A 57,671-nucleotide genomic window follows, 5' to 3' on the forward strand; every position below is an offset into this window, starting at 1 on the left:
TGGAACAGAGGAATTAGCGCTGAAAGCAAGATTTGAAGCACGAATTGTGATTGATAGCACAATAGAAAATGCCCCTATTATTGTCAGAACATTAGCTGCTGAGGTTGCGAAAGTAGTAAATAAAAATACTTGGAACGTGAAAAATGTTTCACCAGGAGAATTTATATCAGGAGGAGGAGATGACTTTAGACCAGAGCTCGATGCATATTTAGTGTGGATGGTTGAATGGGTGCATACAATACACGTAGGGAGATCTATTTGGAAAGAAGGAAAATTTATGCCACACAAAATAGAAATCGGTGAAATAAATGTTAGAAAATAATTTTGCGATTTCGGAACTACAGAGGAAAATGGCCAACATTGTTCGTATAGGAGTTGTAAAAGAAATAGATTATGAAAAAGCAAAAGTAAGAGTTAAAATAGGAGAATTTTTAACAGATTGGTTGCCATGGATAACAAGCAAAGCAGGAAAAGATAGAAATTGGTCTCCGCCAGATATTGATGAACAGGTTATGGTATTTTCTCCTCTTGGTGAACTATCATTAGGAGTAGTATTAGGAGGAATATATCAGGAAAAATACTCTGCACCAGAGAATAAAAAAGAAATAAATAGTGTAAAGTTTCAAGATGGGACAAAGTTTACATATGATAAGGAAAAACATCATTTAGAGATTGAAGTAGTAGATAAAATAACACTGAAAGCTGGGGAATCGAGCATAGAGATGACGAAGAGCAAAATAAAACTGAAAGCAGATAGAATAAACCTTAATTAAATGAATAAGTCGATTGCACGAGTAGGAGATTATTGTGTAGAAGTAACACCGCATTTTTGCATTAGTGGGAGTGACAATGTTTTTGTAAATGATTTTCCAATTTGCAGGCAAGGAGATGGTTTTAGTGGGGGAAAGATAATGGCTCAAGGGTCGAAAGAAGTGTTTGCAAATGGGTTTAGTGTAGGAAGAGTAGGAGATATAGTTTCATGTGGGTTTAAAGTAATAAAAGGCAGTGAAGACGTGTTTGCAGGCTAAAAATGAAAGGGATGGATGCTAAAACAGGAAAAGCGTTAGAAGGAATAGAGCACTTAAAGCAATCGATAATTGATATACTGACCACTCCTATTAACAGTAGAATAATGAGGAGAGATTATGGGTCAAGACTATTTGAATTAGTAGATAAGCCAATAAATAGAGATTTAACACTTGAGATATATGCAGCAACTGCAGAAGCTTTGAAAAAATGGGAAAAGAGATTTAAGTTAGAAAAAGTAAAAGTTGAAGGAGTAAAAGAAGGGAGAGTAACATTGAATTTAGAAGGTGTCTATCTTTCAGAAGGTAAGTTCATAAATATTAATGGAGTAGTTGTTTAAAAATGCAGCAGCCAAATATTATCGAACCACTGAACTTTGAAGAGATTTTTGCTCGGATGAAGGAAGAGTTAGTCTGTAGAGATGAAACCTTTTCAGCATTAGTAGAATCCGATCCAGCAATGAAGGTTCTGGAAGTAGCAGCGTGGAGAGAACTTTTGCTCAGACAAAGGATAAACGAAGCTGTAAAGGGTAATTTACTTAAATTTGCAACGGGAGAAGATCTTGATAATTTAGCTGAGTTTTATGGAGTGGAGAGGCAGAAAGAAGAAGAGGATGAACGATTTAGAAAAAGAATTAAAGCAAAGATAGTAGGCTCAAGCACGTGTGGAAGCAAAGAACACTATCGATATCATGCACTGTCAGCAGATAGTAGAGTAAAAGATGCACTAGTGGAATCAACTATACCAGGGAAAGTACAAATTTCAATCTTATCAACAACAACTGGCATAGCGTTAGAAGAGCTACTTAAAATTGTAAAAAAGCAGGTTACTAGAGATGATATAAGGGTTTTAACAGATACGATAACAGTAATTGGTTGCAATATTACGGAAATAGATATTCACAGCAGAATGAGTATAAGTTCTGTAATATCAAAGGAGGAAATTAAGGAACAGTGCATTAAGAAGTTTGAAGCAAGTAGAAGGTTGGGATGGAGTGTTACAAGATCATGGATAATAGCGAATCTATTTGTAGAGGGTGTAGAGAATGTAGAATTAATAGAACCAAAAGAGGATGTTGTGGTGCTAGGTAACGAGTGTGCAAATTTGCGAAATTTAAAGATTGAGTAATGCTATTACCCCCAAACGCAACAAAGCAAGAGCAAGCATTGGTTTATGCAACAGATTATAAGGTTGATCCAAGCTGTATAAGAGGGTTTAAATTTAGATTAGAAGAGGAAACATTGCCGTGTTTGATTGAGGAATATGAATTGGGGGAAATACTACGTTGGATAAAGGATAAAAGAAAAGCTGTAATAGAAGGAGTAAAATTTCAAAGACTACGTGGAACACCTGCATCACTTAAAATAGCACTAAAATGGGCAAATATAGAAGATATTACAATTATTGAGGAGCCACCTGGTAAACATTTTTTCGAGTTGCAAATAGGAATAAGAGATGTTCCAAATGACTTTTTTGTAGATGCAGTAGTAGAGCTGACAAAACTATCATTACCTGCAAGATCCAGATTGATGAGAATTTTTAACGATTATTATAATGCGCAGAGATTTATATTGGATGAGAGTTTATTTGGAGATCTTCTTTCTGACTATTCAGGGGTAAAAATAGAAAAAGATGGACCAGTGTTATCATTTGGAAGAGTAAATTTTTTCAGTTCTAGTGGTCCAGTTATTAGGATTATAGAAAACTATCTACGCGATCATTATGAACGAGCTTTAAGCAATGATATATATCGCCTAGATGTAGCAATCCTTGGAGAAACTGAGCCTCACACAAGGGATTATAAAGGCATCTATGAAAGAGATCATTTGTGGTACAACTTAAAAGCACTATATCCATTACCACAGAGTTTATTACCATCGATTAAATTTGCAAAAGCACAGATAGTATTATCGGACAGTTGGAATTTAGGAGAAATAAACACATGTTTTCCAGTTGGTAGTATAGAGGAAAGAGGGAATAAATTTGTATTGGGAAGCGATAAACTTTCAGGGCAACATTGGAGTTTAAAACACAAGCCAATTTTAGAAAGGTTTAGCGTTACTCACTACTACAAAGTAGAAAATTATACAGATCAGAAGGTCAGAAAATATGTTTTAGCAGAACACAACGTTTACTATAAAAATGATTTGGATTCAGAGCAAAAAGACTCAATACACGAATTAGAAAAGCACATTTTAGTATTTTATCCAGGAGTACTGAAATGGCACGAACATCGACATTTGCACAGAAGTTGGAAAAATACTCAACCACTATCGGCTGAGAGCCGAAAGGTTGGATATAGCTCTGGAAGCGCGATGAGAAGCTAAAGCTACTCCAATCTTATACTAGATATAGAATGAGGCTGATGTGCATCTGTATGTTTATTGATGTACTCATTAATGACTTCATCTGTGATATGTCCGCTGGTAGCACTAAAGTATCCTCTTCCCCAAAAACGCTTTCCCCAGTACATTTTATTTAGCTCTGGAAATTCTTGTTGAACTTTGCGTGAAGACCTGCCTTTGGCTCTTTGAACAAAATCACTCACAGCTATATGAGGAGGTATTACTACGAATAAATGTAAATGATCTGATGATATTACTCCGTTTTCTATCTTAATCCCCATTTCTTCAGATACTTCTGCTATGATTGTTCGTATTCTCTCCTTCATAGCCTTAGTTAATACTCTGTACCGATATTTTGTAATCCAGACTATATGGTACCTATGATAAAATACAGTGTGTTTTCCTTTGTCATATTCCGTCATAACTATACTTTATAAAGTACAGTTATGACATTGACAAACTAAAGTTTCTCCACCTAGAAGGTGGAGGCTTGTACCATCTTATGGAAAGTCAAGCTAACCTTTTTTATAGTACGCTATAGCTGTAAGTAGACAAAAGCCTGCCATTCCTATCAACAGGCATACAGGTATTATCAACATGGATTTTGTCATTACACCAGCACCGTAGAAGGGAACTCCATTAACAACTTTACCATCCCAATGGAAATTCATTACACCTGCAATAACAGTATGGAAAAGATAACCAAAACTCATAACTATAGCATTACTTATAGAACCTGCACTTGCTACCAAATCATTCTTCACAAAACTTACAACCTTTGCATTGACAACTATCTGATATGCAGAAGCAAGGCCAATGATAAATAGTAATATGCATGCCAAAGATGCACTAATATTGCATACGAAAAGTAACAAGAATACTACTAGCATAGACAGAGCACAAAAAATTATTATTTCATAGTGCTTAGTTGGGTACTTTGCTAACACGTGAGGGAGTAATAAAATCCCAAGACCAAAACCCACCAGCACCCATTTTGAAATGCTATATGCAATTTGGCTATCTATAGAGTACATCTCGTGCAAAAAAGCCACAGACCATCCATCTGCAAAGCCTTCTAGTGGCCCAACCATCAACCCACCAAACAAACTTACCAGTAAAATATTCTTATTGAGAATGGCTCCACCTAAGTTTTTAACACTTACTTTATCTATTTTACCTGCTTTAGGCACAAGCATAAAAGTAGCTAAAGCGAGCGACAGTCCAATTATCACACAAGCAGTAAGTACATAGTACCACCCAAACTCATCAAACAGAGTATGTAATGGTTTGGTAGCAAACACACCACCCGAAATGCCAATAATAACTGATATGCTAAACATAAAGGTAAATTTTTCTCTACGATAACAGAGACTTATCACCTTAAAGAGTCCAAGTACTGAAGCAGAGGACCCAATGCCAGTAATGATTCTTCCAATAATAGAATAACTCCAGCTGTTGGAACTGAACAAAGGCAAAGTACCTAGAGATGTTAATACAATGCAAACCGGAACAACAACTTTAGGACCAAACCTATCTAAGAGAATGCCTATAGGAATATGTGCTAACACAAAACCCACATAATATAATCCACAAAACTGTCCTATTTCTGTCGTGCCCACATCAAACTTTATTATTAACTCAGGTGCGATTATATTTGGAATTACACGCAATACGTATTGGTAGGCATAAAACAGAGAAAATAGCAACCAGACTAGAAAATTTCTTTGTGAGACCAATTTCACTTTCAAGCTACAACTAATTTATTTGCAAAAAACAAAATTTTTATAAACATTTCCCAAAAGCACAAAAGTTGAACTTACATTTTTTGTTAGTGAAAAACAACTGCCACCAAGTGATAGCTTAATCAAGCAAATTATTTAACTTCTTTTTGAGAGTATGAAACTATGACAAGTTGCTTCTGCTTTTCTGTGGCTAACTCGAGTTATTATAAGAAATGCTATAACCGCTTGCAAGCGATTAATGGCTAACATTAATGAAGTAGTATTTAATAGAAATGAAATAAAATTCATGTACTTTGTATTTTTAAAATTAGTGTAAAACATTATGACAGCTAGTATAGAATTCAAGAATGGTACAAATGTGCCGATATCTTTTCTAAAAGATATTCAAACTATTATATTGAGTGATGGTAGTGGTAATAGGTATAGTCTAGATACATCAGAAGGCGAGCTGAAGTTGAAATATGCACAACATAATCAATTTGAATCAGAATACAAGGTAAGCGGTTTAGTCGAAGCGTTAGGAAGTTTATTAAGCATGAAAAGTGGTCGTTATGATGATAGTGGCAATGAAGTGACAGTGCTTGCAGAAAAAGTAATAGAAAAGCCAATAGTTGAAGCAATACTTTATGCAAAAGGTGATGATAATAATAGAATATCTGATACTGTACTTGCTCACACATTTGCCAGAAGAGACGATATCTCTAGCTATTTAAAGTCAGCACTAGAGAAAAAAGCCAACAAATCTGAGCTAGATAAAAAAGCTGATGCAAATAATGTGTATAGCATGAAGCAAATAGATGGAAAATTAGAAGCCAAAGTAGGTACTTGTGATGTGTATTTCAAGGAAGATATAGAAAAAAAATTAGGAACTAAAGCTAATATTGATAATGTTTATGATAAGGCAGAAGTAGATAATCAATTATTAATGAAAGCTAATACTTTTGAAGTATATAAAAAGCCAGAAGCAAATGAAAAATTTTTTCCTCTTGCAGAACATGGAGGATTAGCGAAGGATATACTAAATAAGCGCACGGATAATGGAGGGTCAATATTAGTTGAAACACTAGGAAAGTTTCTTGATGAGGAGTATCCATGGTATGGTTATGATAGAAACCAAAAAGCAAGAGATTTCCTGGCTGATAAAGGCAAATTTGCCAAGGTTGATGATTCGAATATAAAAATACCAGATCTTAAAGATAAAATACTTAGTCCAACAGGAGGAGATGAAGAAAGGTCCATCCCAGTAGAAAAATTAGTAGGATGCCTTGATCAAGTTTATGGTAAGGAAAAAACATATGATTCTGAAGTGGAAAGGAATTTTTTGGAAGAGTTAGTAATACAAAGTCCAAAAGATACAGATAAAGTTCGAGAGCTGGAGGATAGAAATGTAATCGAATTAGCACCTGGTTTGACAGACCAAAAATTAATTTCTGATGAAGTAAATCGACTAAAAAGAGTGATTTTAGATTCAGTAGATAACCTCAATAATATTAAGGTTGCAATGCAGAAATGTCTTGGGGATAACATGGATTATCAAAGGTTAATAGCTGGTGATCTAGCTTTGCAAACAACTATGTTCACTGGTGAAAATAAAATAGAATCAGTAAATAAAACTATAGATTATCATGGCATAACTGATAGAATACCAAATGCCATCGAGGATACCAAACCCGTTCAAGGCACTGTAGAAGATTATTCTAATCAAAATGAAATAGATCTATTAGATAATACCACTATAAGTACCAAGTTACTTGCTGATAGAAATCAGGTATCTGTTAATGAATCTGGAAATGCTAGCGTGGAAGGATTAGAGATACCAGATGTGAAGGAAAGTACAATAGAAAAAGGTAAAGAATTGATTTTAAAGGAAAAGTCGGAAATATTTTCTGGCTCTAGCAATCATGATATGAAAAGAAAAGAAGATGGAAATTTTACAGAGGATTTCACAAATATGGTTATCTCGGACAATCTGATATCTGATACAGGAGCGAGAGAAGCAGCTTCACAACAGACTCTTAATACTCTAGATGACTATAATATTCTACCTTCACCTGATTTGTGTTGACTTTCCATAAGATGGTACAAGCCTCCACCTTCTAGGTGGAGAAACTTTAGTTTGTCAATGTCATAACTGTACTTTATAAAGTATAGTTATGACGGAATATGACAAAGGAAAACACACTGTATTTTATCATAGGTACCATATAGTCTGGATTACAAAATATCGGTACAGAGTATTAACTAAGGCTATGAAGGAGAGAATACGAACAATCATAGCAGAAGTATCTGAAGAAATGGGGATTAAGATAGAAAACGGAGTAATATCATCAGATCATTTACATTTATTCGTAGTAATACCTCCTCATATAGCTGTGAGTGATTTTGTTCAAAGAGCCAAAGGCAGGTCTTCACGCAAAGTTCAACAAGAATTTCCAGAGCTAAATAAAATGTACTGGGGAAAGCGTTTTTGGGGAAGAGGATACTTTAGTGCTACCAGCGGACATATCACAGATGAAGTCATTAATGAGTACATCAATAAACATACAGATGCACATCAGCCTCATTCTATATCTAGTATAAGATTGGAGTAGCTTTAGCTTCTCATCGCGCTTCCAGAGCTATATCCAACCTTTCGGCTCTCAGCCGATAGTGGTTGAGTTGAGCATTAGGCTCCTTTATTAAGCATTTGAGGATATCAAGACATAAGTCTCTTTCATCGTAATTAGTATTACTTACAGCTATATGAACAGGTGACAATTTCATTGAGTTTTGTCCCATGCGTGCACTATTCACATCTGCTCCAAGCTTCAGCAGTAACTTTACTATCTCCAACTTTTTATTATTAACTGCATAGTGCATTGGTGTCTGATTTCGCGCATCAAAGACATCTATTTCAGCGTTTCCTTCTCTTATCAAAATCTTTACAACTTCTGCATGTCCTATGCCTGCTGCTAGATGTAATGGCGTATGATGCAGAGCATTTCGTACGTTAACGTCAACACCTTTTCCTATCAAATATCTAACTGCATTAACTTCACCTATCATTGCAGCCAAATGAAGTAAGCTATCTTGTTCTGACCCGTACTTGTTATTAATTAGCGCTTGTAATATTTCTGCTTTTTTTCCCTCTTTGGCGTAATCAAGAGATGTTTTACCATCATTATCTTCTACAAAAGGATTAATATTCTTTTTTGTGAGTAGCAGATCCACCATGCTTAACTCGTCAAATTCTATAGCGCAATGTAGTGGTGTTTTTCCATTTAATCCTCTAACATTAACATCTAATCCAGGTTGATTGATGAGACACTTTATTAACTCTAAACTTAAGTTATCAGCCATTTTATATTCAAAATCTTTTTATATTTGAAATTTAGTGTTAGATAATTCTTGGAGTGAGTTTGTAATCTCTTCAGTTAGCGCCATATGAATCTTTTCAGTGTCACTCAGTGATGCAAGCAGCGCTGAAACTCTATTTGGAATATTAAGTAAATTATTACGGACAACTCTTGCTACATTAAATGCTTCAGTTTTTACTTCCTCTACTGCTACAAGTTCTCCTATCTCAGCCTTAGCTTTTGCCTCAAGCAGTTTACCACGTTCCATTTCATTTTTTATTCTAGTTTTCAGCAACATCGTGGAAAGATTACTTGTATTTTCTGGATTTTTCCTCCTCAGTGGCTGACTTGGATCTCTTATTGCCGCTACTGCTTCATTTGCTTGTTCTCGGTCGATCAAACCATCCTCCAACTTAACTATTCCTTTTTTTACTAAATAACAGACATATTGCTTTGATACTCCTATCTCTCTTGCCCATTCTGTTTGTGTGATTTTCACTTTTTTTTCTCCTCTCTCTTGTTTCTACGAATTTTCTTCTTGAATCTCTGAAAAGGTTTTGCCAGTATCAGCAATTCCCCACCTGTTTATACTTGCCAGCGTCTTAGAGATATTTTACTAATATAGAGCGAAGTACTCCGGTTTTACGAAGCAATGCTCTATAGCTGCTTTCTTTTTACATAGTGAAATTTGGCTATTTTCAACTAATACTATAAATTACATCTTTGTAGTTATGAGATTCAACCACTACTTGCTCTAGCCTTAAACTGCTGCATTTAGCAGCTTTACTATGGTTTTCTTCAAGCACTTTTGTCCTTGCTTCCTTTATTTCCTCAATGAACTTTCCATTAACTTTTTCTGGTTCAATTCTTTCCTCACAATATACAAGATTTGTGCAATTTGTTTTTCTGTAGTAATGTACTCCAAGGAATATCACTGATAGTGCAAGTATACTCGAGCCTGCAAGTAGTGATAACCCTACGTTATTAATCAAAGCGTTCTGGTAAAACTTCTGTACACTATTAATACCACCTTCTACATACAGCAATAAAGGCAATACTATATTTGCAGCAACCAAACTGCTTAATAATGCTGTAAATAATGGCCTATCTTTGATTACTGATCCTACTTTATTTCTTCTACTAATGACTTTGTCGTCAATATTAATGAAGTTGTTCTTACCCTTCCAAGCGTTAAGTGTAAAATGTGAATGAGTACCATTGCTGTATTCCAGTTTGAATGATTTTATTACTTTATCTTTTGGTTGATACTTTAGCACCTGATTCAAAGTTTCATTCGCATTCTTTCCTCCTATTTGACACTCTTCAGTATCTCTAAATTGCTTTATTCCACAAAATATTGTGCTAATTGCAAGCAATGAAGTAATTGCTATCATTGGCATAGTAATATAGAGAGGGCTGTTTGCAAAAAATGCAATAAATTGTCCTTTATCCTGTAGATATACCAAAGCTGCAGAAACGCTAAGTGCAACAGCAGCTATACCGAAAATTATAAATTCCTTCTGCTGCACTGCATATTTTACTCTTGGCAAAATTCTATTTGTTTTCTTTTCTTTTTTAATTAACGGGGTTTCTTCATTATCACTTTTTTCTGATGAGCTAGTTGAAAGTGTAACTGGACTATCATGATTTAATGACATATTCTCCCATCCTTGATTGCCACAAGACTCACTCATCTCTGCACTTCTATTGTCTATTCCACTATCACTTCCTTCCAAACTCTTTTTTAAAAATTTTGTATTCAGATCTACAGGTTCATCAATTGATCCTTTCTTAATTGATGTTTCTTCAGAATTTGAATTTTCTATCTCTGGACTTTGATCATTTATTTTACCATCTAAACCTCTTTTCGAGAATCTTTTACTTTGGTCTATAGTTGCATACATAGGTTCTCCTATAGCTTCTTGCTCATCACATTTTTCTCCATTTAATTGGAAAGAAGAATGTGGTGGCTTTGGTGGTGCAATATCCTGAATAATACTCAACCGATGATTTTCTGCTGTTCTAGGCGAAGGTGGAGCTACATTTCTAATATTGTCCTTCTCCAACATTCCATTCCTAGGTAACGGCTTTGGTTTATCTCCTAATTCTTTATCCTCTTCCTCTTTTTGCATTTCTTTTGTGTTGTCTATTTGGGAGTTGGAAGATGTGTTTGATGCTGCCTCAAACTGATCAAGAGAATACGGACGGTTATATTCTATTCCATTTGCCTCACAAACTGCATTAAATTCGTCCTCTATGTCTTTACCATCATCCAATACTAAAGAAGAACAACTCACTGAAAAATCAGCACCTGCTTCGTCTATTTTTGCTGTAATACTGCTATCGCTACTATTGCTAATCACATTTAAAGAAGCTAGTTTGCATTCAGTGTTCAGGTCAGGTTCTTGCTTCGTACCTTTTTCAAACAATTCAATTCTCTCCTTAACAGATAGTGTAGAATTTGAAACATTATTTTCTACTTCTTCAGAAAACGATACTTCATTATTTGTTTGCAACGTTACGATTTTAGGTAACGTGTTTGATTGATTCGTTGAGTACATCTTATTTAATTTAAAATTGATTTACATGTACTACATTGAACTAATTAAAATACGGTATATACCAGTAAATTAATATTACAACTACTCATGCTTACTAAATTTCTGTTTGCGTTATCTTTTCCACTTTTTTCTTACTGTTTTTCTTCTTGAATCTCTGAAAAAGTTTTACCAGTACCAGAAAGAATTGCTTCCCTACCTGTGCACACTTGCCAACGTTTTATGGTTACATCTACAAATTTTGAATCTAGCTCTATTGTCCTACAAATTCTTCCTGTTCTCTCGCATGCAATCAGTGTACTTCCAGAGCCGCTAAATGGATCAAGTACGATATCTCCTGATCTACTGCTATTAACTATTGCTCTTTCCATTAGCTCTACTGGCTTCATTGTTGGATGTAATGAGTTATGCACTGGTTTGTCATAAAACCACAGATCACTTTGATTTCTACCCCCATGCCACTCACGTTTATTGCCGCTTTTCCATCCATAGAGCATTGCTTCGTATTGTCTTTGATAATCTGATCTTCCTAGCGTAAAGTGATTCTTTGCCCAAATGATAAATGTTGACCATTTCCCTCCCGCTTCCTCAAATACTTTTTGTAACGTTGAAAACTCTGATGATGATATGCAGATGTAAATTGCACCTTTCGTATATGCTAAAATATGGGAACAGATGTCGTAGAGAAAAAGTTCGTACTTTTCACCTTGATTATCGTTTAATATTTTTTTCTCTTCTCTTTCCTGACTGCTACCGTAATCAACGTTATATGGAGGATCACATACGGTAATATCTGCCATTTTATTATCTAATACCGCTTTATATGATTCAACTAAAGAGCTATCACCACAATAGATTCGATGATCACCTAAAATCCATAGATCAGCTGGTTTTGTTATTTCTACTTTTTTGTTATCAACAACTAAGTCAGAAAGATCTTCTTCTTCACCATCTAAATCATCAAGAAACCGTTGAACTTTTTCCAATTCAAATCCAGTCATTTTAAGATCAAACTGTAAATCTTCTAGCTCCTGAATTTCCACTTTTAAAAGCTCATCGTCCCACTTTGCCCAATTAGCTGATTGATTGGCCAGTAATCGAAAAGCTTTGGTTTGTGGTTCATTTAAATTATCACTTAAAACCACTGGAATACTCTCCATACCAAGCTTTCTTGCTGCTTTAAGTCTTAAATGACCATCAACCACAGTTCCATCGCTTTTTGCAACTATTGGTATACGAAAGCCAAATTCCCGAATAGAAGCACACATTCTGTTGATCACATCGTCATTTTTACGTGGGTTACGCTCATATTCAACTAGGTTTCGAGTAGGATAGTAGTGGATTGCTAAATTCATATCTTAATAATTAAAAAGTTAATATTCAAAATATATCTGACGCTAGAGAAGGCCTGGGGTCGGACCCACCAAACCCGCCATTATGGCCGAAAGGACCCACTTTTATGGTATTTTTTATGTGTTAAAATCTTTACCAAGATTCATAGCGTAAAACATTAATGCCAAAGCATCCGCCTCATTATCATCTCTAGGTGAAAATCCTTTTTCCTTTACAGCTTCAATAACTTCACTCTTACTTGCATTGCCTTTGCCTGCTATAAAGCGTTTTATAGTCTTTACAGGAACACCTTTGTATGGCACATGATGCTCTTCACACCAAGCAGAGAGAACAGCCAGAAAACCACCGTAGCAATGCGCTGCATCTGTTCCTAAATGTCTTCTTACTTCCTCAAAATACACTGCAGTGAACTTATGTTCTAAAGAGTTAAGCCAATTACGGAAACTCAAAAAGCACATGCCACCTCCACTGAAACGACTACCATGAAAGCTTTTGCTCCCACTTTGAATTGCTCCATCTGTCAGAATTGCCCAGCCCGTTTGTTTGCCGAGGTCCAGTGTTAGGATTGACATTTGCTATTATTAAAATTACAAGTAGCACTTACTCCAAAATATCGTCTGGTTTCTGCAAAATACACTAGCAATTCATAGGTTTTTGTAGACCAACAACGGAAATTCGAGAATTATGTGCTACTGCAGAAAGTTGTTTTCTTATTATATATATTCACCAAAATTACAAAAACTGTTCAATTTTTTTTGCAAAGGATAAAAACCGTTGCTTGCAAGTTTGTTTTGTAACAGTAAGATTACTAAAAATACCATTTAATTAAGTTTTAAAGGGTACTAAGTGCATTCTTTGATGAGGTGCTGAGATTGATCTATAAAGTTACACCTAGCTTTAAAATGAAGTTTTTACCTCATCTAAAAAAATACAAGTATATTCAATGTTTGTTTGCCGAGTTTTGAATTGACACTTAAAGCTTTTGTATTTGAAGCACATCCACAAACTACATCAATGCCCTTCTATTATATATATACCGGATTTCTCACCACTTTTTCCGGGATTTTCTAAAAAAAAGTTAAAATAATTTTAAAACTGCTTATCAGCTAAAGAATAAAGCAGATAGTTCTCTATTTTTAGAGTTTTACAGTTGCTTGTCTTTTTTACAAATAACCCATATGCTACTTGAAGTAAGGTAGAGTAGATATGATAATAAATGGGAACGAAATTTTATTATATACAACTCCAGATGGAGACGTGAGAATTGATGTTTTGTATCGAGATGAAAACATTTGGCTTACACAAAAAAGAATGGCAGAGTTGTTTGATGTTAATATTAGAACAATTAGTGAGCATTTACAGAACATATTTGCTAGTCAAGAGTTAGATAAAGATTCAGTTATCCGGATTTTCCGGAATACTGCTGAAGATGGTAAACAGTATCCTACACAATTTTATAATTTGGATGCAATTATAGCTATTGGTTATCGAGTTAATTCTAAAAAAGCAACATTGTTCAGAGTATGGGCTACGAAAATTTTAAAGGATTTTATTATCAAAGGATTTGCATTAGATAGCGAACGACTAAAAAACGGAAGGAAGTTCGGTAAAGACTACTTCAATGAGTTACTTGAAAAAATCAGGGAAATACGAGCATCCGAACGTAGGTTTTACCAGAAGATTACTGACATTTATGCTGAATGCTCTGCAGACTATGATCCAAATTCAGAAATAACAAAACAATTTTATGCAAAAGTACAGAATAAATTATATTGGGCGATTTACGGCTTGACTGCAGCAGAGCTAATATATTCTCGAGTTGATCATAAAAAACCACATATGGGACTAACTACTTAGAAAGATGGTCTAGGTAATAAAATTCATAAGAGTGATGTAAGTGTTGCAAAAAACTACTTGACTGAAAAAGAATTAAGTGAACTAAATCACATTGTTTCAATGTATCTAGATTATGCAGAACTTCAAGCAAGAAAGCATCGGCTAATGAAAATGCAGAATTGGGTTGAAAAGTTGGATGCATTTCTATTGTTCAATGATTATGAAGTACTTAAAGATGCTGGTAAAGTTAGTGCTGAAGTTGCAAAAGCTCTAGCTGAAGGAGAATACGAAAAGTACAGAGTTATACAAGATAAATTACATGAATCTGACTTTGATGAATTGATTAAAGCAAGTAAAGAAAGTGAGAAAATAACTACAACAAAAACCAGCTTGTAGTTGAGCTATCTGTGTTTGACATCTTGCTTTTGTTTTAATTTCAAGGGGTGAACCACCCTAGTGAAAACATAAATCTTTGTCTCCATTGTACGCGATAAAATTGGAGACGTAAATAAATAAATTTGTCTCCATCTTGAACTATTGAGAGAGTTTTGTAGCTTATGTTTATGGCAAAACTTTTTTCTTTATCTTCACCTACAATTTGTTTATAGAGATTATTTAAAATATTTCCTTAAGAGTTTTAAATAAAAGTCGTTATATTTCAATAAGACCTCCAAAATAACCAGTTCTTGTTATATATATTTACCTAAATTACAAAAGCTGTTCACTTTTTTGAAAAAATATTTTACAACAAATAAAAAACATGATAAAATGAAACAAGGTTTTTTGTAGTAAGTAAAAGTTTAAGGTAAAAGATAATTTAGAAGTGCCTCATAATCGGGTTTTAAGCTACCTTACATAAGTAACTTAGGTCTTAGTAGTATAATTGTACCCTGGAGTCGTAGAATCTTTTTAAAACGATATTATTAGCCATCTTGTTTTTTGTAAGCATTTGTCTTTCATCTTTTTTTAGGTTATCCAAAATGCAATAGCAGGTTTTTCATATTTTTGTCTCTGTGTTGTATTTTTATTTAGGGCGATCTGATTCATTAAATCTTTTGAAAATGGAAAAGTAATATTTTCACACACTAAGTGGCTAAAAGCATAGAAATTCAGTGAGTTAAGTATAGTATGTTTTTGTTCCTAATTTTTCAATTTTACTGGAAATCACAAAACTCAGAACAGCTTCTTATTCCTTAAAACCTTACTTTGAAGAATAGGCCACACATTTATCTTCCTTTGAGTGATGCCTTTAATTATCTTACAATAACTAGGTTTATGTCTACTAATATCATGAAATGCAGCTGGTCCACCTGTATGCGTAAGTAGTTAGAGTAGGTTATAGGCAACTTTAAAAAACCGGTTAATTGCCACTTGAGTTTATTTTTTAAATGACTTTTATATTTCGGTTAAAAATTAAAATGGACGGTATATTAGCCTTTTTGAAAACCATTTCAGTTGAGCACCAGGTTAAAACTTATTACAGTTCATGTCTTTTTGCTTAACTTGTTATTTAAAAATTAAATATTTAAGCACGTTAATAATATTTAGGTAGGTATTATGAAAGGTACATATCCTATATGTTCTATTATTATATATTATTATATATTATATATATAATATATAAGGTTTTACCCGAAACTGGGCTACACTCAAAAACCCTCTATAATCCTAGCTTTTAAAGCAATTAAGAAGTTTTTTTGAATTTCAAACTTAAATTACTCTTAACCCTTTAATATAGCCGGATTTTTTCCTTTTAGGAGATTTCATTTTCCAATCTAAAATGGCTTAAACTGCCAAAAATCTATGTAATCTCGAATCTAAAATGCTTAATTCACAAATAATTATTATAAATAACTTTACTAATACCACATTTTTGTGGCTACTTCTTATAGACGGAAAATCTCTCCCCTGGGTATATTGTAAACACGTTAAGCTCTATTAAAGTTTAATAGAAAAATCGTAATGAAAAAAATTTTAGAGCAATTCATATTTCGGACTGCATTTCTAGTACAAAGAGTCCATTTAGTGGGGTATGAAAGCTAATAGAAAGCGGAGTTGTGCAAAATTTTTTAAAAAAGTGAACAGTTTTTAGAATTTTGGTGAATATATATAGTAAGGGAACAGTGTAAGTTTAAAGTTAGATGTTTTATAATAAGGAGTAAAAGTGTTTTGGAAAAATTTCCCTCACTTCCGGAAAGATCGATAAGGGATCCGGTATACTATAGTAAATGGTACAGAAATATAAGCATCTCTTGAGTTATGTTAATAAGTGAACTTAGTTTATGCAGTAAGCAACTGTTATAAATTTTCTACCATATAAGTATATTTATTTATTAAAGTAAGCTTCAAAATGCAAATTATTTGGCAAACCTACCAAATAACCAGATGAACTTACAAAGAGAAATACAAGAAAATCAATATCTTAAGAGAATTTCAAATGGCAAATAAAATTTCATTTGGCAAAATTGCCAATCGGCTCCAAAGCTGCGTATATGTGGAGGTTTAACCAAAATGTTAAATGGCAAATTTCCTTATATATAATATATATTACATACTATAAATATGTAATATATCAATGTGACAAAATAGAAGCATTATGATTATTTAATAGGAAGTTGACATAGTGAGGAAAATATTATAGAATTATAGTAGAGTATTTTGTCTTAAAAGAAAGAAAACCCTAAGAGCCTTCAATCTTACCTTTACTATAAACCTGAACTGACTTCCTTCACTTATTAATATATTTTTCAAGCTTTGCCAAGAGAACCACCTACTGCATTTTTTACTTCATGATAAGAGAACAAGACCGCAACCAATACAGCCTTGCTCAAAAACCTTTCAAACACTTAACTTTAAAAGGAGCTTCAACCCATGGTACAAGATTTTTTAACTGATGTCAAAGAAAAAAATACTTTAAATTATGATTTTAACAACGCTGTCTCACATTTAGAACCATTAGAGCAATTTGATGTAGAAGAAATAAAAAGACAACTATTATTAAACATCAGATCATGCCTTTCTTATTTATTTCCAAGAGGAACTTTTCATGGTGACAAATTTCAGATAGGTGATGTACAAGGTAATAAAGGCAAAAGCCTCAAAGTTGAATTAGCGTATGGCAAGGTCGGATTATGGATTGATTTTGCAACTGGGGACGGTGGTGACATTATTGATCTTTGGGCAGCTGCACATGGGAAAAACGCTAAAATAGAATTTGTTGAAGTAATTTCTTCGATAAGTGAATGGATAGGATGTAACAAGCGACCTACTAAAGAGCAAAAGAGAATAACTCAATGGGACTATCTCGATCGGGATAATCAGTTGATTGCCAGCAAATATCGTTATGATACTGCTTCAGGAAAAAGTTATCAACCATTTGATGCTAAAAAATCTACCTTTACTGCACCTGAGATCAGGCCTCTGTATAACATTCCAGGCATCACTAAATCTGATAGAGTGATATTGGTAGAAGGGGAAAAATGTGCTGAGCTACTCATAGAACAAGGGATCACTGCAACAACAGCAATGTTTGGAGCAAAAGCACCTATTGAGAAAACTGATTGGACTCCACTTAAAGGTAAACACATTATTATATGGCCAGATAACGATGATCCTGGAAAAGATTATGCTCAAGAAGCCGCAAAAAAGCTTTCTGGTTTTGGAGTTGCATCACTTTCTATTCTCAAGATTCCTCAAGATAAGCCAAAATCTTGGGATGCTGCAGATAGTGTGCTAGAAGGAATGAACGTTGAAGAATTTATCCTTAACAACAAAAGCCCTTATTCTTCAAGAAAGTCAAAAAGAATTGATACTACAGTTTGGACCAATATCCCTCCAGAAAGAAAGTGGGTTATTAAGGATTGGCTCCCTGTAGGAAGTGTTACAGCTCTTTATGGTGATGGTGGTGTTGGAAAATCTCTCCTTGCTCAACAATTAATGACAGCCGCTGCTTTTGGTAAACCTTGGCTTGGAATAGATCTGGAAAAAATAAAGACATATGGTGTGTTCTGTGAAGATGATGAAGAAGAACTTTGGCGTCGGCAATGCGCAATAAATGAATTTTATCAATCAGGTATGGAATCTTCTGATTTTCAGGATAATGTTGGCTTATGGTCACGAGCAGGGCACAATAATCAACTTATGGTTTTTAATAACAAAGATACTGGTCAATTAACTACGTACTTTCAAGAGTTACTTGAGGATATTGAATCGTTTCAGCCGAAGCTTGTGATATTAGATACAGCAGCAGACCTATTTGGAGGAAATGAAAACGACCGTTCTCATGTGAGACAATTTATTCAAGGTTGTTGTGGTCGAATAGCTCAAGCAATAAAAGGAGCTGTTTTATTACTTGCCCACCCTTCTGATGCGGGAATAATACGTAAAACTGGCACAGGCGGTTCAACAGCATGGAATAATACAGTAAGGTCTCGTTGGTATTTGACTAGACCAGATAAAGCTAATGCTTCTCCTGATGAGAGAATTTTATCGCGCAAAAAATCTAACTATTCGCAGTGCAATAACGGGCAAATGACACTTTACTGGAAAAATGGGGCATTTGTACATGACAATTCAGTTTTAAATTCAGAACCAATAATCAGAGATCAATATAGTAAAAAGTTGGATTTAGAACGGATGAGAAAACATGAGGTTATCTTGAGTTTAATTCGCAGTAGCGCATATCAAGGTAATATTTATACTGCTGGACAATTTGCAAAGCGTTTTGAAGGAGAAGAGGGTCTTGGCAGTGAGCGCAATATTAGAGAAAGAATAAATAATCTTGCAACTCTTGGACAGATTAAATTCTTTCGTAATGCTGCAGGATATGGGACCAATTCTAAATATGGATTTCTTTGTGTGCAGGATATGGAATTTAAAGTTTCAGTAGGAGATAAAGTAGAGCACAAGTTAATAAAGCCAACACATTACTATCTACAAGCAAATGGTGCGGTCTTGCCTATTAAAGATTTAGATATTTTGTGGTAATTTTTCAAAAAGTTTCTGAAAATAGCAATTACTTTTATTCAAATTTTCAGGATGTTGAGAGCATTTAAGAGGGGCAAGTGAGTTTTCTAAAAAACCTTCATACAAAATTTTCTTTACAATGAATAAAAATGACGATAAAATCATGTGCAAGTTTATTTTATACTAATAGAATTAGTATAAGTACATTTTATTCAAATTTTAAAGGGCATTACAGACGCTAAAGAGATACAATCGATTGGGTTGGACACACTCGCTTTAGAACTTAATTACAGGCTTTTTGGTGAATTAAGCAGTAGTTACCTTATTTCAAACAGAGTGGTCTAAGAGGTTTCATCAATAAAAACCATACTTGAAAGTAGCACACACTCAATTATAACTATGGTGCGTCTCTTTCTAAAATTTTACTTAAGAACTGCTAAGAATTACTACAGATGCTAATTTAACGAATTTTGTCTGTTCGATGTTAGTTATCTTCCTCTAGAAAATCAAAGTGGACTTTACATCTTATTAATTATAAATTAACTTACTACCTAATTAATTCCTGAGTTATGTATGAGTAAAACTTTGATAATATTAGCAGCAGGAAAGAGCAGTAGAATGAATTCTGAATATTCAAAAGCGTTGCACCAAGTGGGAAATCTTACTCTTTTAGAACATATAATTTCTAATGCAAAATCGCTGAGTCTAAAAAGCTTATCAATTGTTGTTAACAACTCCCTTCTAAAAGATTTAGAAAACTTTGATAGCCTAAAAAGTATAATCGATCAATACAATATAAAACTAATAATTCAAGAAGATATTACAGGTACTGGCACTGCAGTTAAAATTGCTCTAGAAAATCTGGAGGAGTTATCTGATCAAGACATAGTTTTAATACAGTATGGAGACACTCCTTTTATATCTAGCGATACAGTTATGAAAATGACTGATTGTTTAAAGTATAATAATTTAGTTCTTCTTGGATTCAATAGTCAAGATGAACAATATGGAAGATTAGTAATTGATAATTACGGAAATGTTCAAAAAATCCTAAAAAATGGAGATAAAATGCTTCTTGCAAACTCTGGAATAATAGTTTCATATGCTAAAGATCTCTTTACCTTAGTAAAAGAAATAAAATTTAATAATTCGACCAATGAATATTGTCTTAATGATATAGTACCCATTGCAGCAAACAATAACTTGAGTGTAGGTTATGTAGTTTCTGATGAAAGAGAAGCAATGGGAGTAAATAATAAGGAGGATTTGATTAAAGCCGAACACTATTTTCAAGAAAGAAGGCAGCCAACTTTTCTTTCATAACTACATTTTTTTATTCATTAATTTAAGTTGACATTTGTTTTATACTGGTTTTATAATACCTTTTAATTCTTACTTGTAAGATAATTGGTACGACAAATTTTCCTAGTTGTAGTGAGAGGGTATACATGGGGATATTAATAACAGGTGCTGCAGGTTTGATAGGTTCAACCTTGGTGAAAAAGTTAGAAAACCAGGGACATGAAGTAATAAGCTGCGATATTAGGTTTCGTAACAATCCACTCAGTTTTTTTTCAGAAGATATAGTACCACTACTTGCTCAGTGTACAGGAATTATTCATCTGGCTGCAATTTCTCGAGTTATACATGGTGAACTTTATCCTCAACTGTGTCAAAAAATTAATGTTGATGGTACAATGCAGTTTTTAGGGTTATGTAATTCACTTCCAAATAAACCGTGGTTTATATATGCAAGTAGTAGGGAAGTCTATGGAGAGCAGAAGGAACTGCCGGTTACAGAATCTGCTAGTATCAATCCAATAAATAATTATGCCAAAGGTAAAGCATTTATTGAGAAGCAAATAACAAGTTTAAAAGATTTTAATGTAGCAATATTACGCTTTTCAAATGTATACGGTGGTTTGCTAGATCATAACAGTAGAGTAATTCCCGCACTCTGTATTAATGCATTAAGAGGTGATCCAATTAAAATAGAAGGTAAAGAATGCGTTTTTGATTTTACCTACTTGGATGATGTTATAGAGGGTATATGCTTAACTGTTAAATATTTACAAAGTGAAAAATCTTCTCTTCCTGCTATTCATCTTACTACTAATAGCCCATGTACTTTAGAAAACTTAGCAAAAACAATATTAAAAGTCACGAAAAGTGATTCTAGAATTGATTTTTATCCTCCAAGAAATTTTGACGTAACTAAGTTCTATGGTGATTTTACTAGAGCTAAAGAGCTACTTGGTTGGTCTCCAAAGCATTCATTAGAAGTGGGATTAAGTAAATTTATAAAAAGTCTACAAAACAATACACAAGAATATCCTAACAATATAGATATGGTAATATATGAAAATATTAAAAGTTATTCATGGTTACCCTCCTTATTATAGTGCTGGTTCAGAGGTTTATAGCCAAACTCTTGCTCATGAACTAGCAAATAACAATGAGGTACAAGTATTTACTAGGTATGAAAATAGCTTTTTACCTGATTTTTATTACACTACAGTCCTAGATTGTAGTGATTCCCGAATCTTACTGCATTTAATTAATATACCCACAGCTAAATATCGTTACAAATTTATTAATGAAGAAGTAGATATAAAATTTAAAAGAGTAATAGATAACTTTCAGCCAGATCTTATACATTTTGGTCATCTTAATCATCTATCAATTACTTTACCAGAAATTGCTTTTAAAGAAAATATACCTACAATTTTTACGCTACATGACTTTTGGTTAATGTGTCCAAGAGGAAGGTTTATTCAACGCAATTCTGAAGATTTGTTACGGCTTTGTGATGGACAAAAGGATCAAAAATGTGCAACCCAATGTTACAAAGGATATTTTACAGGAGATGAAGAATTCCTGAATTTAGACATAAATTATTGGGAACAATGGGTTGCAACTAGAATGAAGCACACAAGGAAAATAATAGACTATATAGATTACTTTATTTCCCCATCGAAATTCTTGATGGACAAATTTACTCAGGATTTTAATGTTCCGATAAACAAAATTTCTTATCTTGATTATGGTTTTGATCTCAATCGTCTTAAGAATAGAAATAGAGCACAAGAAAAAGAGTTTATTTTCGGTTATATTGGTACTCATACTCCCGAAAAAGGTGTTGATCTATTATTGAAAGCTTTTTCTCACTTATCATCTCAAGCAAAACTTAGAATTTGGGGAGCAGCAAGAGAAGAAACTAAAGCTTTAAAAGCGATTGCCGATCAGTTTTCACCTGTTGTTAAAGAAAGAATAGAGTGGGTGGGAAGTTATGATAATAAGAATATAGTTACTGACGTATTTAATAAAGTTGACGCAATAGTCGTTCCTTCAATTTGGGGTGAAAATTCACCGTTAGTAATACATGAAGCACAGCAACTTAGAATACCAGTTATAACAGCCGATTATGGTGGCATGGCAGAATATGTAAGAGATGGACTATTATTTAAGCACAGAGATGCAAGTAGTTTGTCAGAAAAAATGCAAGTCCTATCTACAAATCAGGAGTTATACAATAAACTTACCCAAAAAGGCTATCCTTATACTGAAAATGGAAATATACCTTCTATAAGTGAGCATACTGAGAAACTTAACAAGATTTACCGTAATGCTATTGAAAAGAAAGGCAAATCAGTAGCTGTGAAACCCGGTCCTTGGAGAATTACTTTTGATACTAATCCAGATTACTGCAATTTTGCTTGTATAATGTGCGAATGTTTTTCACCATACAGCAAAGTTAAAGAAGAAAAGAAAGCTAAAGGAATAAAACCTAAGATATTGTCGATAGAAACTATCAGAAAAGTAATTAAGGAAGCAGCTGGCACACCTTTAAAGGAAATCATTCCTTCTACTATGGGTGAGCCTTTAATGTACAAAAGCTTTGATGAAATAATCAATTTGTGCCATGAGTTTGGTTTGAAGCTTAACCTAACAACTAATGGTTCTTTTCCTATTAAAGGAGCTAGAAAATGGGCTGAACTATTGGTACCAATTTTATCTGATGTTAAGATTTCCTGGAATGGGGCAACTAAAGAAACTCATGAAAGAATCATGAAAGGTTCAAAATGGGAAGTAGTGACAGAAAATTTAAAAACTTTCCTTGAAGTGAGAGATAAATACTTTAGCGATACAGGTGAAAGGTGTACCGTTACTTTACAATTAACATTTTTGGAAAGTAATTTACATGAACTCTATGACATAGTTAAGATGGCCATAAAGAACGGCATAGATAGAGTCAAAGGACATCATCTTTGGGCACATTTTGAGGAAATTAAGGATCTATCTATGAGAAGAGATGAGTTAGCAATTAGTAGATGGAATACAGAGGTGAGAAGGTTATATGAGCTTAGAGATAATATGCTATTACCAAATGGTAAAAAGATAAAATTAGAAAATTTCACAATCCTTTCTCAAGAAGGTATTAAGGATTTGGCTCCAGGTGGTCAATGCCCATTTTTAGGTAAAGAAGCATGGATAAACAATGAAGGAAAGTTTAGTCCTTGCTGTGCTCCAGATGAACTCCGTAAGACATTAGGAAATTTTGGTAATGTTAATGAGGTTAAACTCGAGGAAATATGGCAGAGTAGTGAGTACCTAAGCTTACAAAAGAATTATTTAAATTATAAATTATGCAAAACATGCAACATGAGAAAACCTTTGATCAATTAATCAAAGATAATCTTAGATCTATTAAAATTTCACCGTGTGAGAGGTTTCACGAGTTGCTAGGAAATCCTTTGTATGAAAATAGGTTTATAAAGGTTGGTAAATTTCATGAGCCCGGTCTTGCACCGGTTTATGATCAGATAGGCGCTTATCATATCAATGTGAGAGGAGAAGCAGTTTATCATCATAGATTTCTAAAAACTTTTGGATTCTACTTTAATAGAGCGGCCGTAGAAGATGATACAGGGTGTTACCATATTGATTCATCTGGATGTAGAGTATACAAACAGTCGTATCAATGGATTGGAAATTATCAGGAAGATGCTTGTGTAGTTAGAAGACATGATAAATGTTTTCATATTAATTTAAATGGCAACAGGATTTATCAAGAGGAATATGATTATGTTGGAGATTTTAAGGATGGTATCGCTGTAGTCTATAAGGATGGCAAAGCTACACATATTAATCATCATGGAAAGTTAGTACATAATAAATGGTATAAAAAACTTAATGTTTTTCATAAAGGATATTCTATTGCAGAAGATCAACATGGTTGGTTTCATATAGATATTAATGGTGATCCTGTTTACCAGCAGAGATTTAAAATGGTAGAAGCATTCTATAATGGGATGGCAAAAGTTGAAACTTTTGAAGGCGTGTTAGGACAAATCGATATTACCGGAAATGTAAAGTTTAGTATTTTTGATTTAGGTAAAGAATCTCAAGTGCATAAGATTTCTGCAGAACTTTCAGCCTTTTGGAAAACGTACCTAACAAACGTTGCTATTGAACTTGATTTGTTAAATATTTTACCTGCAACTATGCCGATTTTATCTAAAAAGTTAAACATTATCGTACCAAATCTAGAAAGGCTGTTAAGGGCGTTGTGGGAAATAGGGTTTATTGATTACGATAAGGACAAGGACTTATGGCAACTATCATCAAAAGGTAAGTGTTTTAAGGGAATACCATTTTTGCCAAAAGCAGCAACGATGTGGGCAAGAGTTGCCGCTGAAAAGAATTGGTTAAATATTGCCGATATACTAAAACAGAAGTCAATCTCTTCATTTGAATCTTTTAAGGAAAGAGAAGCATCAGAAAATAAGAAAATAGCGTTTTACCAAGCATTGCTAGGATATTCTAGGTTTGATACTAAAGAGTTTAATTCTAGAATTAATATAGATGATGCTAAGAATATATTGCTATTTGGTGTACATTCTTTATTTCTTGCTTATTCTGGTATACACAATAAAGGTTCCATAGGCCTATATAACGAACATAAAGTGCCAAGACAGTTAGTAGAAAATTTAAAAGTCAAACTTATAACTCAGAAAGAACTATCAGCTACAAATTATGAATTAGGTGTCTTTTGCCGCTTTCTGCAGCATTATGATGATGATAAAGTATTATCTTATTTAAAATTGGTCAAAGGAATATCTCGTATTTTATTGATAGAAACCATTTTAGATTACCGCTCTCCAGCTGGAGGCTCTGTAGATATTAATGTAATGGTTGAAACAGGAGGTAAACTAAGAACATTAAGCGATTGGGAAAAAATACTCAAACAAGTAAAAGGATTCAAAATTTTTGCTGTTATACCTTTAACAGATTACTTATCAGTTATTGATGTCAGGTGTTAATCATATGGAAACATTACAAAAAAATGGTTTTTTTATTATCAAAAATCTGGTTCCTTTAGAGCTAATAACTCAGTCTTTAAGTGATATAACAAATAAAATATCAAAGCTATCCCAAGAACTAAGTGTTTCAACTTCTGACTACTTAAACTGTACCGGCAGATGGGGCACGTCATCTCAAGTAACTAGAATTATCTCTCAAGCATTAGATAAAATTATTAAAAATTACCTTGAAAAGTCACTTCAGTGTCAGATACTGCAGAAAAAATCAAATGTTATATGTAAAACTGCTGATTTAATAGATGCAGTTCCCTTCCATCAAGACATCTCCTATAGTTTCAATGATCCTTACCACTTTTCTGTTTGGTTAGCTTTGAATAATGTCAGTGAAACTTCAGGTGCACTGCAAATTATAGAAAACAGTCATAAATGGGAAATACAGCCTTTAGTTGATTTTTGGTACCCATATTTTTTTGATCAGTACTCAAACAACCGAGAAAATTACAAAATTAAGTCACTACCTATTTCAGCAGGAGATGCGATAGTTTTTGATTCACGGTTATGGCATGGTAGTGATAAAAATACAGATGCTAAAGATAGATTTGCTTATGTAACAAGGTGGATTATAAAAGATCAAGACCTTCCCTATGTGCCAAAACCTCAGCCTTCAGTTTTTGGTATACTCAATTGTGGTGAGTTAACAGAATCTATACTGAGAGAATGCTTGTCATTGTTTGGCTACCAGGAAAGTATAAAAGCAAAAAACATGGAAGAACTTATCAAGAGCTGGTTAGCCTTTATTATAGACACAACTACAAATATTTCTGAGATCGACACTACTGAGGCTAAGCGAGATTTATATAAGCTGCTTATTCTAAATCAAGCATCAGTACTACATGATGCTGGGGACATCTCAGGAAAAATATACAAAAATTTATGGTTTTCACTACTTGTATTTCTCAATAAAAAAGTCAACGTAGTGGAGCTAGCATTGTAAATGAACAGAAGTAGAGTTGATAGCTTCAAATGTGTATTGATGTTCATCCTGAATATAGTATCTAAATTCAAACTTAATGTACTTATAATGTCTTTAGTTGCCCTGGTGGTAGCTGTTGATTTGTCTTTTAGAAAGTATTTAGTAAAAAATATTCTAGATACAGCTGTAAAATATCAGGAAGGTAATGTAATTGAAAATCTTTTATTACCTGTAAGCGCTTATCTTGGTATGGCATTACTTATCACTACTGCTTTTAGATTCTATGGCTATTTTGTTGACATTCGAATGTTTACCTTAATGCGTCAAAAGATAGCTGATATGTCTTTTTGTAGGCTACTCCAGCAAGACCATTCCTATTATCAGAACAATTTATCTGGAAGCTTAGTACATAAGGTCAGTAACTTGATGGATAGTGTGATAGAGTTAATAAGATTGCTTATAGATTGTTTTTTCAGTTACAGCATAGCATTAGTCTTAGCTATTTATACCTTATCATTAGTAAACATAAAATTTGCAATCGCTACATTCACTTGGGTAAGCATTTTTATTTTAGTATCGATTTTCAGCTTTCGTGTACTTACTGAACTAGCTGATAATTACTCTAAACAAAATTCACAAGTAATAGCTAGTATAGCAGATAGTATTTTAAATGTTATATCAGTAAGGTTATTTTCTCAGCAAGCACATGAGAGACACAAATTTTTTCAAATATGCAAGAAAAGAACTATTGCAGAGAGAAAATTACAATGGGCATACTTTTGTCTTTGGTTTATATATGGCTATTCATTCGATATACTCCAAGCAGTAAACTTGTATTTTTTAATTCATGATTATCAATTGAACAAGGTCGCAATAGGAGATATTGCTCTTGTACTTGGAATTAATATATCGATTATAGAGTTTCTTAACCATCTAACTAGGAATCTTACCCAATTTTCTACTCATTTCGGCAAAGTTTCAGATGCATTGCCAATCTTGAATACCGTACCAGAAATTCAAGATAAGGAAAATGCTAAAGAATTAAATTTATTAAGTGGAAGAATAACGTTTAATAATGTTTCTTTTTCTTATGAAGGTCAGGAGTCATTATTTCAAGATTTCTCAGTTACCATTAATCCTTGCGAAAAGGTAGGCCTAGTTGGTTATTCTGGAGGTGGTAAATCTACTTTTATAAACTTAATCCTAAGGCTATTTGATGTTAAAAAAGGTAATATACAGATTGATAATCAAATAGTATCAGAAGTTACACAGAGTTCTTTGAGGCAACAAATATCTGTAATACCTCAAGACCCATTGTTATTTCATGATACTATTTTAGCAAACATCATATATGGTAAACTTCAATCTACTATCGAAGAAATAATGAGAGCTGCAAAGCTGGCTGGTATTCACGATTTCATTATGGCGCTACCAGATCAATATGAAACTACAGTCGGAGAAAAAGGCATCAAGCTATCTGGAGGAGAAAGACAAAGAATAATAATAGCAAGGGCATTTCTAAAAAACGCTCCAATATTATTTCTCGATGAACCAACTAGTCAGTTAGATTCTATAACAGAAAAAACAATTCAAATGAGTTTATTTAAATTGATGAAAAATAAAACTACGATTACTATAGCACACCGTATTTCTACACTTTTACACATGGACCGAATTATAGTATTTAACAAAGGAAAAATTGTCCAAGATGGTAAACACACTGAGCTAGTTTCTAAGCAAGGTCTTTACAAGGAACTTTGGAATGCTCAAATTGGTTGTTTGAATGGCAAAAAAGAAGATGGAAAAAATTATTGATCTGAGAAGCGACACTACAACTCTGCAGAGCTCCAACGTTATATATGCAATAAGTAATGCAACTGTTGGAGATTTTGCTTATGGTGAAGACAAAAGCTGTAATGACTTATCAGAATATTGCAAACAATTATTCAAAGTAGAAGAAGCATTATTTGTAACCAGCGGTATGCTTGCAAATAGATTAGCCATTGCCAGCCAAACAAGTCCTGGTGATGAACTAATAACTCATTATAATTATCACGTTAATTTTTTCGATAGCGCAGGCAATGCAAAAGTAAATAATATCGTATTTAATTGTATTAGAAATAATAGCGGAATCTTAGATGTTGATGAAGTAGAATATGCTATTAATTCTAAGCCGAGGTATAAAATTTTTGCTCAGGTGAGTCTTGTTTCTATAGAAAATAGTATAAATGGGTTTAATGGTAAAATTTATCCTTTTGAAAAACAAGTTGAGTTATATAACTTTTTAAAAGCTCACAATGTAAATCTTCATTTAGACGGTGCAAGAATATTTAATGCTCATATCGAAACAAATATTGCTTTAGCAGATTATGCTAAATATGTGGATACAATGAGCTTTTCTTTTACTAAAGGACTTGGCGCTCCTTTTGGTTCAATGCTTATGGGTAAAAGAGAGATAATTGAAAGGGCTAAAAAGCTACAGGTTTGGCTAGGTAGTGGTTACCATCAGATAGGGTATTGTGCTAATGCAGCAAAATACGTACTACAGAATAATATCTCTAGGCTTAAAGAAGATAATAAGCTCGCTAAATTGTTTGCAGATAAGATTAAAGAAATTCCACACATAAAACTTATACTACCTTATCCAGAAACTAATATAGTAAGCTTTAGTATAAAAGCACTAAATGTAACTAATGAGGTTTTCTTGAGTAAGTGTCAAGCTTATGGTTTATTGCTTTTTCCTTGGCTCAAGTCTCATATAAGAGCAGTTACCCACCTTGGCACAAAGGAAACAGACATCATGAAAGCTGCTGAAATTATAAAGGAGGTTGTGTTAAATTTATTATGAGAATAAAAATAGATTTCTTTAGCGATTCAAACACTGACCCTTCAGCTAAAATGAGGGAAGCGATGGCTAAAGCAAAAGTTGGAAACGAAGCTGCATGTGAAGATCCAACTGTGAACGAATTAGTGGCAACCGCATGTAAAATATTAGGTAAACCTGCAGGAATCTTTTTGATTTCAGGAACGATGTCCAATGTAATTGCTTATAAAGTACACATTCAAAGACCTGGTGATTACTTGCTGCTTGATGAAACTTCACATCCGCTCATAGTACAATCTGGCTTGATTGCAGCCCAGGCACATGCTACTCCTTTGCCCATCAAAGGTACGAGAGGAATATTTACTGGAGAACAAATTGTTGAGTTTATTACTCGTCCTAGTTTAAGAAATATTCCGAGAGTTGGGCTTGTTTCTATCGAACAAACGACAAATTTTGGTGGTGGAGCTGTGTGGCCTTTAGAATATATTCAAGAGATCTCAAGTCTCTGCAAAGAGAATGACGTATTCACTCATTTAGATGGAGCAAGACTGTTCAACGCTTGTGCTCATACTAAAATATCTCCAAAGGAGTATGCAAGTTATTTTGATTCGGTATTCATTGATTTTAGTAAAGGATTAGGTGCTCCAATGGGCGCAATATTGCTTGGAAGTGAAGATTTTATTGAAAAAGCTTGGTACTATAAGTTTCAAATTGGCGGAGGTATGCACCAAGCTGGCATTATTTCAGCTGCATGTTTATATGCTCTACATAATAATGTAAATTCTTTAGAAGAAGATCATAAAAAAATGCAGCACCTTATAGAAGGCCTAGACTCCATAGATCAAGTTATAATTGATATCGACCTGTATAAAACTAATATAGCGTATTTTTCATTACTTACTAATTGTATATCTACTCAAGAATTAATAAACGTACTAATGAAAAATTATGGAATTAGAATGGCTAACATCAAAGGTAAAATCAGAGCTATAACACATAGAGATATAAGCTATGAAGATATTAATACTACTGTATCTGCTATAAGAAAGATACTAAGTAATTTTCTGCACTAATTGTTTGCAAACTGCTTGTCAAACAATATTATACCAATATAGTATTATGCTAGCATCTGCATAGAGCTATTTGGGAATAGGTATGAACTTTGTCTTCTTTCAATATTTACTATTCTTCTGTGGATATATGCTGCTTTATTTATCAAGACAAAGTATACCAATTGCTCTACCACTGTTAATAGATACTGACCATGTAAAATTAAGCTACTTTTTTGCCTGCTTTTCTTTTTTTTATGGAGTATCAAAATTTGTTAATGGAATAATCATGGACTCCAAAAATAATCCATTATTTATGTTTGGGCTATGCAATATTGCAACTGGATTATTAACCATTGGTATAACTTTATCATATAATAATCTGACTTTATTACTGTTAACATTAATATTATTAGCTTGGACACAAGGGTTAGGTTGGCCAGCTATTACCAAGTTTATGGTTACAAACTCTAGCATCTCTTCAATTGCATCATCATGGGGAGTTATGAGCTCATCTCAGCAACTTGGTTCTTGTATTACTTTAATTGTATTACCAAGTATAATTAAAATATATGATGCAAAAAGTGCATTTTTGTACTCTGGTCTCTTATGCTTACTTTTTGGAATTTATACAATATTAAAAGCATATTACAAAGAAAGTGCCAACTTTACTACCTATTATAAGGTGCAGAAATCTCAAATAGGTATCAAGGTAACAAGTTCCATATGGTTTCTATGTTGTGCTACTTTTTGTGCTTATATTATAAAAATGGGAATCTTCTTTTGGTTTCCTATAATTTTAAGGGATAAATTACAAATTTCTCTTGTACAATCCTCACTAATAACGGGCGTATATGATTTAGGTGGAATCCTTGGAACTTTAATCACAGGAAGAATTAGTGATATGTACTTCTTTCAAAATAGAAGCTTGCTGGCATTACTTTACATGTTGGGTATAGCACTCACTTTTATTGCAATGAACTTTGGTCAAAACATAATTCTTATGAACCTTGGTGCAATCTTATCAGGATTCTTTATATTTGGAGTGCAAGTACTGACAGGTGTTATAGCTGTAGAAATTGCTCCACAAAATAATGTATGTGCAATTGTAAGCTTAACAGGATTATTTGGGTATATTGCAAGTTCAATATTTTCATGCGTGCTCTTAGGAGTACTTGTTCAGCACTTTGGTAACAGTATTATGTTTTCATTTTTTTCCATTTGCTCTGTTGTTGCACTCGTTTGCTTTTCCATACTATCAAGCAAAGATCTTAAAAAACTAAGTAAAGCGGTGTAAAAAAAATTTCTCAACAGTTAAACTTTGTAGATAGATTTTTTACCCAAGGAATAAACATGGTAACCATATCTTAGTAATAGCTCGCTATCTAATAAATTACGGAAATCAAAAATATTAGGTGCAGCCATAATACTCTTTAAACTTGCAAAATCTTGATTTTTAAATTCTTTCCACTCCGTTAACAATAACAAGGCTTCCGCGTCCCTTGCAGCCCCTATAGCATTGTCTGCGTACTCTATATCCTTTAGAACTTGCCTAGCATTATCCATCCCCATTGGATCATATGCAGTAACTTTAGCCTTGTTATTCACTAACAATTGTGCAATATCTATAGCTGGGCTATTTCTTACATCATCAGTACCAGACTTAAAAGTTAGCCCCCATATCGCTATTTTTTTATTTTGGACTCCATTTAATACATATTCTACCTTTTTAGCAATGTTTGTTATATGATTATAGTTAGATTCCTTAACTGAATTTAAAATTTGTAGCTTGACATTGTGATCTTCAGCAAGCCTTATTAAGGCCGATAAATCTTTAGGAAAACATGATCCTCCAAATCCTGGACCAGCTTTGAGAAATTCCTTACCTATTCTATGGTCCATTCCCATACTGTTAGCTAAAAGGTCAATGTCTGCTCCTAATAGCTCACATAAACCTGCCATCTCATTGATAAAAGCAACCTTTGTTGCTAGAAAAGCATTAGAAGCATATTTAATCATTTCAGCAGTAACTGTATCAGTGACTATTAACGGAATATTCTTATCTATAAATGATCTATATATAACTTCTAGTTTTGCCCTAGCTAGCTTAGTTTTTACTCCTATTATTATCCTATCTGGGTATAAAAAATCTGATACTGCAGAGCCTTGCTTGAGAAACTCTGGATTAACCCCCAAATCAAAGTTATAGCCCTTATTAGATAAATAATTATGTATATTTTCTGCAGTACCAGGAGGAACAGTTGACTTTATCACTATTAAGCAATCTTGATTAACTCTCTCAGAAACTTCACTTACTGCATTATATACATTCTGTAAATTTGCATTTCCTAGGGAGTCTGATGGAGTATCTACAGTTATAAATACTACTTCTGTATTGGGATTTATTTGAAAATACGAATCGAAAAATCTTATCCTTTGTGACTTTATATTATTCTCTAAATAATCTGCTAATCCAGGTTCATATAGAGGAATGTTCCCTGATTTCAAAAGTTCAATCTTCTCAGTATTTATGTCAATGCAATCAACTTTATGGCCCTGCTCCGATAACATTGTACCAGATACTAAGCCTACATACCCTACTCCTATAATAGTTATGTGCATTTTATTATCACCTTAAAAATATAGCTTAGCATCTAAAATAAATACCATTAACAATTATAAACTTTTGTTGTTACATTATTTTTCTTAATTGCCTTACCCTCCGAATAAGCTATAAATAAGGTTGATGGTATTAATATCAAAGTACCATATAAAGCACTTTTATCAGGTAATTCATTAAATATAACGTATGTTACTATTGCAGAAATTATTAGCTCTATGTATCTATACGGTGCAAGTGCAGTAGCATCAGTAAGAGTAAAAGCTTTTAACATGAAGAACAGAATTAGGTTTGAACTTATTCCTAAAATCAGCAGTAATACTAACTCCAACAAGGAAGGCATATGCCAATAAAATAACAAAGGTGGAGTAGAAAAAATAGTTGTCGTTAGAGCTGAATAAAATAACATACTTATTACTGACTCTTTTATCACAAGTTTCTTATTAAGTATGTCTAATATAGCAAAGATTAACGCAGATACAATAAAAATAAGAATTTTAGGATTAAAATCTTCACTATGAGCTTTGGTAGTAATAGCAATACCAACAAAGCCAATAACAGTTACTATCCATCTTTGCCAAATTATATTTTCGTTTAGCAAAGGGATTGCAAGAAGTATAACAAATAATGGTATAGAAAAACTTATAATCGTTGCAGTTACTATGGGGAAAACAGTCAACCCGTAAGTCCATAAGGTCATTCCACAAAACAACAACCCACCCCTGGTTATTTGAGTAGATATTTGACTTGTTTTAAAAGTTTCTATTCCATAGTAAAACATAAAAGGTACAAGGGTAATAGTGGTGAACAGAAAGCGGAAAAAAATTATTTCAAAACTCTGAAGATGTAAACTTAGATATTTTGATATAGTATCATTAGCTACACTACTAAGTAAGCTAAGTATAAACCAGATAACCCCAAACAAATAAGCTCTCAATCTGTAATCCATAAAGCTTCTGATTTAATAGATACGATGTACTCATATAATTTTACTACAAAACTAATAATATAAAAGTTTTCTGATGTACGTCCCCAGAATGTGATCGTAAGGGTTCATTATAAATAATTCGGGAAATTTCGTCTCTGTAGACATATTAAGAGCTATGTAACGAACGTTTATATTTGTGAGTAATAGTAAGGCTCAAGGTAAGGAAAATGCTAGTGAGGTAAAGTAGAATAACGTTAATTTGATAATTTAAGCTCATTCCCTCTTGCTACATCTCTCTTTAATATCTCCTCTTTTGCAGCAGGTCTATAATTACTGCTTAAATTTAGGTGCACACTAATTTTTCGATTTATATATTATTCTAATGCTTGTATAATACCTTCATTGAATATTTGATTTTGAGGTAATTAGATGCCAAAAAGTAAAACTAAACGTGGAACGGAAGATTTGAAGGGTAATGCAGGCCCAAGCAAAAGATCTCGTCTCAGTTCTGATCCTAAAAAAAATAAAGAGATTATCTCTAGCAAAGTAATAAGTAAGCTGAAGGATGTTGTTAAAGGTGATAGAACTTCAGCTATTGAGGAATGGGTCAAGGCTCACCCTGTAACAGTAGAGGGTCTAACCGTTGAGCAATCGGACCTCTTATGTAATGCGTTTCGTGATGAATCTTGTTGGTCAGGTGCGACACTAGATGTTGCTAAATTGGTAGGAGAATTAGCTAAATCAGGTGTGTTGAATCCATTTGCTATATATAAAATAGCATGTATTGAGTGTGTAGAGAGTGAAATTAAGCAATTATTTGACAAGGCGTTAGAGTCTTTTAGATCTGACTTATCTCATAAAGGTGCATGTGAGGAAGATAGGAATTTAGCTTGCAGTGATAAGCTTGCAAGAGTTGAATTGTTAAGTTCCATGGGAAGACGTGATCCTGTTTTCAATTTCTGGATTGATCAAGAATCAGGTAACCTTAGAGAAAATATAGAAGCAGAAGATGGATTTAATAAGGCTGTAGATTTCAAGTGGAGTAAGGGAGTGGAACACTTCTATAATCGTCTGTGTTCTGAAGAAAAATTAGTGAAAGAAGAGAGAGAAAAATTGCTAGTTTCTGCTATTGCAAAATTATCTCCATTGCAATCTAGCTATAAACTTGCTTCTACCTTAAGTTCCCTTCTAGGTAAAGTCATAAGCGCAAAAGTAGATCATAAGTCACTACTTGGGCTACCGAATAAGAAAGATAGGGGTGTGATCTACCGTCCTCTTAGTTACTTAGTAGAGCACGGTTTTCTTTGCACAACTAAGTATGTTATCCAGTACTTGAGCGAGGGATGTTCAAGATCTGAAGTAGAGAAAATGCTTTCACCTAGAGGATATGCACATCTTCTCTCATCGCTTTCATTTGTTGTAGTTTCTAAAGATTATGACTTGGATAACAGGAATGAAGCAAGGTCAGCTATTAGCAGTCTTTGGGAATCTAGTGTATTTAACCAAAATAAAATAAATGTTGTCGATCCTTTTAAAGATAGGATTGCTTTTGTTGCAATGGAAAATGCAATTTCAAATTTGATTGTAGATCAGGAGAACAGCAAGGATACTCAAAGTGCTGGCGATGGTGAAAAAGTTGATTTGGTCTTGAGTATTTTAAAGTTTGCTAAAGATTGTTGTTCAGACAAAAGCTTTAAATCATTAAAAGAGAGGATAGCAAATAGTTTAGATAAAACAAGGAATTCTAAGATGATAGATGCAACTAGCTCCTGCAATTTAATAGAAGAGTTGTGTAAGTCAGCGAGAAATTTGAATTTATTCTCTGCTAGCACTGAAGGTCCTCAATCTACGTTAGTGGGTACTAATGTTAGTATTTCGCCTGCTGCAGTTGTTAACAAATAGGAGTATTTATGCATGGTAATAATGAAGATCGTGAATTAGTTAGGGCTTTATTAAGTGGAGGTTGTGATGAGTTTAGTAGACAATTTGTAGGTTTTTTAAACAACTGTCCATCTTTTTTGCATTCGGCTAATAAGCCTGGCTTTTTTCCTACATTCTTTTTTGGTATGTTTTCTACTGCACATGATGCAGGTATATTAGTTGAAGATGAAAGAGTCTATTTTCGTTTTGACAATTATGGAAATCTAAAAGTTGCTGTTCTCACTAATAAAGAAAATAGAAGAATAGTCAGGTGTTATACTGTTGCTGATAATGAGAACAGCCCTGGGTCAAGGTTTAGTGCAGAAGAGAAGCAGCAGGTAGAAGAGAATCTTCCACAAGAATTACAGGAAGATGAGGATCTGGATTGGGAAGAGTATAAAATATTTCGGTTTGGAGAAGAATGTAGGTTTATTCATGAAATAGATAGATTTCCTCAACGTGATGAACCTGGAGCTCCAATTTTTCATGAAATTAACCCAATCAGAGAACAAGGTGAATTGTTAGACCTGATGAGTGAGTTGGCAAATGATGATACAGGAGAAGTGCGTACTAATGTTAAAAGAATTTTGGAATATGTTATTGATATCCATGATGAACATGAAGATAGCTTAGTGTTTCGTGCAGAGTCTGATTACCACGGTTTTCTGTGTGGGTTTTTAGTAAATTTTAGATACCGAGCTGTGGCTGATTTCTACCCAGAGCTACTTATAGGAAAAGGTTATGCAGATGTTGTTTTGCTTGTTCGTGGTGTTGATCAGACAAATGATTCGGTTCCAATTATAATTGAGTTGAAGGTTGGTGATGAGGAAGGATTAGAGCAAGCTAAAGATTATGCTAAAAGTTGTTCTGTTTCGTCTTTGCCTATTCATACCTCATCACCAAGTGCTGTTTGTGTAGCGTTAAATTTTCAATTACGTGGAGGTGCTGGTCTCCGAACTTCTGTGCAGGCCTTTTCAGAAGGTGGTCTTTCCTTAATACCGGGTTTACTACATCCTCATGGAAATGGAGTTAGGGGAAATGTAAAACGTTTTTTACAACCCATAGCATCAGAGTTCACTCAATCGCCTCATTGTAACACTTTTTCCTGTACGTCATCGTTTGTTTTTGGAAATGTTTTATCTACAAGGAGGGACTTAGAAACAAATGATGGGCGGGAGGTAAGGGTTACCAAGTATCTATTTAACCACTCTCAGGGAGAGAAAATGAAACGTACAGGTGGTAGGGGAGATGCAGCAGATATTGTAAGCCATGCGTTAACTTTAGCTCTATTTTTATCAAATATTGGTTTTGTTGTGCTTCACATTTTTCGTCGTTTAAAGTGGCAGACTTTACCAGACAAGGCATTGAACCTGTCGTTACTGCCTCAAGCCACAGATGATGCTAAGGTGCGTCAAGTACTTTGTGAAGTAGATGTCCAGGGTCATCTGGAAGTGGCTTCTGCAAAGAAATGCGAATCACTACGTGCTTACTCACGTTCTCATAGTGAAGGTTATTTCGAGGGAAGGTTTTCAGAACAAATGGGTAATGTTAGGAATTTACATCAACTTGCAGATCAGTTGATGAGTGCTGAGCCTAATTTTGGTAATGATGGTAATGTTAATGGTGAGTACAGGGCTAGGTATGAAGTTTTATTTAATGAGATTTCTCGTCTGTTGTATCCGTTATTAAATGGAACCCGTCTACTCGTGAACAATGAAGCTAAATTTCAGGCTTTGTTGCGTGGGATATTTCAAAGTTGCGATAATCCTGCCAAGGTAATTATTGAGTTCCAGCTACAGAGAGGAAGGAAAATAGACCTAGTATTATCAAAATCTGCGGAAAATGATGATACTCATCCAATTGGAATAGAGTTGAAGTATGCTAACACCGCAGAACAAGTTGAACGAAAAAGGGTGGAGGCAAATCGACAGTTAAGTGAATACGAATTTTGTGGAGGATGCAAGCGTATTACTGGGGGAGATGCGATGGTTTTGTTATACGCTATATTAAATGCTGTAGGACAAGAGCAGGATCTGATATTGATTGGTGGGCTTCGTAGAGCATCTGGGTTTTCTAGATGACTTGTAACTAATAAAAGTACCAAAGATAAGGTTGTTTATGGGTAAAATTATGCATTAAGCTAGAGTACGTTTGAGTAAGGTTGGAGAAAAAGCAAGGTCTTTGAGCAAGAAAATTTGATTTATGTTTTCTTAAGTTAAAGTTAACCTGATGAAGTTTGTATAATTTATTGTTGGAGTTTTTTTGTTCTATTTTTACTGTAAGTTCAATCTGCTCTATCTTTGGTCTTTTTTTCTTAGTTTTGCGGCAAGTCTAATATTTTTACTACTTAATGGAATAACTTGCAGAAAGTGGAGATATAATGCTAAGGCAGAGGAGCTCAGACAGTTATCTTAAACAATAAAGAAATACTAAAGGCAAAAGATACGCTTGCGTAGTTCGAAAGCTTTCTATAGGATAAGCCTCACCTGATTTACAAATAGAATTGTTATGTTAGATGTTTGCTATTTATTCTTAAGCTCATTTTAACAGCATTTTGCTTTTTTTAGTATGTAGGGGTTTTCTAGGAATTATCCTACTGAATTCTATGATATTATTTTTTGTAACATTGTTATACATTATAATGCACCCATTTGTCTAGACCATTTTTTTCAAAGTGATCCGATTTTTAAAATGAATATGTTGATAAATACGTCGACACATATTTAAAGTATTTATGAATATATTCATTTACTGTTTATGATAATAGAGATCAGCAGGAACTTTATAATGTAGAGTCTGATGTCGCCTTCTATAGTTATACCAAGCAACAAAATCGTTTATTATAAGATTCAAATCTCTGATACTATTTGGTCTATAATAATATATAGCTTCTTGCTTTAAAGTTCTCCATAAGCGCTCAACAAATATATTGTCGAAGCAACGTCCTTTATGGTCCATACTGATTTTAACATTAGCACGCTCTAATTCCATAATAAAGTTATAGCTAGTAAACTGCACTCCTTGATCGCTATTAAAATCTCAGGTTTACCTTGTTTTAGAGCTTCTTTAAGAGTATAAAGGCAAAATCCAGCATCAAGATATGGTGATAATGAATGAGCAATAATATAGCGACTATACAAGTCCATTATTGCCATAAAATAGACAAACTTACCTTCTACCATAATATATGTTATATCAGTAGCCCATACCTGATTAACTCTACAAATAATCAAATCTTTGAGTAAATAAGGATATATTTTATGCTTTTTTTCTTTAATACTTGTATTACATTTTTTTCTACAATATAGTCCACTGATCTTCATTTTTTTCATAATTCTTAAGATTTTCTTGTGATTGACTACTACTCCACTCGCTATGATTTCAGCAGTAATTTTGCGATATCCATAACGGCAATCAGAAGCCAAATATACTTCTTGAATCAAATTTGCTACTTCACTTTCGTTATTAATTATAGGCCTATGATATAGGCTAGACCTGCAAATACCAAGTAAATCAGCCTGTTTCCTAATTGATAGATCAGAATCTTTTTCTATAAACCTTACTCTATCTTTTTTGCTTATTTCAGTAATTTTTTTTTCAAATAACTATTTTCCACTGTCAGTTCTCCTATTACTTTATGTAAGCTTTCTATTTCTTGCGCTAAGATTCTTTGTTTTCTCGCACTTTCACTTTTTTCAGCAAATAGGTCTTTTAACCTTGCCAATACTCTATCACTCCAATCATATAGATTTGTTGATGGTATTTTATATTCACTACATATCTCAGCTGTGCTTTTTTGATTTTTTGTTGCTTCTAAAGCTATCTTTGCTTTTAACTCTGGTTCATATTTTTTTGTTGCCATACTTTTACCCCTTTACTTTCCTACTCGGATCAACCATTTTTTTTTGGTCTAGTTTATGGGGTGCATTATATTCTATGAGAAATTCTACAGATGGTAAATGGCCTTCCTTGGCAGCATAGTAGACTGATCTGTAGTTTTAGAATTATTAATATTAGAATTATTAATAAATGATTCTTGTTGTTGCTTTTCTATTAGAAGCTTTACAATTCCTAGATATCCTTTATTGGTAGCATAATGCAAAGGAGTCCAATTGTTTTTACCTTTTGTACCAACTTCTACTCCCTTATTAAGAGAAAATTTTACAATATCGATATTTCAAAAATCAGCTGCAATATGAATAGGCTTGTTTTCGTCATTAGTTTTAGCGTTAAAACTTACACCTTTATTATTTACTAAAAATTTTGTTACTTCTAAGCTATCAAACTTAGCTGGATGGTGCACAGCCACCTTGACCAAAAAATCATCCCCCTATCGCGTTCTTATCATTATGCCTTATACGCTGTATTACACCTTCAGATATAGTCATTGCTAACCTCCAACATCCTTGCTAATAAACCCTCGCTAAAACTGCCGAAAAGACTTTATAAGTTAATATTCTAAATCTCAATATTTTATGGTGCAGGTTTTTATTTTTAAAACATTATACTTTGTGTAGGGTATAACTACACGCATCAAAGTGAAAGAAAAGCAAAATGATGAAGAAAATGAAAGTTTAAGTTTTCTTCAACGACTCAAGGAGAGAATTTATGCTTTAAAGCCTGTATTAGCAAGAGCCTTAATCACTAAATGAACAATGTCACGCAGAGTTTCATCCTCAATTTTTCTATATTCCCTCACTAGCCTTGATATTTCTTCGCTGCCTACATCGCTATGGAAGGCCTTATCATGTAAGTCTTCAGAAGCTTTGGTAAAAAAATACGACATATCAACCGATAGTACTTCTGCTAATTTATATAACCTATCAACTACAAGCCTAATCTCTCCGCTTTCATATCCTTGTACATGCTGAAATGAAATTTCAAGCTTTTTTCCTAAGTCTCTTTGACTAAAACCACACATTAGCCTTCTTTTCCTTATTCTTTCACCTATTTGTTTATCGATAGGATGTTGTATAGTCATTTTACGTATCAGGTAATATTAACTATGTATTATCACTTTGAGAAAAAGATTTTACCAATATATAAACTGCACTACGTAACCTTTTGCTCTTAATTTCGTTATATCCTTTGACTAACTTTAGTATTTCTTCATCATAAGCTTCATGTGAGTCAGTGTGCATATCAGTAAAAAAGTTAGCAACATCTATCGATAGTGCTTTTGCTAAATCATATAATCTACTGGCCAAAACACAATTTGAACCATTTTCGTACTTTTGTATCTGTCTATACGAAACACCTATTCTCTTTCCCAATTCGGTCTGTGTCAAAGCACGATCTAACCTAAGTTGTTTTATTTTTTTACCTAATTGCACTTTTCACCTCTTATTCAAATTTACAACAAATTTTATGAAGTGGAAAAAAAGCTAGCAAAGTAATTGCTTTAATAATTTCTGCCTCTCGCTAATTAAATCGTTTGGCCTTACGTATTTTTTCTCAATTTCCCTCATCTCTTTTTCTCGTTCTGCAATGCTATTTCGTATTACTTCAGCCGAGTATCTGCTTTTGCCACTTGCAAACTCTGATCTTAATCTTCTAACCTTGTATTCGAGCTCAGCAAATCTTTCGTGTTGCTCAAGAAGTTCTATCATATGACTAATTTCAGAGTTTAGCTTTTTTTCCTCAACATCTCTTACAATAAAAGAAAGTAGAAGCTTATCTATTTGGTAATCAATATTTGGTTGAGCAGCAAATAGATCAATTATGGCTTTTACGTCAGTAGGATTTGTAACTAGTAAGTTAAAATTACTACATAAAAAACTATAGAACTTTATCGTCTTCTCAAGATAATTTTTCATATCTTGTGATAATTGCAATTCTTTGTGAATTCCTGACAGCAATATTTTCAATTCTTCCAAGTATTTCGTGTCAAAATTACTTACTTCTGTAGGTGAAAGGATCATTAGCAGCTTTTTTACAAGCTCAACATCATTTAACTTTACTGCATTATAAAGAGCTTTTTCTTTATCTTCTTTTAAATCATAAAGCTCTGATGAGTTATCTATGCTGAATAGATATTCAGTATTTCCTTGAGGAGAGTAGATTAAAATGTCCACTTCTCTTAGCGGGTGATCATCATTAAACTTTTCTAGTAACTGCTTATCGGTAGTTTCCTCTATTGCTACAACTGCTTTGCTTACCTCTTTCAACTTTGCAATATCATCTCTTGAGTTTTCAAGTATATCTTTAGCCTTGTCTAGCAGCTGCTCATATAGAACTATTTTTTCTTCATCATCAAGTAGCTGACAATGCTTTTTCAGCTTTTCAGTAGAGTAAGATAGGATATCCATTTTTTTCAATTTTACGATTACGATACCCCATTTTTGTTGAAACTGAAATAATTTTTATAGGATGTGTTTTTCTAGTGTAGATGCCCGCAAAACTTGTTATTATAATATACAGTAAATCAATAAGTCGTATAATATTAACAATTAAATAATATTTATCACGATATGATCGAATAGTAATGAAATTAAGTGAGGGTTACAATGAAAAAAATAAATGGTAAAAAATTGTCTAGTAAAATGTTAAAAGCGGTAGAGCGAATAGCAAAAGAAGGGTTATTACCTAATTTTATAAAAGCTGCTCCAACAGCAAATAAAAAGATTAGTAAATTACCTGTCTTAACATATCCTGAGGAGCTCAATCCATTTCGATCAGCTTTATGCAAGATAAGGCTAAGTGAATATGAAAATGTGAAATTAAATGAATTCTTGGAAAAAGCTATTGCAGCTGAAAATCTAGACAAATTAAGTAAAATCGTCGATGAAGCTTTGGATTTAGGAATAAGAGTAAACGCTCGCAACGAAGATGGCTTTAGCTTCACTAACGTTACAATGTTTAAGATGTATCGTGATGAATTCAAAGAAAATAAACAAGAAGATATAATCAGAAAGTTAGCCTTACATGGAGCAGATTTTAATGTACAAGTTGATAAGAAAATAGCTGAAATGTATCAAAAAGTGCAAAAAGAAATTGAGCCACAAATATATAGTAGGCTCAAGAAACTTAGGGAAGTTGGAGAAGACGCTACTATAGAAGGAACTGTTGAAGATGTAGAAATCGATAATAAGACCTTCTATATTGAATTTTCACATAGCTGCATAGTTGATGTTGCCAAAGTTGTAGAAGGTGCAAAAAATTTGGGCTTAAGTAAAGGAGACTTAAACCTTGGCGGTAGTATCATAAAAATAGGTGATGGTGAAGTTGAGGTCAAAACTGGGAAAGACGGTAAAAGAAATTACGTAGATATATCCGATAACAGCGCTTTTACAGTAACACTTTGCACTAGCCTAGGAGAGCTAAATTTAATGGTATATCATGACACAGAAGACTATCATCAAGTACAAGTTGAGGTAGAAGATGAAGAAATGTGGAACGAGTTGCAAGAAATAGGAGAAATCGTAGGAAAGGGTTGTTTATTTGGTGGAATGTCTGTTAAAGAAGTAGTGGAAAAAGGCAGCTTTACTAGATGTGGAAGGTGGGGCGACCAAAATTCTAAAAGTAGTGAGACCTTTTCTTGGGTGAGCAAATTAAAAGATACCAAAACGACATCTGTAGGACGTTCTTGATTGGTGGCTATGTTTTTACATAGCCATAATTATTGCAAAGTAAAGTAGTTCTTGAAATTTAATCAAAATTACCATAAAAAATTTACCTTAACTAGCATTGCTTGTAGAAGTGGATTGAAGATATATTCAGGCAATATTATTTATTGGCAAGCGCTTTTATCACTGAATGCACAATATCACGCAACGTTTCATCCTTAATTTTCCTGTATTCCCTCACTAGCCTTGATATTTCTTCACTACCCACATCGCTACAAAAGGCCTTATCGTGTAAGTCTTCAGAAGCTTTGGTAAAAAAATATGACATATCAACGGACAAAGCTTCTGCCAAATTATACAATCTATCAATTACAAGCCTTACCTCTCCAGTTTCATATCCTTGTATATGCTGAAATGAAATTCCGAGCTTTTTTCCTAAGTCTCTTTGGCTAAAACCGCATATTAACCTTCTCTTCCTTATTCTTTCACCTATTTGTTTATCAATAGGATGTTGTTCATCTTGTACAATCATTTATTAATATATTAACTGAGGTATTGAAGCAATACTAACTCTCATTGTAACTTTGAGAAAAAGATTTTACCAATATATAAACTACGCTACGTAACCTTTTGCTTTTAATTTCATTATATCCTTTGACTAATTTTAGTATTTCTTCATCATAAGTTTCATGTGAGTCGACATGCACATCAGTAAAAAAATCAGCCACATTAATCGATAGTGCTTTTGCTAAGTCGTATAGCCTACTGGCCAAAATTTGGTTTGAACTATTTTCGTACCTTTGTATTTGTCTATACGAAACGCCTATTTTCTTTCCCAACTCAGTTTGTGTTAAACCACAGTATAATCTAAGTTCTTTTATTTTTTTGCCTAATTCCACCTTTCATTACTAATTTTAGCTGCTCAAGCTTATATTGAATTTTTTAATTTATGAAGTAGAAAAAAAGAAGGAAAGTTGGAGAACTTTCCTTCCGGTCTACAGATTACAATAAACCACTATCATAAAAACTAAAGTGGCTCTTCTGTGTTACGATTATGTGATCTATTAATTTCATTCCTACATTTTCGCAGGTTGCAGCTAATGTAAGTGTGTTATCCTCATCCTCCTTTGATGGTTCTGTATCTCCACTTGGATGATTATGTGAAATTGCAATAGATGATGCATCGATCAGTAATCCCTGTTTGATTATTTCTCTCACATATAGAGGTACTCTGTCTATAGTTCCACAGTCTTGAATATACTCGTATATCAAATGACCACTTCGATCTAAGTATATTACTCGCAAGCTTTCCTTTCGTGACTGCCCTATTGCTGTTTTAAAGTATTTTAGTAGCTCTTCTCTGTTATCAAGAATCGACAGCTTTTTTAACTTACCTTTCAGTATCCTATCGAAAATCTCTTTCAGACAAAAGATACTTGCTATTGCTCCATCATTCATTCCTGTAACATTTTTTAGCTCATGAAAGTCAGCGTTAATTACCCTTCCTAAACTACTAAAGAGCTCTATTAGCTTTTTGGCCACTTCTCTTCCTTCTTCACATTCAGATAGAGTACGTTCCAGTAGCTCATGGTCAAGTAAAGACCTGCCTCTACTTGATAAAATGCGAGTTTCCAATTTTTCTTTTCTCTCACTATTATTCATAAAAACCTCCAAGGTCAACATTATATACAAATTCAACGCCAGCTTTCTGACGCAGTAGTTCTCGAGGAATAACCCTTTTGAACTCTAAATTTGCAATGTTGTCCTTGTTGCTTTAAAAGCTGGAATACCATTTGCCATATGAATTTGTGCATTGACATTTACTGTGCTAATTCCCTGAAGCGCAACGGTATTTATATTTGCAATCATAATATATTATATAAAATTGTTAATACAATATATTAAAGAAGCGATGAAGTAAAGGCTACAGCAATTAAAGATGGCTTAACTTAGCAAAAAAGTGTAGTATTCTATCACTTTGCTGATTACAAATGTTTATAAGGATAATCACTTTTTTCTTACTATATTCAAGTACGGCTTTTTGTAGTGATTGTAATTTTAATTTACCATACTGTGGGCTCAGTTGTAATCTAGATCTATCATATAGAAATTTAAGTAATATAAAAAAATTATTGAATAACGACGATAAGTTTGTTGCGCTTACGTTTGATGATGGACCGTCTAACAATAGAGTAAACGATATTATTAATGTTCTGGAAAGCTATGAAGCAAAAGCAACATTTTTTGTGCTTGGTGAACGTATAAATGAAAAAACGTCTGAAATAGTAAAGAAAATTCATGAATCAGGTCATGAGTTAGGCAATCACTCTTGGTCGCATAGGAAGTTGACATCACTTTCAAGTGAGGAACAATTGCAAGAATTGGAAAAGACAAATACAGCAATTAAAAATGCAATAAAACAAGATGTAAAATGGTTTCGTCCGCCATATGGATGTTATGACGATAATCTGATTGAAAATACTGATCAATTAAATATGTATTCAATATTATGGACAGTTGATTCGCTAGATTGGCAAGGTGATAAGCCAGAAACTTTAGTTGAAAGAGTTTTAAGTAATGTACATAATGGAGCAGTTATACTGTTTCATGATCACAATAACAGGTTAAACACAATTGAAGCTTTACCTCATATTATTAAAATACTAAAAAAATCAGGTTATAAGTTTGTGACCTTAAGTGAGTGGGAAAAAAGGGTTTGTAATACGGTAAAAGCCAGAAGTGTAACAATAAAAGAGGGGAAAAAAGTGTGTTTTGAAGGAATGTTATGTGGACAAAAAACAAAGTCTTTAACCGCAGAGCATTCATATTAGGTGGTATTCAGCTTACCATTTCTGCGGTTTTTAGTTGCAGGTTATATAATTTACAAATACGAAACAGACAAAAGTACGAAGCACTATCTAATAGTAATAGAATAAGAGTTGCTACTATTATGCCTAAGCGGGGCAAAATTTTAGATAGGAATAGCATTGAACTTGCGGTAAACAAAATTTCGTATGTTGTTTTGTTTGATGGTTCTGGTAAGGAAGTTGATTTGCAGACATTATCAGAAGTCGAGTCTAAAATAGCAAAATCGTCAGAAAAAATAACTGCTCTTTATAAGCGTTATTACCCGTTTGGTTCAATGTGTTCTCATGTAATCGGATATACAAAAAGACAGCAAGGCATAAGCGAAGTAGGAATCAGCGGTATTGAATATACATATGATCATATATTGAAAGGCAAGTCAGGAAAATCTGAGCAGGAAATAAATTCTAAAAAACGCGTCATAAAAGAATTATCAAGCATACCACAACAAGACGGACAAGATGTACAACTGACAATTGATATTAATCTGCAAGAGAAAACCGCAGAGGTATTTAAAGATCACCAAGGCTCCGCAGTGGTAATTGATGTAAATAATGGAGAAATTTTAGCATTATATAATTCACCTTCTTACGATAATAATCTTTTTGCTAGCAGGCTATCAAATGAGACTTGGGAGAGCTTGAATGCTCCTTCATTGCCGCTCGTGAATCGTGCGTTATCATATCAAATTCCACCTGGTTCAATATTTAAAGTAATAGTTGCGCTTGCGGGTTTAAAAGACGGGATAATAACACCAGAAGAGAAATTCTCGTGCAAGGGCTATATGAAAATAGGTGAGCGGAAATTTCGTTGTCTGAAAAGCAAAGTCCATGGGTATGTATCTTTAAATGAGGCAATGGCATTATCATGCAACACTTACTTTTATAATATAGGGAAAAAAATAAGTGTAGACTCTCTAGTAGAAATGGCCAGAAAATTTGGTATTGGAAGTGGGCCACTGATTGGAACGTTTAAAGAAGAAGCTCCAGGGTTGTTGCCAGATAGAGATTGGCGTACACGAAAGCTATATTCGCAGTGGTATTTAGGTGACACTATCAACTTAGTTATAGGACAAGGGTATATGCTTACAACACCACTACAGCTTGCAGTTCTTGCAGCGAGGATTGCAACAGGAAAAGAGGTAATTCCCCGCATTAAGATGAATGAAACGATACAAGATTTTCCCGATATTGATGTGGATTGTGAGCATCTTAGCATAGTTCGAAAAGCTATGTTTGATGTGGTGAATTCTAAAACTGGAACCTATAAGAAAGGGCTAAGCGGTATACAAATTGCCGGTAAAACCGGTACACCAGAGATAAACTCTAAGGGCGAAAGTCATAAGTTATTTATCGCCTATGGCCCTTACCATAACCCGCGCTATGCAATCTCTGTGTTTATAGAACACGGCAAAGCCCCACGCCAAGATGTTGCTATAGCTAATGAAATATTTCAGTATATGCTTGAAACTATGAGTATTAAACTTCTTGCATAACCATATAACAAACTTTTATTGGGAATAGAAACGAAAAAACTTACTTGACACCCTTCGCCAGCGCCCTTATCATGATAGTGAAGCTATTGTATTTGCTTTCGCCAATCTGCAGATTAAAAGGTAAGGATTACTTAATGTATCGGCGTCTTATGTTCAATTTTTTGCAGTATATAGATACTGTATGTCTTTACAAAACTTCATCTACATCTAGATTTTTATCTAAATAAGCTGAACGCGCTTATAAAGCGTTACAAGACATCAAAAAATGCCAATACTTGACAGAGATAGTAAAAGACTAGCTAACTCGGGGATTCTTTGTCTTTTTTTCTGCTTAGTAAACTTCTTAAACATTTGCAGCGTAAGTTAGTTGCAATTAAAAGCAGCTTAATCTTGCTTGTCAAGCGTTTAAAACATAAAAAACGCCAATATTTTAAAGCGGATAATAACCCCAGGGCTTCTTTTGCCTTTTTTTTCATTTAGTAAATTTCTTAATATTTATAGCTAAACAACAACCGTCATCCCTAAGTATCCCGCTGCTTGTTAGCGGGATCTCTTGTTAGCGCCGCGGTGGTATGACGTAGGATTGTTGTCATTCCGCTACTTGTTAGCGGCTGAGATACCGCGAATGAATCGCGGTATGACGGTGTAGATGATGGTTAAGTAATTCGTCATCCCGCTGCTTGTTAGCGGGATCTAGAGATACCGCGACGTCTCACCTATAGCCTTCAGTGCTCCTTTTTTTGTCATCCCAGCGTCACGCGTTGGTTTCAACATTATATCATGAACTTTCTAAAATTCATTGAGTTATGCTTTCAAACGGTAGTGCCGGGGTGTGAGTATAACGATTATCAGTATATAAAAGTCATAGCAGACAGGCTGGAAGCAGCGAGCGCTGGTGAAGTGAAACGAATAATATTCAATATGCCTCCGCGTTCAATGAAATCCCTGTGCGCTAGTGTTGCGTGGCCCGCATGGATACTGGGAAACCAACCAACTGCGAGAATAATAGTTGCAAGTTATTCTCAGCGGCTCAGCGAAAAGCATTCGCTCGACACCAGGTGCGTGATGCAGTCTAGTTGGTATAGAGCGCTATTTCCAGAGATAGAACTATCCAAAGACCAGAATACCAAATATAAATTTCAAACAGTGCAGAGAGGATACAGAATCGCAACATCAGTTGGTGGAACACTAACTGGTGAAGGTGGTGATTTTATCATTGTGGACGATCCGCTCAGTTCTGCTCAAGCTTTGAGTGAAACGCTTAGAAAGCGTGCCACAAACTGGTTTGATCAGACTTTAGTAACCAGGCTGAACGATAGAAAAAAAGGAGTCATCGTTCTTGTAATGCACAGGCTACACCAGGAGGACTTAACTGGACACCTTCTCTCCAAGCCAAAAAACATATGGCATCATATTTGTTTGCCAATGATTTCTGAAAATAAGCAGGTTATTTATTCAATCAAAAAGCCAATACCTCCCGTTCCTATCATCCGAGTAGCTCAGCACTGTGCGACCAGGCGATTATATAATAAACCAGCGTCACCTGTAAGGATATTATATTCAAGAGAAGAAGGTCAGTTGTTATATCCCCTCGATGGAGGAAAAGAAGAAGTTGAGATAATAAAAGCTGAACTTGGGAGTTACGCTTTTGCTGCTCAATATCAACAAAACCCTCTGCCGCTTTCAAGTGGTATAATTAAACCAGAGTGGTTGAAACGCTATAAAAAATTTCCTGATAATCTCTCGCATATAACACAAAGTTGGGATACTGCGGTTTCAACAAGTAACATGAGCAACTTTAGTGTCTGCACCACCTGGGCAAAAATAGATAATAAATTCTATTTACTCGACGTATATCGCGCAAAGCTTGAGTATCCAAAGCTTAAAGAACAGGTTTTGTCACTAGCTGCAAGATGGACGCCACACGCAATTTTAATCGAAGCAAAAACAAGTGGTCAACAATTGGTGCAAGAGCTAAAGACAAACAGTGATTTACCGATTATTGAAATAGTGCCACATGATGACAAGCTCACTCGATTTCATCAAATTGTTCCGATTATAGAGTCTGGCAAGGTTTTTCTGCCACATCAAGCAGTATGGCTGAACGATTTTGAGTATGAGATTTTAATGTTTCCTGAAACTCGACACGATGATCAAGTAGATAGTACCGTGCAATATCTCCAGTGGGTGAGAAACAGTACCTCCAGGGTTGCAGCTATACGAGCATTGTGATTTGAGTCTACCAGTACTGGGATGACAGCTAGGAGACAACCGTCATCCCGCTGCTTGTTAGCGGGATCTAGAGATACCGCGAATGAATCGCGGTATGACGGTTCGCGGCGGCATGACAATAAGCTCGTCATTCCGCTACTCGTTAGCGGAATCTATGCTGAGATATCGCGGCGGTATGACGTAGGGAAACCTTTCTTGGGTTAGCTATATCAATAGCATTGCTTTAAAAAGAGTGCCCATATTTTCAGTCAACCTTAAGAATTCACTAAAGATCCTATTCTTTTGTTCATCACTTGCGCTTTTCATTAAAGCCTGGGTTCTTTCTTTTATGCCAAAAAGATATAAAAATTCCCTTTGAGTTAAAATCTCACAATCTACATGCTTTAATGAATCTCTTAACGCTTGAAAGTTCACAAGTGCGGTAATATCACTATTACCAACATTCTCAAGAAAATTAGCATACTTATGTTGTTTTATCGATTGCAAAGTGCTCTTATATGCGGGGTATACATAACCGTAATCTACAATCAAAGCAGCTCCTTTATTATTATATATCTTCTTCTCAAGTTTTTTTAATATTTCAACCCCAACTGAACATATTTCCACCACTGCACCATTAAAAAATTTTCCATTTGTCATCTGAGTAGCTGACACTGGAATCCATGATTCTTTTTTTCTGGATTCCAGTGTCACGCACTGGCATGACACCAAGAGACTGCCATCATCTTGTTTTGTCACCATATTTTCATACCACCCCTCATCATGATATACAAACTGATCTATCGGAAGAGCGTCAAAGAACTCATTTGCTAAAAAAATGGTTGGTTGTTCTGGTAGGTTGTCAATATTTTTGTGCCAATTAACATCTAAGCTTTTTAATTTTTCCTTTTGTATCTTCCGTAAAGTAGGGCTTATTTCAACTAAGTGGATCAACATCGAATTAAAAAAGCTGCTGTATTTTTTAGTGACTCTTATTATATCGTGAATGAGTGTTCCTTTGCCTGGCCCAAGTTCAACTAGAGAAAATTTTGATGGCTTTCCTAATTTTTCCCATGTATGCATTATCCAAACTGCAATTACTTCACCAAATAATTGGCTGATCTCAGGTGCGGTAGTAAAATCACCATCCTTACCAAGCGGTAATTTACTTGTATAATAGCCGTATTTTTCATGGTACAAAACGGCATTCATGAAATCACTGATGGATATTGATCCTTGACTTTTGTCAATTAATTCGTGTATATAAGTGAGCATGTTATTAATAAATGTTTAACTATAGCGTGCCATAATATAAAATAGTAGAGTATTTATATATATAGTATACACTTAAGTTTGTGAGTAATAGTGCTTCAGTTATGGACGACAAAAACACCGATTATGTTGCCCTTATAGCTCAAGATGATAGTATTGAATACAAATTTGAAGAAGCTGTCAATTTTATAGAAAACAAGGTTATAAATGCTGATGGGCTAACTTTAGCGGAAGTGTTTCAAGTGCTAGTTCAAATGCTAGATGGTGATCTAGCATTGGTAAAAAAAGTACTAGCATATGCTAATATTATGGCAAAGCATGGAATGAAGGTAGCAAAAGAGTCGCAATTAAGCAGAGCTGATGTTCGCCGAGCTTTGGAAGGTAGAGAAAGTGTTGTCAATAGACAAGATTTTATAAAGAAACCACCTCTTCCACCTGCTATAAAATCGACCAAAAAGAAAAGTAGAGGTCTTTAGATGGCTGAATCTATAAAAAAATTTACTGTACAATGTGACTTCAAAGGACAAAGTTCACCTTTTGCAATATACATAGGAAATCCAAAAAGTGATGCTCATCCAATTCATCATCAAGATTCCTGGCTTGTAAAAGAACGTGGAGGGAATATTCCTAATAAAGTAAAAGAAAGTCTACAAAAATTATATAAACTATCTCAAGAAAATGGAGTCTCTTTCTCAGAGTTATGCGCGTATGCCATTACTGTGGTTAGTAATAATGATAAAAAAAGTGACGACAAGGAGTAAGATAGTTTAATCCCTCAATATTTCATTTATAGAGATTTTCGATCTCGTCTTTTCATCCACTTTTTTTACTATGACTGCACAATAGGTTGAAATATTATTTTTAGATGGAATAGACCCTGGTACCACTACAGAATAAGGTGGCACTTCGCCGTAAAATACCTTGCTAGTTTCTCTATCAATAATCTTTGTTGATGCCCCAATAAACACGCCTATGCCAAGGACTGATCCTTCTCTCACTACCACACCCTCGGCCACTTCGCTACGTGCTCCAATAAAGCAATTATCTTCTATAATGACAGGTGAAGCTTGAATAGGCTCAAGAACTCCACCTATTCCCACTCCACCGGAAATATGACAGTTTTTTCCTATTTGCGCACAGCTACCAATCGTTGACCAGGTATCTATCATTGTTCCTGAATCAACATATGCACCAACGTTGATAAAACTTGGCATTAGAACAACATTTGTACCTATATAAGCAGATCGGCGAACAAAACACCCAGGAACTGCTCTAATTTTTAACCGGCGAAATTTCTCCTCATTCCATTCACTAAACTTGTTACCGATCTTATCAAACCAGCAATTAGTATTATCTATTATTTTATTTTCTTCGGTGAGAAAATGTAATAATATTGCCTGCTTTATCCACTTATGTACTACCCATTCTCCACTTGATAGCTTTTCTGCTACTCTAATTTTGCCACTATCAAGGAGCTCAATTACCTCTTTAATTGCTATTCTTGCTGTTTTCTTTAGATTACAGTCATTAAATTTTTCTCTATTTTTCCAAATATTTTCTATCTCACTCTGTGTTTTTTTTAGTTGCAAACCTTCCATTTGTTATATATATATTGATATTAAATTTGTAGCTCTGTATCATTTGAGCTTGTTACTACTTTATATGTAAGTGCTATGAAAATACAATGTAATAGTTGTACTAAAACTTACTTAGTATCCCCCGAGCAAATTGGTGCATCTGGAAGAAAGGTAAAGTGTACGCACTGCAATCACATATGGCATGAATATCTAGAAGAAGTGTCAAACAAACAGCACTCTGCTGATATACAGGAAAAAAAAATTAGTGGAAGGAATTTTTTACAAAATCTAGCATTTACCACTCTAGCTTTTGCAACAGCTACAGGGTTATGCATTGTAATTGCTAATGGCATCTTTCCTAGAGAGATGAACAAAGCATACAAAACGATCAGTTTATACAAGGATTCAATAAGCTATAAATTAGGGTACAAAAAAGAACAAACAGAAAGTCCAAATGTAAAAAAACTTGCTGTAAATAAGTTTTATCAAGACTACCTTTTTTTATCTAATTTAAGATCTAGTTAAATAGGCATACCGATATCGGTATCCAGCTTCTCTAGCTACTTAGATGGTGTTTAGGGTGACAGAGTTTAAAAATAAGTTATTTTTTAGTAAAAAAGGCAGCTCATGAGTATTAAAATTGCACCTTCTATACTTTCAGCAGACTTTGCAAAATTAGGAGAAGAAGTAAGAAAAATTAGCGATTTAGGTGTAGATTACATACACATAGACGTTATGGATGGGAATTTCGTTCCAAATATTACAATTGGTTCTAGCGTTGTCTCTGCAATACGTAAATACAGCAATCTTCCTTTTGATGTGCATTTAATGGTCAAATCTCCTGGTAACCACATTGAAAGCTTTATAAATGCTGGTGCTGATATTATTACTGTACATGCAGAAGCAGAGATACACCTTGAGAGGTTGATAAGAAAGATAAAGTCATACAAAAATGTAAACGACGCAAAAAAACCGATTCAAGCTGGAGTCTCAGTTGTTCCTTCAACTTCCCCAAGTGTGCTTGAATATATAATACATGAGCTAGATATTGTGCTGATTATGACAGTCAACCCTGGCTTTGGAGGGCAGGAATTTATTCATTCACAGTTGAACAAGATATCTACTATAAAAAAAATGATACAAGAGCGTAACCTTAAAACACAAATTTCAGTAGATGGTGGAATTAACTCTTTTAACGCAGCTGATATAATAAAAGCAGGTGCAGATATTTTAGTTGCGGGATCGGCGATATTCAAGGCTGAAGATATTAAGAAGGCCGTAAATGATCTTAAAAATCCATCGTTGTGACCCTATATAGCTAAAGTGGCTTAGGTTTACCTACAATTTGAAAAACAACAAATTCGTCATTCCGCTACTCGTTAGCGGAATCTATGCTGAGATACCGTGGCGGTATGACGTAGAAAAACCTTTCTTGGGTTGTATCCGTTCAGCTAAGCGGTGTGAGAGATGATAGATAAGAGGTTTTGGAAAGGATTGAGACCCCTTTGTTTTCATGTCAAGTATAATGAAATTATCCGTTCAAGGAATGCATTTCCCCGCTTCGATTGGGTAAAATATGAATTTTTGCGATAAACGACATAATGCCGTATCTGCTGTTCAGCATGGTTGTTTGTCAGCGGAATGTTTTCTGGGTCATCTAAAAAATTCCACATTATTCTTTCAGATTTCAAAATATTTTTTGCAACTCGAGAAGCTCCAATTGCTTCAGGTAAACGGCTTCAAGTAATACCTTGTACGTTTTCGCAATTTTCTGGCACGTCTGGTAAATCTAAAAACATCTATCTCATTTTTTAGCAAGGCCTTTTTTAGTGCAAATAATTCAGTGGCTACGTTTCTTAAGTAACAGCCCAGAACTTTAACTTCAACTATGTGCTAATCTTTCAAAATCTCTTGATAAATGTGCCCAACAGATTTGCCTGTTCTTATCGGCAAAGTAGTTGTATGCTGCGTACCTGTCGTAAGCTATTGCGATTGCAGAACTTACTATTTTGTAAAACCTTCATTCCTCTTGACTCTGTCAATTTTATAAAACTTGCTGTATTACTGGCAAACATCCAGCACCAACCAAGTTTACCTTTGTTATAATGGCTCGTTTCATCGATATGCAGAACTTCACTTTTACTTACTTCTTGCTCGATTTGCTCATATGCTTCTTGGCATTTTTCTGCAACTCTAGCCTCGCTATTTGACACGCTACCAACACTGATGTCCAGGTTGAAAATATTTTTTATAATATTTGCTACTTCTCTTTTCGAGTTCTTGTAAAATCCGCTCAGCGCCGCGATTGTTGACTTAACTTTTGGACCAAATGTATCCGCAGTAACACCTTCTAGTAGCCTGCTACTTTTTCTTTTTCCACACTTGCAACAGCGGCCATTCTGTAATTGGTATTCCACAACATAAGGCTTAATTTCTGGCAAATCAACTTTTTGATGAATGTATGGCTCTTTCGATATCGCAATTTCTCCTCCGCACTCGCAAGAACTCTATTTTCACCACTTCATCTGCTTCCATTTTAGGGCGATACTTTCCTTCATGCCCAATCTGTGCCCCTATTTTCCTGTCACTTTTTTTCTTTTTCTTCTTTAGCTTGTATAACTCTTTTGAGCTCGGTATCGATGAATTTTGTGAATTCAGACCTAGTCTTTCTTTCAATTCAGCATTTTCGATTCTTAGCGCCTTATTCTCAGATCTAAAATTTTCGTTTTCTATCTCCAACCTCTTTATCTCTGCTTTTAGTTGCTCTATCTCTATTTTAAAGCTTTCACAGAGCTTGAGAAGACTAGCTAGTAGATCAGACATATTTACCACACATACTACTTGTGATATTATGTTTTTAGCACTCCTTGTCTACTTTTTATTTTACCGCTCCGCTGAACGGATACCTTTTTTTTACTGTTTGAGTATGTAAGGATTATGACGACCTATCCCAAACCTCAACTATATCCTCACTAAACTCTATTATCTTTGTTTTTTTAAACTGATAACAGTTGTTAATGAATTGAATCCCTAAATCTCCTACAAAAGGAGTGGCATCATTGCCTAAAATTTTACCACTGCGGCATATTATCAACCTGTCGATTAAATTACACTTTAATAGTTCTGTGATTAACACTCCTCCACCTTCAACTAATAATCTTGTTATACCAATTTCTGAAACAAGTTTTAATGCCATGTCCTTTAGGCAAACCTTACCTGCGTTGCTTGAATTAACTACTAAGTAGTTAATGTTTTTTATTTTTTTCTCTACTTCTTTATTTGTGATGACCCAAGTTATTACTTTGTCTGCAGTCTTTGCAATGTTATGCTCTTCCTTTAATCTCCCTTGGCTATCTATAATTAGCCTTATTGGCGATCTACTTCCAAGTCCTGGTAATCTGCAAGTTAAGAGTGGATCATCATTAATAAGAGTATTGCTGCCAATCATAATTGCATCATATTTTGCTCTAAGCTCATGCACCCAATTTCTCGTATTTTCACTTGTTATCCATTTGCTATCGCCTGTAAATGTTGCGATTTTTCCGTCAAGAGTTGTTGCGACTTTGCAAGCTATAAATGGTCTATGTAATTCTTTAGTGGTGAAAAAACCGACATTCAGTTCTTTTGCCTCTTTTTGCATAATACCTTGCTCAACTTCAATTCCTGCTTCTTTCAGAGCTTTCATGCCTCTGCCTGAAACTCTACTATCTGGGTCAATAGTTGCAATTACTACTCTTTTTATGCTAGCTTTTATGATTTTTGCAGTGCAAGGCCCCGTGACTCCGTGATGACAACATGGCTCAAGAGTGATATATATAGTTGCGCCATGAGTTGAATCTTTAGCGTTTTGCAAAGCGACTACCTCCGCATGCGGACGCCCACCAATCCCTGTATATCCCTCACTAACAATTGTACCATCTTTTACAATAACACACCCGACAGCAGGATTTGGTGCAACATTTCCAAGATTTTTTTCTGCAAGCCTTAATGCAATTGACATGAAATGATCATCAGTCATTAGAAAGAAGTCATTTCGTATGAGGTATCAAAAATTCTTCTGTGCTCGTGTATAGCAAATCTATCTGTCATACCTGAGATATAGTCACATATTATTACTGAACGCTGAGATTCACAAGCGAGTTTGCTCCACTCTGTGGGAAGTAATCCTGGGTTTTCATAAAAACATTGAAAGAGTTCCTGTATTATGCGTTTTGCTTTGTTCATCGTTCTACTCAGTTTATAGCTTCTGTATATTTTCTCCATGTTGAATCTTTTCATTTCTTTTGTAGCATTCGCAACTTCTGGTGAAAATGTGACTAGCATTTTATTTAGACTTCTTACGTCTTCTACGCTTTTTATTTTGTGATCTTCAATATTTCTTTCAGTCTGAGAAACAACATCACTTATCATAGTTCCTATAGTTCCACTCAGTGATTCATGTATGAGTTTGCTCTGAGGCAATTCTGAATATCTGCTCCTTATGTCTTTAAACATTTTTTCAATTAAAGGAACATTCAGCAAATCTTCGATGGTTACTAAATTCGCCCTGAGTGCATCATCAAGATCGTGAACACTGTAAGCAATATCATCGGCAATTGAAGCAACTTGAGCTTCAATGCTTGAAAATTCTTCAAGTTTTAGATCATATTTTTTGTTGTATTCTAATAACAGCTGATTACTTGTAGAAAACTCCGCGTTTTGACCAAGCAAGGGACCGTTATGTTTTGCAACTCCTTCAATCACCTCCCAACTTAGATTCATACCATCAAAATCAGCATGTTTTTGTTCAAGATAAGTTAAAATCCTTATAGCTTGAACATTATGATCAAACTCATACTTCTCGTTATCAAGATTCAAATCTTGAACTGATTTCTTTAGAGCATCTTCAC

At 34.2% G+C, this 57,671-nt stretch carries 49 protein-coding genes and 4 pseudogenes (2 of these 53 cut by a window edge); 29 read left to right on the forward strand and 24 right to left on the reverse strand.

Translation table 11 applies throughout. The annotated features are described in order from the left end of the window. The 6 genes in view from ABWU47_RS06275 to ABWU47_RS06300 are tightly spaced (at most 2 nt apart) and all read left to right on the forward strand, a layout consistent with a single transcriptional unit that may run on beyond the window. Positions 1-322, forward strand: partial view of a hypothetical protein gene (locus ABWU47_RS06275; protein WP_077188259.1) — the 3' portion only. 155 nt of this gene lie to the left of the window's left edge; 322 of the gene's 477 nt are visible here — the last part of the coding sequence; its start codon lies off the left edge, out of view; the stop codon is at positions 320-322. Next, positions 309-773: a phage baseplate assembly protein V gene (locus ABWU47_RS06280; RefSeq protein WP_077188260.1), complete on the forward strand. Its 465-nt coding sequence runs from the start codon at positions 309-311 to the stop codon at positions 771-773. Before ABWU47_RS06275 ends, ABWU47_RS06280 begins: the two co-directional genes overlap by 14 nt. Next, positions 774-1,028 carry a PAAR domain-containing protein gene (locus ABWU47_RS06285; RefSeq protein WP_077188261.1) on the forward strand — a complete coding sequence of 85 codons (255 nt, stop codon included), beginning with the start codon at positions 774-776 and terminating at the stop codon, positions 1,026-1,028. A 2-nt stretch (positions 1,029-1,030) separates the two neighbouring features. Further along, on the forward strand, positions 1,031-1,366 hold the full coding sequence (locus ABWU47_RS06290) for a GPW/gp25 family protein (RefSeq protein ID WP_077188262.1): 336 nt from the start codon (positions 1,031-1,033) through the stop codon (positions 1,364-1,366). A 2-nt stretch (positions 1,367-1,368) separates the two neighbouring features. Next, positions 1,369-2,154 carry a baseplate J/gp47 family protein gene (locus ABWU47_RS06295; RefSeq protein ID WP_077188263.1) on the forward strand — a complete coding sequence of 262 codons (786 nt, stop codon included), beginning with the start codon at positions 1,369-1,371 and terminating at the stop codon, positions 2,152-2,154. Then, positions 2,154-3,353 carry a phage tail protein gene (locus tag ABWU47_RS06300; RefSeq protein ID WP_353285633.1) on the forward strand — a complete coding sequence of 400 codons (1,200 nt, stop codon included), beginning with the start codon at positions 2,154-2,156 and terminating at the stop codon, positions 3,351-3,353. The genes ABWU47_RS06295 and ABWU47_RS06300 overlap by 1 nt, the downstream gene beginning before the upstream one ends. Before the next feature lie 2 nt (positions 3,354-3,355). On the opposite strand, the gene tnpA (ABWU47_RS06305) is transcribed toward ABWU47_RS06300, so the two are convergent. Both tnpA (ABWU47_RS06305) and ABWU47_RS06310 read right to left on the reverse strand, forming a co-directional pair. Next, positions 3,356-3,793, reverse strand: a complete 438-nt coding sequence (gene tnpA, locus ABWU47_RS06305) for an IS200/IS605 family transposase (protein ID WP_006279552.1) — start codon at positions 3,791-3,793, stop codon at positions 3,356-3,358. 93 nt (positions 3,794-3,886) lie between these two features. Next, positions 3,887-5,041 (reverse strand): MFS transporter, encoded by a 1,155-nt coding sequence (locus tag ABWU47_RS06310; protein ID WP_236717749.1) that lies wholly within the window; start codon positions 5,039-5,041, stop codon positions 3,887-3,889. Positions 5,042-5,435: 394 nt separating this feature from the next. On the opposite strand from ABWU47_RS06310, the gene ABWU47_RS06315 reads away from it, so the two are divergent. Continuing rightward, a complete protein-coding gene (locus ABWU47_RS06315; protein WP_077188267.1) occupies positions 5,436-7,178 on the forward strand; it encodes a hypothetical protein in 1,743 nt (580 codons plus the stop codon). Between the two features lie 88 nt (positions 7,179-7,266). Beyond that, complete coding sequence (gene tnpA / locus ABWU47_RS06320) at positions 7,267-7,704, forward strand: IS200/IS605 family transposase (protein ID WP_006279552.1); 438 nt, start codon at positions 7,267-7,269, stop codon at positions 7,702-7,704. 22 nt (positions 7,705-7,726) lie between these two features. Here tnpA (ABWU47_RS06320) and ABWU47_RS06325 read toward each other — a convergent pair. The 5 genes and pseudogenes from ABWU47_RS06325 to ABWU47_RS06345 form a co-directional block, all read right to left on the reverse strand. Continuing rightward, positions 7,727-8,452: pseudogene (locus ABWU47_RS06325) on the reverse strand (ankyrin repeat domain-containing protein); the annotation flags it as partial. An 18-nt stretch (positions 8,453-8,470) separates the two neighbouring features. Further along, positions 8,471-8,947, reverse strand: coding sequence for a hypothetical protein (locus ABWU47_RS06330; protein ID WP_077188269.1), 477 nt, complete (start codon positions 8,945-8,947; stop codon positions 8,471-8,473). A 199-nt stretch (positions 8,948-9,146) separates the two neighbouring features. Beyond that, the gene (locus ABWU47_RS06335) at positions 9,147-11,009 is read right to left on the reverse strand and encodes a hypothetical protein (RefSeq protein WP_077188270.1); all 1,863 of its coding nucleotides are present in this window, start codon (positions 11,007-11,009) and stop codon (positions 9,147-9,149) included. Between the two features lie 131 nt (positions 11,010-11,140). Continuing rightward, positions 11,141-12,361, reverse strand: coding sequence for a DNA modification methylase (locus ABWU47_RS06340; RefSeq protein ID WP_353285634.1), 1,221 nt, complete (start codon positions 12,359-12,361; stop codon positions 11,141-11,143). Positions 12,362-12,475: 114 nt separating this feature from the next. Then, entirely contained in the window at positions 12,476-12,931 is a 456-nt protein-coding gene (locus ABWU47_RS06345) for a crossover junction endodeoxyribonuclease RuvC (RefSeq protein WP_077188271.1), read from the reverse strand. A gap of 634 nt (positions 12,932-13,565) precedes the next feature. On the opposite strand from ABWU47_RS06345, the pseudogene ABWU47_RS06350 reads away from it, so the two are divergent. The 11 genes and pseudogenes from ABWU47_RS06350 (at position 13,566) to ABWU47_RS06400 (ending at position 31,626) form a co-directional block, all read left to right on the forward strand. Then, a pseudogene (locus ABWU47_RS06350) lies at positions 13,566-14,591 on the forward strand (virulence RhuM family protein). A 2,475-nt stretch (positions 14,592-17,066) separates the two neighbouring features. Then, positions 17,067-19,181 (forward strand): AAA family ATPase, encoded by a 2,115-nt coding sequence (locus ABWU47_RS06355; RefSeq protein WP_151807610.1) that lies wholly within the window; start codon positions 17,067-17,069, stop codon positions 19,179-19,181. 552 nt (positions 19,182-19,733) lie between these two features. After that, on the forward strand, positions 19,734-20,483 hold the full coding sequence (locus ABWU47_RS06360; protein ID WP_077188273.1) for an NTP transferase domain-containing protein: 750 nt from the start codon (positions 19,734-19,736) through the stop codon (positions 20,481-20,483). A 125-nt stretch (positions 20,484-20,608) separates the two neighbouring features. After that, a complete protein-coding gene (locus ABWU47_RS06365) occupies positions 20,609-21,562 on the forward strand; it encodes an NAD-dependent epimerase/dehydratase family protein (RefSeq protein ID WP_064085777.1) in 954 nt (317 codons plus the stop codon). Continuing rightward, positions 21,519-23,846, forward strand: coding sequence for a glycosyltransferase (locus ABWU47_RS06370; protein ID WP_077188274.1), 2,328 nt, complete (start codon positions 21,519-21,521; stop codon positions 23,844-23,846). Before ABWU47_RS06365 ends, ABWU47_RS06370 begins: the two co-directional genes overlap by 44 nt. After that, entirely contained in the window at positions 23,807-25,483 is a 1,677-nt protein-coding gene (locus ABWU47_RS06375; protein WP_077188275.1) for a WG repeat-containing protein, read from the forward strand. The genes ABWU47_RS06370 and ABWU47_RS06375 overlap by 40 nt, the downstream gene beginning before the upstream one ends. Positions 25,484-25,487: 4 nt before the next feature. Continuing rightward, positions 25,488-26,477: a phytanoyl-CoA dioxygenase family protein gene (locus ABWU47_RS06380; RefSeq protein ID WP_077188284.1), complete on the forward strand. Its 990-nt coding sequence runs from the start codon at positions 25,488-25,490 to the stop codon at positions 26,475-26,477. After that, the gene (locus ABWU47_RS06385; protein ID WP_077188276.1) at positions 26,478-28,271 is read left to right on the forward strand and encodes an ABC transporter ATP-binding protein; all 1,794 of its coding nucleotides are present in this window, start codon (positions 26,478-26,480) and stop codon (positions 28,269-28,271) included. It begins immediately after the preceding gene. Then, positions 28,255-29,304 carry a threonine aldolase family protein gene (locus ABWU47_RS06390; protein WP_077188285.1) on the forward strand — a complete coding sequence of 350 codons (1,050 nt, stop codon included), beginning with the start codon at positions 28,255-28,257 and terminating at the stop codon, positions 29,302-29,304. Before ABWU47_RS06385 ends, ABWU47_RS06390 begins: the two co-directional genes overlap by 17 nt. Continuing rightward, entirely contained in the window at positions 29,301-30,353 is a 1,053-nt protein-coding gene (locus ABWU47_RS06395) for a threonine aldolase family protein (RefSeq protein ID WP_077188277.1), read from the forward strand. The genes ABWU47_RS06390 and ABWU47_RS06395 overlap by 4 nt, the downstream gene beginning before the upstream one ends. Positions 30,354-30,435: 82 nt before the next feature. Next, a complete protein-coding gene (locus ABWU47_RS06400; protein WP_236717752.1) occupies positions 30,436-31,626 on the forward strand; it encodes an MFS transporter in 1,191 nt (396 codons plus the stop codon). A 17-nt stretch (positions 31,627-31,643) separates the two neighbouring features. Here ABWU47_RS06400 and ABWU47_RS06405 read toward each other — a convergent pair whose 3' ends face one another. After that, positions 31,644-32,951, reverse strand: a complete 1,308-nt coding sequence (locus tag ABWU47_RS06405) for a UDP-glucose dehydrogenase family protein (protein ID WP_077188279.1) — start codon at positions 32,949-32,951, stop codon at positions 31,644-31,646. 47 nt (positions 32,952-32,998) lie between these two features. Then, a complete protein-coding gene (locus ABWU47_RS06410) occupies positions 32,999-33,898 on the reverse strand; it encodes a DMT family transporter (RefSeq protein ID WP_077188280.1) in 900 nt (299 codons plus the stop codon). 408 nt (positions 33,899-34,306) lie between these two features. On the opposite strand from ABWU47_RS06410, the gene ABWU47_RS06415 reads away from it, so the two are divergent. Both ABWU47_RS06415 and ABWU47_RS06420 read left to right on the forward strand, forming a co-directional pair. After that, a complete protein-coding gene (locus ABWU47_RS06415; RefSeq protein WP_077188281.1) occupies positions 34,307-35,779 on the forward strand; it encodes a hypothetical protein in 1,473 nt (490 codons plus the stop codon). A gap of 8 nt (positions 35,780-35,787) precedes the next feature. Next, a complete protein-coding gene (locus ABWU47_RS06420) occupies positions 35,788-37,878 on the forward strand; it encodes a hypothetical protein (RefSeq protein WP_353285635.1) in 2,091 nt (696 codons plus the stop codon). A 667-nt stretch (positions 37,879-38,545) separates the two neighbouring features. Here ABWU47_RS06420 and ABWU47_RS06425 read toward each other — a convergent pair. The 6 genes and pseudogenes from ABWU47_RS06425 to ABWU47_RS06450 form a co-directional block, all read right to left on the reverse strand. Further along, positions 38,546-39,659: pseudogene (locus ABWU47_RS06425) on the reverse strand (IS3 family transposase). A gap of 84 nt (positions 39,660-39,743) precedes the next feature. Further along, a complete protein-coding gene (locus ABWU47_RS06430) occupies positions 39,744-39,971 on the reverse strand; it encodes an ankyrin repeat domain-containing protein (protein ID WP_082246108.1) in 228 nt (75 codons plus the stop codon). 3 nt (positions 39,972-39,974) lie between these two features. Next, positions 39,975-40,106 carry an ankyrin repeat domain-containing protein gene (locus ABWU47_RS06435; protein ID WP_007551899.1) on the reverse strand — a complete coding sequence of 44 codons (132 nt, stop codon included), beginning with the start codon at positions 40,104-40,106 and terminating at the stop codon, positions 39,975-39,977. Positions 40,107-40,403: 297 nt separating this feature from the next. Next, positions 40,404-40,778, reverse strand: coding sequence for a helix-turn-helix domain-containing protein (locus ABWU47_RS06440; protein ID WP_007549999.1), 375 nt, complete (start codon positions 40,776-40,778; stop codon positions 40,404-40,406). Positions 40,779-40,800: 22 nt separating this feature from the next. Then, positions 40,801-41,130: a helix-turn-helix domain-containing protein gene (locus tag ABWU47_RS06445; RefSeq protein ID WP_007549995.1), complete on the reverse strand. Its 330-nt coding sequence runs from the start codon at positions 41,128-41,130 to the stop codon at positions 40,801-40,803. A gap of 51 nt (positions 41,131-41,181) precedes the next feature. Continuing rightward, positions 41,182-42,105, reverse strand: coding sequence for a hypothetical protein (locus ABWU47_RS06450; protein WP_012673225.1), 924 nt, complete (start codon positions 42,103-42,105; stop codon positions 41,182-41,184). Positions 42,106-42,303: 198 nt separating this feature from the next. On the opposite strand from ABWU47_RS06450, the gene ABWU47_RS06455 reads away from it, so the two are divergent. Next, positions 42,304-43,386 carry a hypothetical protein gene (locus ABWU47_RS06455; RefSeq protein WP_012673224.1) on the forward strand — a complete coding sequence of 361 codons (1,083 nt, stop codon included), beginning with the start codon at positions 42,304-42,306 and terminating at the stop codon, positions 43,384-43,386. Positions 43,387-43,522: 136 nt separating this feature from the next. On the opposite strand, the gene ABWU47_RS06460 is transcribed toward ABWU47_RS06455, so the two are convergent. From ABWU47_RS06460 to ABWU47_RS06475, 4 genes are all read right to left on the reverse strand, one after another. After that, entirely contained in the window at positions 43,523-43,894 is a 372-nt protein-coding gene (locus tag ABWU47_RS06460) for a helix-turn-helix domain-containing protein (protein WP_041582616.1), read from the reverse strand. A 34-nt stretch (positions 43,895-43,928) separates the two neighbouring features. Next, positions 43,929-44,201: a helix-turn-helix domain-containing protein gene (locus ABWU47_RS06465; protein ID WP_240327853.1), complete on the reverse strand. Its 273-nt coding sequence runs from the start codon at positions 44,199-44,201 to the stop codon at positions 43,929-43,931. 163 nt (positions 44,202-44,364) lie between these two features. Next, entirely contained in the window at positions 44,365-45,024 is a 660-nt protein-coding gene (locus ABWU47_RS06470; protein ID WP_012673223.1) for a RadC family protein, read from the reverse strand. 84 nt (positions 45,025-45,108) lie between these two features. Next, positions 45,109-45,231, reverse strand: a complete 123-nt coding sequence (locus tag ABWU47_RS06475; protein ID WP_255317433.1) for a hypothetical protein — start codon at positions 45,229-45,231, stop codon at positions 45,109-45,111. A 122-nt stretch (positions 45,232-45,353) separates the two neighbouring features. Here ABWU47_RS06475 and ABWU47_RS06480 point away from each other — a divergent pair, with 122 nt between their 5' ends. From ABWU47_RS06480 to terL, 3 genes are all read left to right on the forward strand, one after another. Next, positions 45,354-46,193, forward strand: coding sequence for a polysaccharide deacetylase family protein (locus ABWU47_RS06480; RefSeq protein ID WP_077188286.1), 840 nt, complete (start codon positions 45,354-45,356; stop codon positions 46,191-46,193). Next, positions 46,148-47,722 carry a penicillin-binding transpeptidase domain-containing protein gene (locus ABWU47_RS06485; protein WP_006280388.1) on the forward strand — a complete coding sequence of 525 codons (1,575 nt, stop codon included), beginning with the start codon at positions 46,148-46,150 and terminating at the stop codon, positions 47,720-47,722. The genes ABWU47_RS06480 and ABWU47_RS06485 overlap by 46 nt, the downstream gene beginning before the upstream one ends. Before the next feature lie 780 nt (positions 47,723-48,502). Next, the gene (gene terL, locus ABWU47_RS06490; RefSeq protein WP_077188287.1) at positions 48,503-49,954 is read left to right on the forward strand and encodes a phage terminase large subunit; all 1,452 of its coding nucleotides are present in this window, start codon (positions 48,503-48,505) and stop codon (positions 49,952-49,954) included. Positions 49,955-50,158: 204 nt separating this feature from the next. Here the strand turns inward: terL and ABWU47_RS06495 are convergent, their stop codons facing one another. After that, a complete protein-coding gene (locus ABWU47_RS06495; RefSeq protein ID WP_007549412.1) occupies positions 50,159-51,208 on the reverse strand; it encodes a class I SAM-dependent methyltransferase in 1,050 nt (349 codons plus the stop codon). Between the two features lie 101 nt (positions 51,209-51,309). Between ABWU47_RS06495 and ABWU47_RS06500 the strand changes: the two genes are divergently transcribed. Further along, on the forward strand, positions 51,310-51,681 hold the full coding sequence (locus tag ABWU47_RS06500; protein WP_077188297.1) for a hypothetical protein: 372 nt from the start codon (positions 51,310-51,312) through the stop codon (positions 51,679-51,681). Continuing rightward, positions 51,682-51,966 (forward strand): DUF2610 domain-containing protein, encoded by a 285-nt coding sequence (locus ABWU47_RS06505; RefSeq protein WP_010962783.1) that lies wholly within the window; start codon positions 51,682-51,684, stop codon positions 51,964-51,966. A 6-nt stretch (positions 51,967-51,972) separates the two neighbouring features. On the opposite strand, the gene dapD is transcribed toward ABWU47_RS06505, so the two are convergent. Further along, complete coding sequence (gene dapD / locus ABWU47_RS06510; protein ID WP_077188288.1) at positions 51,973-52,803, reverse strand: 2,3,4,5-tetrahydropyridine-2,6-dicarboxylate N-succinyltransferase; 831 nt, start codon at positions 52,801-52,803, stop codon at positions 51,973-51,975. Positions 52,804-52,878: 75 nt separating this feature from the next. Here dapD and ABWU47_RS06515 point away from each other — a divergent pair, with 75 nt between their 5' ends. Both ABWU47_RS06515 and rpe read left to right on the forward strand, forming a co-directional pair. Next, positions 52,879-53,307 carry a zinc-ribbon domain-containing protein gene (locus tag ABWU47_RS06515; RefSeq protein WP_077188289.1) on the forward strand — a complete coding sequence of 143 codons (429 nt, stop codon included), beginning with the start codon at positions 52,879-52,881 and terminating at the stop codon, positions 53,305-53,307. Between the two features lie 102 nt (positions 53,308-53,409). Next, a complete protein-coding gene (gene rpe, locus ABWU47_RS06520) occupies positions 53,410-54,090 on the forward strand; it encodes a ribulose-phosphate 3-epimerase (RefSeq protein WP_353285636.1) in 681 nt (226 codons plus the stop codon). Between the two features lie 203 nt (positions 54,091-54,293). On the opposite strand, the pseudogene tnpC reads toward rpe, so the two are convergent. The 3 genes and pseudogenes from tnpC to ABWU47_RS06535 all read right to left on the reverse strand — a co-directional run. After that, positions 54,294-55,605: pseudogene (gene tnpC, locus ABWU47_RS06525) on the reverse strand (IS66 family transposase). Between the two features lie 112 nt (positions 55,606-55,717). Further along, positions 55,718-56,800 (reverse strand): bifunctional diaminohydroxyphosphoribosylaminopyrimidine deaminase/5-amino-6-(5-phosphoribosylamino)uracil reductase RibD, encoded by a 1,083-nt coding sequence (ribD, locus tag ABWU47_RS06530; RefSeq protein ID WP_015589162.1) that lies wholly within the window; start codon positions 56,798-56,800, stop codon positions 55,718-55,720. Then, positions 56,800-57,671, reverse strand: the 3' portion of a protein-coding gene (locus tag ABWU47_RS06535; protein ID WP_077188293.1) for a deoxyguanosinetriphosphate triphosphohydrolase. Its footprint extends 328 nt past the window's final position; the window shows 872 of its 1,200 coding nt (coding positions 329-1,200); the start codon falls outside the window, past its right edge — the gene reads right to left on this strand; its stop codon occupies positions 56,800-56,802. The genes ribD and ABWU47_RS06535 overlap by 1 nt, the downstream gene beginning before the upstream one ends.

This window comes from Wolbachia endosymbiont (group A) of Gastracanthus pulcherrimus (genome assembly GCF_964028265.1).
GTDB classification, from domain to species: Bacteria; Pseudomonadota; Alphaproteobacteria; order Rickettsiales; family Anaplasmataceae; genus Wolbachia; species Wolbachia pipientis.

Coding starts and splice junctions, on each gene's coding strand:
- ABWU47_RS06360 (WP_077188273.1), top strand. CDS start 19,734: ATGAGTAAAACTTTGATAATATTAGCAGCAGGAAAGAGCAGTAGAATG.
- ABWU47_RS06515 (WP_077188289.1), top strand. CDS start 52,879: ATGAAAATACAATGTAATAGTTGTACTAAAACTTACTTAGTATCCCCC.
- ABWU47_RS06500 (WP_077188297.1), top strand. CDS start 51,310: ATGGACGACAAAAACACCGATTATGTTGCCCTTATAGCTCAAGATGAT.
- ABWU47_RS06345 (WP_077188271.1), bottom strand. CDS start 12,931: ATGTCAATCCTAACACTGGACCTCGGCAAACAAACGGGCTGGGCAATT.
- ABWU47_RS06405 (WP_077188279.1), bottom strand. CDS start 32,951: ATGCACATAACTATTATAGGAGTAGGGTATGTAGGCTTAGTATCTGGT.
- ABWU47_RS06335 (WP_077188270.1), bottom strand. CDS start 11,009: ATGTACTCAACGAATCAATCAAACACGTTACCTAAAATCGTAACGTTG.
- ABWU47_RS06450 (WP_012673225.1), bottom strand. CDS start 42,105: ATGGATATCCTATCTTACTCTACTGAAAAGCTGAAAAAGCATTGTCAG.
- ABWU47_RS06480 (WP_077188286.1), top strand. CDS start 45,354: ATGTTTATAAGGATAATCACTTTTTTCTTACTATATTCAAGTACGGCT.
- tnpA (WP_006279552.1), top strand. CDS start 7,267: ATGACGGAATATGACAAAGGAAAACACACTGTATTTTATCATAGGTAC.
- ABWU47_RS06495 (WP_007549412.1), bottom strand. CDS start 51,208: ATGCTCACTTATATACACGAATTAATTGACAAAAGTCAAGGATCAATA.
- ABWU47_RS06380 (WP_077188284.1), top strand. CDS start 25,488: ATGGAAACATTACAAAAAAATGGTTTTTTTATTATCAAAAATCTGGTT.
- ABWU47_RS06485 (WP_006280388.1), top strand. CDS start 46,148: ATGTGGACAAAAAACAAAGTCTTTAACCGCAGAGCATTCATATTAGGT.
- ABWU47_RS06440 (WP_007549999.1), bottom strand. CDS start 40,778: ATGACTATACAACATCCTATCGATAAACAAATAGGTGAAAGAATAAGG.
- ABWU47_RS06280 (WP_077188260.1), top strand. CDS start 309: ATGTTAGAAAATAATTTTGCGATTTCGGAACTACAGAGGAAAATGGCC.
- rpe (WP_353285636.1), top strand. CDS start 53,410: ATGAGTATTAAAATTGCACCTTCTATACTTTCAGCAGACTTTGCAAAA.
- ABWU47_RS06395 (WP_077188277.1), top strand. CDS start 29,301: ATGAGAATAAAAATAGATTTCTTTAGCGATTCAAACACTGACCCTTCA.
- ABWU47_RS06285 (WP_077188261.1), top strand. CDS start 774: ATGAATAAGTCGATTGCACGAGTAGGAGATTATTGTGTAGAAGTAACA.
- ribD (WP_015589162.1), bottom strand. CDS start 56,800: ATGACTGATGATCATTTCATGTCAATTGCATTAAGGCTTGCAGAAAAA.
- ABWU47_RS06370 (WP_077188274.1), top strand. CDS start 21,519: ATGAAAATATTAAAAGTTATTCATGGTTACCCTCCTTATTATAGTGCT.
- ABWU47_RS06365 (WP_064085777.1), top strand. CDS start 20,609: ATGGGGATATTAATAACAGGTGCTGCAGGTTTGATAGGTTCAACCTTG.
- ABWU47_RS06355 (WP_151807610.1), top strand. CDS start 17,067: ATGGTACAAGATTTTTTAACTGATGTCAAAGAAAAAAATACTTTAAAT.
- ABWU47_RS06385 (WP_077188276.1), top strand. CDS start 26,478: ATGAACAGAAGTAGAGTTGATAGCTTCAAATGTGTATTGATGTTCATC.
- ABWU47_RS06390 (WP_077188285.1), top strand. CDS start 28,255: ATGGAAAAAATTATTGATCTGAGAAGCGACACTACAACTCTGCAGAGC.
- ABWU47_RS06475 (WP_255317433.1), bottom strand. CDS start 45,231: ATGATTGCAAATATAAATACCGTTGCGCTTCAGGGAATTAGCACAGTA.
- ABWU47_RS06415 (WP_077188281.1), top strand. CDS start 34,307: ATGCCAAAAAGTAAAACTAAACGTGGAACGGAAGATTTGAAGGGTAAT.
- tnpA (WP_006279552.1), bottom strand. CDS start 3,793: ATGACGGAATATGACAAAGGAAAACACACTGTATTTTATCATAGGTAC.
- ABWU47_RS06505 (WP_010962783.1), top strand. CDS start 51,682: ATGGCTGAATCTATAAAAAAATTTACTGTACAATGTGACTTCAAAGGA.
- terL (WP_077188287.1), top strand. CDS start 48,503: ATGAACTTTCTAAAATTCATTGAGTTATGCTTTCAAACGGTAGTGCCG.
- ABWU47_RS06400 (WP_236717752.1), top strand. CDS start 30,436: ATGAACTTTGTCTTCTTTCAATATTTACTATTCTTCTGTGGATATATG.
- dapD (WP_077188288.1), bottom strand. CDS start 52,803: ATGGAAGGTTTGCAACTAAAAAAAACACAGAGTGAGATAGAAAATATT.
- ABWU47_RS06290 (WP_077188262.1), top strand. CDS start 1,031: ATGAAAGGGATGGATGCTAAAACAGGAAAAGCGTTAGAAGGAATAGAG.
- ABWU47_RS06410 (WP_077188280.1), bottom strand. CDS start 33,898: ATGGATTACAGATTGAGAGCTTATTTGTTTGGGGTTATCTGGTTTATA.
- ABWU47_RS06340 (WP_353285634.1), bottom strand. CDS start 12,361: ATGAATTTAGCAATCCACTACTATCCTACTCGAAACCTAGTTGAATAT.
- ABWU47_RS06315 (WP_077188267.1), top strand. CDS start 5,436: ATGACAGCTAGTATAGAATTCAAGAATGGTACAAATGTGCCGATATCT.
- ABWU47_RS06300 (WP_353285633.1), top strand. CDS start 2,154: ATGCTATTACCCCCAAACGCAACAAAGCAAGAGCAAGCATTGGTTTAT.
- ABWU47_RS06460 (WP_041582616.1), bottom strand. CDS start 43,894: ATGATTGTACAAGATGAACAACATCCTATTGATAAACAAATAGGTGAA.
- ABWU47_RS06420 (WP_353285635.1), top strand. CDS start 35,788: ATGCATGGTAATAATGAAGATCGTGAATTAGTTAGGGCTTTATTAAGT.
- ABWU47_RS06375 (WP_077188275.1), top strand. CDS start 23,807: ATGCAAAACATGCAACATGAGAAAACCTTTGATCAATTAATCAAAGAT.
- ABWU47_RS06470 (WP_012673223.1), bottom strand. CDS start 45,024: ATGAATAATAGTGAGAGAAAAGAAAAATTGGAAACTCGCATTTTATCA.
- ABWU47_RS06455 (WP_012673224.1), top strand. CDS start 42,304: ATGAAAAAAATAAATGGTAAAAAATTGTCTAGTAAAATGTTAAAAGCG.
- ABWU47_RS06295 (WP_077188263.1), top strand. CDS start 1,369: ATGCAGCAGCCAAATATTATCGAACCACTGAACTTTGAAGAGATTTTT.